46 protein-coding genes (1 of these 46 running past the window's edge) are annotated in these 57,671 nt (G+C 72.8%); 26 read left to right on the plus strand and 20 right to left on the minus strand.

All coding sequences use genetic code 11. The features are described 5' to 3' along the window. Positions 1-90 precede the first annotated feature (90 nt). A complete protein-coding gene (locus tag AB0I68_RS22915; protein ID WP_363179207.1) occupies positions 91-2,616 on the minus strand; it encodes a SpoIIE family protein phosphatase in 2,526 nt (841 codons plus the stop codon). A gap of 227 nt (positions 2,617-2,843) precedes the next feature. On the opposite strand from AB0I68_RS22915, the gene AB0I68_RS22920 reads away from it, so the two are divergent. The 9 genes from AB0I68_RS22920 (at position 2,844) to AB0I68_RS22960 (ending at position 17,266) form a co-directional block, all read left to right on the plus strand. Beyond that, positions 2,844-8,375: a HAMP domain-containing protein gene (locus tag AB0I68_RS22920; RefSeq protein ID WP_363179208.1), complete on the plus strand. Its 5,532-nt coding sequence runs from the start codon at positions 2,844-2,846 to the stop codon at positions 8,373-8,375. A 277-nt stretch (positions 8,376-8,652) separates the two neighbouring features. Continuing rightward, a complete protein-coding gene (locus AB0I68_RS22925; RefSeq protein WP_363179209.1) occupies positions 8,653-9,330 on the plus strand; it encodes a response regulator in 678 nt (225 codons plus the stop codon). A gap of 156 nt (positions 9,331-9,486) precedes the next feature. After that, complete coding sequence (locus tag AB0I68_RS22930; protein WP_363179210.1) at positions 9,487-12,261, plus strand: DNA translocase FtsK; 2,775 nt, start codon at positions 9,487-9,489, stop codon at positions 12,259-12,261. A gap of 230 nt (positions 12,262-12,491) precedes the next feature. Continuing rightward, the gene (locus AB0I68_RS22935; RefSeq protein ID WP_363179296.1) at positions 12,492-13,388 is read left to right on the plus strand and encodes a RodZ domain-containing protein; all 897 of its coding nucleotides are present in this window, start codon (positions 12,492-12,494) and stop codon (positions 13,386-13,388) included. Positions 13,389-13,503: 115 nt separating this feature from the next. Further along, positions 13,504-15,003 (plus strand): 30S ribosomal protein S12 methylthiotransferase RimO, encoded by a 1,500-nt coding sequence (rimO, locus tag AB0I68_RS22940; protein WP_363179211.1) that lies wholly within the window; start codon positions 13,504-13,506, stop codon positions 15,001-15,003. After that, positions 15,000-15,656, plus strand: a complete 657-nt coding sequence (gene pgsA / locus AB0I68_RS22945; protein WP_363179212.1) for a CDP-diacylglycerol--glycerol-3-phosphate 3-phosphatidyltransferase — start codon at positions 15,000-15,002, stop codon at positions 15,654-15,656. The genes rimO and pgsA overlap by 4 nt, the downstream gene beginning before the upstream one ends. A gap of 98 nt (positions 15,657-15,754) precedes the next feature. Next, positions 15,755-16,243 carry a CinA family protein gene (locus AB0I68_RS22950; protein ID WP_363179297.1) on the plus strand — a complete coding sequence of 163 codons (489 nt, stop codon included), beginning with the start codon at positions 15,755-15,757 and terminating at the stop codon, positions 16,241-16,243. A gap of 109 nt (positions 16,244-16,352) precedes the next feature. Beyond that, complete coding sequence (locus AB0I68_RS22955; protein WP_030301503.1) at positions 16,353-16,733, plus strand: helix-turn-helix transcriptional regulator; 381 nt, start codon at positions 16,353-16,355, stop codon at positions 16,731-16,733. A 281-nt stretch (positions 16,734-17,014) separates the two neighbouring features. Then, positions 17,015-17,266, plus strand: coding sequence for a hypothetical protein (locus AB0I68_RS22960; RefSeq protein WP_363179298.1), 252 nt, complete (start codon positions 17,015-17,017; stop codon positions 17,264-17,266). Here AB0I68_RS22960 and AB0I68_RS22965 read toward each other — a convergent pair. From AB0I68_RS22965 to AB0I68_RS22980, 4 genes are all read right to left on the minus strand, one after another. Continuing rightward, a complete protein-coding gene (locus tag AB0I68_RS22965; protein ID WP_363179213.1) occupies positions 17,214-17,984 on the minus strand; it encodes an SDR family NAD(P)-dependent oxidoreductase in 771 nt (256 codons plus the stop codon). The genes AB0I68_RS22960 and AB0I68_RS22965 overlap by 53 nt on opposite strands. A gap of 36 nt (positions 17,985-18,020) precedes the next feature. Beyond that, complete coding sequence (locus AB0I68_RS22970) at positions 18,021-18,818, minus strand: DNA-formamidopyrimidine glycosylase family protein (protein ID WP_363179214.1); 798 nt, start codon at positions 18,816-18,818, stop codon at positions 18,021-18,023. Between the two features lie 145 nt (positions 18,819-18,963). Continuing rightward, positions 18,964-19,662, minus strand: coding sequence for a hypothetical protein (locus AB0I68_RS22975; RefSeq protein WP_363179215.1), 699 nt, complete (start codon positions 19,660-19,662; stop codon positions 18,964-18,966). A 195-nt stretch (positions 19,663-19,857) separates the two neighbouring features. Then, positions 19,858-24,447: an ATP-dependent helicase gene (locus AB0I68_RS22980; protein ID WP_363179216.1), complete on the minus strand. Its 4,590-nt coding sequence runs from the start codon at positions 24,445-24,447 to the stop codon at positions 19,858-19,860. 81 nt (positions 24,448-24,528) lie between these two features. On the opposite strand from AB0I68_RS22980, the gene AB0I68_RS22985 reads away from it, so the two are divergent. The 4 genes from AB0I68_RS22985 to AB0I68_RS23000 all read left to right on the plus strand — a co-directional run bounded on the left by AB0I68_RS22985 (position 24,529) and on the right by AB0I68_RS23000 (position 27,770). After that, positions 24,529-25,353, plus strand: a complete 825-nt coding sequence (locus AB0I68_RS22985; protein ID WP_363179217.1) for an AraC family transcriptional regulator — start codon at positions 24,529-24,531, stop codon at positions 25,351-25,353. A 39-nt stretch (positions 25,354-25,392) separates the two neighbouring features. Further along, on the plus strand, positions 25,393-26,652 hold the full coding sequence (locus AB0I68_RS22990) for a DUF2716 domain-containing protein (RefSeq protein WP_363179218.1): 1,260 nt from the start codon (positions 25,393-25,395) through the stop codon (positions 26,650-26,652). Positions 26,653-26,766: 114 nt separating this feature from the next. Further along, positions 26,767-27,465 carry an AzlC family ABC transporter permease gene (locus tag AB0I68_RS22995; RefSeq protein ID WP_363179299.1) on the plus strand — a complete coding sequence of 233 codons (699 nt, stop codon included), beginning with the start codon at positions 26,767-26,769 and terminating at the stop codon, positions 27,463-27,465. Further along, complete coding sequence (locus AB0I68_RS23000) at positions 27,462-27,770, plus strand: AzlD domain-containing protein (RefSeq protein ID WP_363179219.1); 309 nt, start codon at positions 27,462-27,464, stop codon at positions 27,768-27,770. The genes AB0I68_RS22995 and AB0I68_RS23000 overlap by 4 nt, the downstream gene beginning before the upstream one ends. A gap of 51 nt (positions 27,771-27,821) precedes the next feature. On the opposite strand, the gene AB0I68_RS23005 is transcribed toward AB0I68_RS23000, so the two are convergent. After that, positions 27,822-28,784 (minus strand): hypothetical protein, encoded by a 963-nt coding sequence (locus tag AB0I68_RS23005; protein ID WP_363179220.1) that lies wholly within the window; start codon positions 28,782-28,784, stop codon positions 27,822-27,824. An 82-nt stretch (positions 28,785-28,866) separates the two neighbouring features. On the opposite strand from AB0I68_RS23005, the gene AB0I68_RS23010 reads away from it, so the two are divergent. Continuing rightward, entirely contained in the window at positions 28,867-29,061 is a 195-nt protein-coding gene (locus AB0I68_RS23010) for a DUF3046 domain-containing protein (RefSeq protein WP_266783889.1), read from the plus strand. Positions 29,062-29,289: 228 nt separating this feature from the next. Then, positions 29,290-30,399, plus strand: a complete 1,110-nt coding sequence (locus tag AB0I68_RS23015) for an AI-2E family transporter (protein WP_363179300.1) — start codon at positions 29,290-29,292, stop codon at positions 30,397-30,399. Here the strand turns inward: AB0I68_RS23015 and AB0I68_RS23020 are convergent. Next, on the minus strand, positions 30,347-31,114 hold the full coding sequence (locus AB0I68_RS23020; protein ID WP_363179221.1) for a Clp protease N-terminal domain-containing protein: 768 nt from the start codon (positions 31,112-31,114) through the stop codon (positions 30,347-30,349). The genes AB0I68_RS23015 and AB0I68_RS23020 overlap by 53 nt on opposite strands. Positions 31,115-31,907: 793 nt before the next feature. On the opposite strand from AB0I68_RS23020, the gene recA reads away from it, so the two are divergent. The 3 genes from recA (at position 31,908) to AB0I68_RS23035 (ending at position 36,250) form a co-directional block, all read left to right on the plus strand. Further along, complete coding sequence (gene recA, locus AB0I68_RS23025; protein ID WP_363179222.1) at positions 31,908-33,014, plus strand: recombinase RecA; 1,107 nt, start codon at positions 31,908-31,910, stop codon at positions 33,012-33,014. 81 nt (positions 33,015-33,095) lie between these two features. Next, a complete protein-coding gene (gene recX / locus AB0I68_RS23030; RefSeq protein WP_363179301.1) occupies positions 33,096-33,614 on the plus strand; it encodes a recombination regulator RecX in 519 nt (172 codons plus the stop codon). Between the two features lie 95 nt (positions 33,615-33,709). Beyond that, on the plus strand, positions 33,710-36,250 hold the full coding sequence (locus tag AB0I68_RS23035) for an FtsX-like permease family protein (RefSeq protein WP_363179223.1): 2,541 nt from the start codon (positions 33,710-33,712) through the stop codon (positions 36,248-36,250). A 419-nt stretch (positions 36,251-36,669) separates the two neighbouring features. Here the strand turns inward: AB0I68_RS23035 and AB0I68_RS23040 are convergent, their stop codons facing one another. From AB0I68_RS23040 to AB0I68_RS23075, 8 genes are all read right to left on the minus strand, one after another. Then, positions 36,670-37,059 (minus strand): rhodanese-like domain-containing protein, encoded by a 390-nt coding sequence (locus AB0I68_RS23040; RefSeq protein ID WP_363179224.1) that lies wholly within the window; start codon positions 37,057-37,059, stop codon positions 36,670-36,672. Then, positions 37,056-37,619 carry a cysteine dioxygenase gene (locus tag AB0I68_RS23045; RefSeq protein WP_363179225.1) on the minus strand — a complete coding sequence of 188 codons (564 nt, stop codon included), beginning with the start codon at positions 37,617-37,619 and terminating at the stop codon, positions 37,056-37,058. Before AB0I68_RS23045 ends, AB0I68_RS23040 begins: the two co-directional genes overlap by 4 nt. 61 nt (positions 37,620-37,680) lie before the next feature. Then, positions 37,681-37,767: a putative leader peptide gene (locus AB0I68_RS23050; RefSeq protein ID WP_311318651.1), complete on the minus strand. Its 87-nt coding sequence runs from the start codon at positions 37,765-37,767 to the stop codon at positions 37,681-37,683. 33 nt (positions 37,768-37,800) lie between these two features. Then, positions 37,801-39,381, minus strand: coding sequence for an FAD-dependent monooxygenase (locus AB0I68_RS23055; protein ID WP_363179226.1), 1,581 nt, complete (start codon positions 39,379-39,381; stop codon positions 37,801-37,803). A 203-nt stretch (positions 39,382-39,584) separates the two neighbouring features. Further along, the gene (locus AB0I68_RS23060) at positions 39,585-40,478 is read right to left on the minus strand and encodes an amino acid ABC transporter permease (RefSeq protein ID WP_363179227.1); all 894 of its coding nucleotides are present in this window, start codon (positions 40,476-40,478) and stop codon (positions 39,585-39,587) included. Next, entirely contained in the window at positions 40,475-41,149 is a 675-nt protein-coding gene (locus AB0I68_RS23065) for an ABC transporter permease subunit (protein ID WP_363179228.1), read from the minus strand. Before AB0I68_RS23065 ends, AB0I68_RS23060 begins: the two co-directional genes overlap by 4 nt. A gap of 83 nt (positions 41,150-41,232) precedes the next feature. After that, the gene (locus AB0I68_RS23070; protein WP_363179229.1) at positions 41,233-42,084 is read right to left on the minus strand and encodes a glutamate ABC transporter substrate-binding protein; all 852 of its coding nucleotides are present in this window, start codon (positions 42,082-42,084) and stop codon (positions 41,233-41,235) included. 87 nt (positions 42,085-42,171) lie between these two features. After that, complete coding sequence (locus AB0I68_RS23075; RefSeq protein ID WP_363179230.1) at positions 42,172-42,957, minus strand: amino acid ABC transporter ATP-binding protein; 786 nt, start codon at positions 42,955-42,957, stop codon at positions 42,172-42,174. A gap of 267 nt (positions 42,958-43,224) precedes the next feature. Between AB0I68_RS23075 and AB0I68_RS23080 the strand changes: the two genes are divergently transcribed. Both AB0I68_RS23080 and AB0I68_RS23085 read left to right on the plus strand, forming a co-directional pair. Continuing rightward, positions 43,225-43,941 carry a response regulator transcription factor gene (locus tag AB0I68_RS23080; protein WP_363179231.1) on the plus strand — a complete coding sequence of 239 codons (717 nt, stop codon included), beginning with the start codon at positions 43,225-43,227 and terminating at the stop codon, positions 43,939-43,941. 10 nt (positions 43,942-43,951) lie between these two features. After that, on the plus strand, positions 43,952-45,364 hold the full coding sequence (locus AB0I68_RS23085; RefSeq protein ID WP_363179232.1) for a HAMP domain-containing sensor histidine kinase: 1,413 nt from the start codon (positions 43,952-43,954) through the stop codon (positions 45,362-45,364). Positions 45,365-45,411: 47 nt separating this feature from the next. Here AB0I68_RS23085 and AB0I68_RS23090 read toward each other — a convergent pair whose 3' ends face one another. Both AB0I68_RS23090 and AB0I68_RS23095 read right to left on the minus strand, forming a co-directional pair. Beyond that, complete coding sequence (locus AB0I68_RS23090) at positions 45,412-47,643, minus strand: endo-beta-N-acetylglucosaminidase (protein WP_363179233.1); 2,232 nt, start codon at positions 47,641-47,643, stop codon at positions 45,412-45,414. A 99-nt stretch (positions 47,644-47,742) separates the two neighbouring features. Next, on the minus strand, positions 47,743-49,044 hold the full coding sequence (locus tag AB0I68_RS23095) for a glycosyl hydrolase (protein ID WP_363179234.1): 1,302 nt from the start codon (positions 49,042-49,044) through the stop codon (positions 47,743-47,745). A gap of 413 nt (positions 49,045-49,457) precedes the next feature. On the opposite strand from AB0I68_RS23095, the gene AB0I68_RS23100 reads away from it, so the two are divergent. Continuing rightward, on the plus strand, positions 49,458-50,489 hold the full coding sequence (locus tag AB0I68_RS23100) for a LacI family DNA-binding transcriptional regulator (RefSeq protein WP_363179235.1): 1,032 nt from the start codon (positions 49,458-49,460) through the stop codon (positions 50,487-50,489). 84 nt (positions 50,490-50,573) lie between these two features. Continuing rightward, the gene (locus tag AB0I68_RS23105) at positions 50,574-51,515 is read left to right on the plus strand and encodes an ROK family protein (RefSeq protein WP_363179302.1); all 942 of its coding nucleotides are present in this window, start codon (positions 50,574-50,576) and stop codon (positions 51,513-51,515) included. 22 nt (positions 51,516-51,537) lie between these two features. On the opposite strand, the gene AB0I68_RS23110 is transcribed toward AB0I68_RS23105, so the two are convergent. Next, positions 51,538-52,533: a TAXI family TRAP transporter solute-binding subunit gene (locus AB0I68_RS23110; protein WP_363179236.1), complete on the minus strand. Its 996-nt coding sequence runs from the start codon at positions 52,531-52,533 to the stop codon at positions 51,538-51,540. A 403-nt stretch (positions 52,534-52,936) separates the two neighbouring features. On the opposite strand from AB0I68_RS23110, the gene miaB reads away from it, so the two are divergent. Next, positions 52,937-54,463, plus strand: coding sequence for a tRNA (N6-isopentenyl adenosine(37)-C2)-methylthiotransferase MiaB (gene miaB / locus AB0I68_RS23115; RefSeq protein WP_363179237.1), 1,527 nt, complete (start codon positions 52,937-52,939; stop codon positions 54,461-54,463). Between the two features lie 307 nt (positions 54,464-54,770). Further along, positions 54,771-55,478 carry a hypothetical protein gene (locus AB0I68_RS23120; protein ID WP_363179238.1) on the plus strand — a complete coding sequence of 236 codons (708 nt, stop codon included), beginning with the start codon at positions 54,771-54,773 and terminating at the stop codon, positions 55,476-55,478. Positions 55,479-55,551: 73 nt separating this feature from the next. Here AB0I68_RS23120 and AB0I68_RS23125 read toward each other — a convergent pair whose 3' ends face one another. Then, positions 55,552-55,797 carry an antitoxin gene (locus tag AB0I68_RS23125; protein ID WP_363179239.1) on the minus strand — a complete coding sequence of 82 codons (246 nt, stop codon included), beginning with the start codon at positions 55,795-55,797 and terminating at the stop codon, positions 55,552-55,554. A gap of 23 nt (positions 55,798-55,820) precedes the next feature. Beyond that, complete coding sequence (locus tag AB0I68_RS23130) at positions 55,821-55,970, minus strand: gliding motility protein (RefSeq protein ID WP_363179240.1); 150 nt, start codon at positions 55,968-55,970, stop codon at positions 55,821-55,823. A 232-nt stretch (positions 55,971-56,202) separates the two neighbouring features. Between AB0I68_RS23130 and miaA the strand changes: the two genes are divergently transcribed. Both miaA and AB0I68_RS23140 read left to right on the plus strand, forming a co-directional pair. Then, entirely contained in the window at positions 56,203-57,141 is a 939-nt protein-coding gene (gene miaA / locus AB0I68_RS23135) for a tRNA (adenosine(37)-N6)-dimethylallyltransferase MiaA (protein ID WP_363179241.1), read from the plus strand. 131 nt (positions 57,142-57,272) lie between these two features. Beyond that, positions 57,273-57,671 carry the 5' portion of a hypothetical protein gene (locus tag AB0I68_RS23140; RefSeq protein WP_363179303.1) on the plus strand. 138 nt of this gene lie beyond the right edge of the window, so only the first 399 of its 537 coding nucleotides appear in the window; the start codon lies at positions 57,273-57,275; its stop codon lies beyond the right edge, outside the window.

A 57,671-nucleotide genomic window follows, 5' to 3' on the forward strand; every position in this document is an offset into this window, starting at 1 on the left:
GTGCCCCCACCGCATTGGCTCCCTCCTCCGCCTTGCAATCCACGGCACCAGACGACCCGGGCTATCCGGCCCTGATCCGCCGGACACCCCCTAGTCGCCCACGCGCTGGTGGGGGACGCGGAAGGCCAGAATGGCCATGTCGTCCGAGGCGGGTTCGGCCGCGAAGCGTTCCACCGCGCGCAGGACGCGGGAGGCGACGGCGCCGGCGGTAAGGCCCGTGCACGTCGTGAGGACCTCCGTGAGGCCGTCGTCCCCCAGCATGCGGGTGCCCTCGCGGCGTTCCGTCACTCCGTCCGTGACGCAGAGGAGGACGTCGCCCGGGTCCAGGGTGAGGGTCTGCTCGTAGAGGTCGAGGTCGTCGATCACGCCGAGCAGGGGCTGCGGGTCCGCGGCCGGGGTGACACGGCCGTCCGGGCGCAGGCGGAGGGGCAGCGGGTGGCCCGCGCACACGACCTTCATGAGGGCGCCGCCGTCCGGCTGCGGGTGGAGCTCCCCGTAGAGGAGGGTGAGGAAGCGGCTGCGGGCGCCCTCGTCGAGGATGGCCGCGTTGAGCCGCTCCAGCACCGCCGGGCCGCCGAGGCCCTCGCGGGCCAGGAGGCGCAGGGCGTGCCGGGCGAGGCCGGTGACGGCGGCAGCCTCGGGGCCCGTACCGCAGACGTCGCCGATGGCGAAGCCGTACGCTCCCTCGCGGATCGGGAAGACGTCGTAGAAGTCGCCGCCCACCTCGTTGCCCTCGCCGGCCGCGCGGTAGATGACCTCTACCTCCATGCCGGGGATGGCGGGGGAGCCGGGCGGGAGCAGGCTGCGCTGCAGGGAGCGGCTGATGGCGGTGCGTTCGGAGTAGAGGCGGGCGTTGTCGAGGGCGAGTGCGGCACGGCGGGAGAGGTCCTCGGCGAGTTCGAGGATCTCCTGGCGGAAGTGCTCCTCCGACGGCTTGCCGAGGGTGAGCATGCCGATCACGCGGTTGCGGGCCAGGAGGGGGAGGACGACGGTTTCCCCGCCGACCGCCGAGGCCGTCGCGGGCCACGGGCGGGCGCCGGCTTCGCGGACCGGTTCGGGCGGGCTGACGTGGGAGAGCAGGGCCTTGAGGCCGTCGATGCGCTCCTCGTCCTCGTGCAGGACGTACGAGAGGTACGGATCGGAGGACTGGTCGGCGATGGTGTAGACGGCGCACCACGTGGCCAGGGTCGGGACGGTCATCTGGGCCATGAGGGCCAGGGTCTGGTCCCGGTCGAGGGTGCCGGCGAGCAGGTCGGAGGCCTCCACGAGGAAGGACAGGGAGCCGCGGCGCAGGCGTTCCAGCTCGCCGAGGCGGGCGGACTCGACGGCGAGGGCGATGCGGTCGGCGGCGAACTGGAGGCGCAGCGCGTCGGCGTTGGAGTAGTGGCCGGGGTACTCGGTGGCGACGCCGAGCGAACCGGTGAGCCGGCCTTCGACCTTGAGCGGGACGGTGATCACCGAGCGCATGCCGGTGGCCTCCAGGAGCGGGACGGCTCCGGGGACGGCGGCGAGGTCGTCGTGGACGGCGGGCATGCGGGCGGAGCCGTACCGGTTGGTGCCGGCCTCGACGGGGACGCGGGCGAAGCGCTGGCGGGTGGAGGGGAGCCCGGTCGTGGCGCGGACTTCGAGCTCCGTCTCGTCGTCGGTGGCCAGCAGCAGGAAGGCGGAGTCGGCGTCGAGCATGTCGCGGGCGCGTTCGACGGTGCGCTGGAGGAGTCCGTCGAGGTCATCGGGGGCGGGAGAGCCGATGAAGACCTCGAAGGGGTCCGCGGGGCGGGGCTCGGTGAGCTGGAGGCTGTCGGAGGGTGCCGCCCGTACGGGGGTCTGGAGCAGGGCCCGCTCGTCGTCGTGGACCAGCAGGCAGACGATGGAGGGCTCTCCGTGGGCATCGCGGACCCGCAGGTGGGAGGCGTACACGGGGATCACGCGGCCGTCGGCGCCGCGGATGCCGTAGCTGCCCTCCCAGCGGGACAGGCGCAGGGCCTCGGCGATGCCGGTGCCCGTGCCGGGGGTCTGGGGCCAGGCGGCGAGTTCGGCGAGCGGGCGGCCGACGACCTTCTCGGCGGAGTAGCCGAAGACGTGCTCGGCGTCCTCGTTCCAGGCGGAGATGGAGTCGGAGGCGTCGATCTGGAGGACGGCGACGCGGACCCGGCTGTCGGCGAGGGGGAGGAGCCGGTCCGGGACGACGGGTCCGGCGGAGCGGGTACCGACCGGCCGGTCCGGGAGGTCGAGCCGGAACCACACGTGCTTGTGGGTGGCGGTGTACTCGACGCCCCAGCGGGTGGCGAGGGCGGCGCAGAGCATCAGCCCGCGGCCGTTCTCGCGGTCGGGGTCGGCGTACGGGCGCTCTCCGGGGTGCTGGAGCGGGAGCTCGCGCTCCGGATACCGGTCGGCGATCTCGACCCGTACCCCGTCCCCGGAGCGCAGGCACAGGACCTCGGCCCTGGTGCCGGCGTGGACCACGGCGTTCGTGACGAGCTCGCTGGTGAGCACGACGGCGTCGTCGACGATGTCCGCGAAGCCCCAGCCCTGCAGGGTGTCGCGGACGAACGCTCGGGCCGCGGCGACCGAGCGCCCGAGGGGGTCGAAGCTGGCAGCCGCCCGAGCCGTGATCACGAGTCTCCTTCGACGCGGTGGGACATCGGATGCCAGGTTACTTACCTTCGCGGGCGGCTTGGTGCCGTCGTCCGGGATTCCACCCGCGGGGTGCGGCCGGTGTGCGATGGTGCCGAAGTGTTATGGCCAGGTTCGGCCAGGATGAAACACTGGGCAGGATCGGATAGCCGGGCGTGCGACTCGCCGGGTGTCGGTGGAACAGCGGTCGACCCTTCGGGAGGGACACGGTGGAGTCTGGCGCAGCGGTGCGGCGTACGGGAACGCGCCCGAAAGGCGGGAGGTCCCGCCGGAACGGCACGACGGAAGTCGATACCGCCGCCCTGAACCGGCTGCTCACGGCCCTGGTGTCGATGCGGGACGGGAATTTCCGCAAGCGGCTGACGGTGTCCGGCGAGGGCGTGATGGCGGAGATCGCCGCCGTCTACAACGAGGTCGCCGACCGCAATCTCCATCTGACGGGAGAGATCTCCCGGGTGCGGCGGATGGTGGGCCGTGAGGGCAAGCTCAGCGAACGGCTGGAAACCGGTGCCTGCGAGGGCTCCTGGGCGGCCGCGATCGATGCCTCGAACCAGCTGGTGGACGATCTCGTCCGGCCGGTGTCCGAGGTGGGCCGGGTGCTGTCGGCGGTCGCCGAGGGTGATCTGGACCAGCGGATGGACCTGCGGACGCAGACGGCGGACGGGGCGGGGCATCCGCTGCGCGGTGAGTTCCTGAAGGTCGGGCGTACGGTCAACAACCTGGTCGACCAGCTGTCCGCGTTCACCGACGAGGTGACGCGCGTGGCGCTGGAGGTGGGTACCGAGGGCAAGCTCGGTGGTCAGGCCCAAGTACGCGGAATGTCGGGTTCTTGGAAGGATCTGACCGACTCCGTCAACACGATGGCGTACCGGCTCACCGCTCAGGTGCGTGATATTGCTCTCGTCACGACGGCCGTGGCGAAGGGCGATCTGTCGCGCAAGGTCACGGTGCACGTGGCCGGCGAGATGCTCCAGCTGAAGAACACCGTGAACACGATGGTGGACCAGCTGTCGTCGTTCTCCTCCGAGGTGACGCGGGTCGCCCGGGAGGTGGGCACGGAGGGTGAGCTCGGCGGTCAGGCGAAGGTGCCCGGGGTCGCCGGCGTGTGGAAGGACCTGACCGACTCCGTCAACACGATGGCGGGCAACCTGACGGCCCAGGTGCGGGGGATCGCGCAGGTCACGACGGCTGTCGCCAATGGCGATCTGTCGCAGAAGGTACGGGTCAGCGCGCGCGGCGAGGTGGCGCAGCTGGCCGAGACGATCAATCAGATGACGGAGACGCTGCGGACCTTCGCGGACGAGGTCACCCGGGTGGCCAGCGAGGTCGGGGCGAAGGGTCTGCTCGGCGGCCAGGCGCAGGTGCCGGGTGCGGCGGGTACGTGGAAGGACCTCACCGACTCGGTGAACACGGTCTTCCGCAACCTGACCACGCAGGTACGGGACATCGCGCAGGTGACGACGGCCGTGGCCAACGGCGATCTGTCGCAGAAGGTCACCGTCGACGTGGCCGGCGAGATGCTGGAGTTGAAGAACACCGTCAACACGATGGTGGACCAGCTCCAGTCCTTCGGTGCGGAAGTGACGCGGGTGGCCCGCGAGGTCGGCGTCGAGGGTGAACTGGGCGGCCAGGCGCAGGTGCCGGGTGCGGCGGGTACGTGGAAGGACCTCACCGACTCGGTGAACACCGCCTTCCGCAACCTCACCGGCCAGGTGCGCAACATCGCGCAGGTGACGACCGCGGTGGCGAACGGCGACCTGTCGCAGAAGGTCACCGTGGACGTCTCGGGCGAGATGCTCCAGCTGAAGAACACCGTGAACACGATGGTGGACCAGCTCTCCAGCTTCGCCGACCAGGTCACGCGGATGGCGCGGGACGTGGGCACGGAGGGCCGCCTCGGCGGCCAGGCCAGGGTCGAGGGGGTGTCCGGCACCTGGAAGGAGCTCACCGACTCCGTCAACTTCATGGCCGGCAACCTGACCTCCCAGGTGCGGCAGATCGCCCAGGTGACGACGGCGGTGGCCCGGGGTGATCTCTCCCAGAAGATCGACGTGGATGCGCGCGGCGAGATCCTGGAGCTGAAGAACACCATCAACACCATGGTCGACCAGCTCTCGGCCTTCGCCGAGCAGGTGACCCGGGTGGCCCGGGACGTGGGCACGGAGGGCCGCCTCGGCGGCCAGGCGCAGGTGCCCGGCGTGGCCGGCGTGTGGCGTGACCTCACGGACTCGGTGAACGGCATGGCCGGAAACCTGACCTCGCAGGTGCGCAACATCGCGCAGGTCGCGACGGCGGTGGCCCGGGGTGATCTCTCCCAGAAGATCGACGTGGATGCGCGCGGCGAGATCCTGGAGCTGAAGAACACCCTCAACACGATGGTGGACCAGCTCTCGAACTTCGCGGAGCAGGTGACCCGGGTGGCCCGCGAGGTGGGTACCGAGGGCATCCTGGGCGGCCAGGCGGAGGTGAAGGGGGTCTCCGGGACGTGGAAGGACCTCACGCAGTCCGTCAACTTCATGGCGAACAACCTGACGTCGCAGGTGCGCAACATCGCCGAGGTGACGACGGCGGTCGCCATGGGCGATCTCTCCAAGAAGATCACCGTGGATGCCAAGGGCGAGATCCTCGAGCTGGTCACGACCGTCAACACGATGGTGGACCAGCTGTCGTCGTTCGCGGAGCAGGTGACGCGGGTGGCCCGTGAGGTGGGTTCCGAGGGCATCCTCGGCGGCCAGGCCCGGGTGCGCGGGGTGACGGGCATCTGGAAGGACCTGACGGACAACGTCAACCTGATGGCGAACAACCTGACCTCGCAGGTGCGCAACATCTCGCAGGTGTCGGCGGCGGTCGCCAACGGCGATCTGACGAAGAAGGTCACGGTGGAGGCGCGCGGCGAGGTCGCGCAGCTCGCCGACACGGTCAACACGATGGTGAAGACCCTGTCCTCGTTCGCGGACGAGGTCACGCGCGTGGCCCGCGAGGTGGGTACGGAGGGCCGGCTCGGCGGTCAGGCGCATGTGCCGGGGGTGTCCGGGACGTGGAAGGACCTCACCGATTCGGTGAACTTCATGGCCTCCAACCTCACCGGTCAGGTACGGCAGATCGCCATGGTCACGACCGCCATCGCCAAGGGCGACATGACCAAGAAGATCGACATCGACGCGCGCGGCGAGATCCTGGAGCTCAAGACCACGATCAACACGATGGTCGACCAGCTGTCCTCGTTCGCCGACCAGGTGACGCGGGTGGCCCGCGAGGTGGGCACCGAGGGGATCCTGGGCGGGCAGGCGCGGGTCCGGGACGTGGACGGCACCTGGCGCGACCTCACGGAGTCCGTGAACGAGATGGCCGGGAACCTGACCCGGCAGGTGCGCGCGATCGCGGCCGTGGCCACCGCGGTGACCCGCGGCGACCTCAACCTGAAGATCGACGTGGATGCGTCGGGCGAGATCCAGGTCCTCCAGGACAACATCAACACGATGATCGCGAACCTGCGCGACACCACCTTGGCCAACAAGGAGCAGGACTGGCTGAAGGGCAACCTCGCCCGGATCTCCGCCCTGATGCAGGGCCGCCGCGAGCTGGACGACGTGGCCTCGCTGATCATGAGCGAGCTGACCCCGGTGGTCTCGGCGCAGCACGGGGCGTTCTTCCTCGCGCTTCCGTCGGGCGGTACCACCGAGATCGGGACCGAGGGCGGTCCCGACGGGTCGTACGAGCTGCGGATGCGCGGGAGTTACGCGTACGCGGGCGGTCAGATGCCCATGTCCTTCCGGCCGGGGGAGGGGCTGATCGGGACCGTCGCCGAGGAGAAGCGGACGATCCTCGTCGAGAACACCCCGCCCGGTTATCTGAAGATCTCCTCGGGGCTCGGGGAGGCGCCGCCGGCGCATGTGATCGTGCTGCCGGTGCTGTTCGAGGGGAAGGTGCTCGGCGTCATCGAGCTGGCGTCGTTCCAGCCGTTCACTCAGATCCAGAAGGACTTCCTGAGCCAGATCGCCGAGATGATCGGTACGAGCGTCAACACGATCAGCGTCAACTCCAAGACGGAGATGCTGCTCAAGCAGTCCCAGGAGATGACCGAGCAGCTGCGCGAACGCTCCGACGAGCTGGAGAACCGGCAGAAGGCGCTCCAGGCCGCGAACGCGGAGCTGGAGGAGAAGGCGGAGCTGCTGGCGCAGCAGAACCGGGACATCGAGGTGAAGAACACCGAGATCGAGGAGGCCCGGCAGGTCCTGGAGGAGCGCGCCGAGCAGCTCGCGGTCTCGATGCGCTACAAGTCCGAGTTCCTGGCGAACATGTCGCACGAGCTGCGTACGCCGCTCAACTCGCTGCTGATCCTGGCCAAGCTGCTCGCGGACAACGCGGACGAGAACCTGTCGCCGAAGCAGGTGGAGTTCGCGGAGACCATCCACGGTGCGGGTTCGGACCTGTTGCAGCTGATCAACGACATCCTGGACCTGTCGAAGGTCGAGGCGGGGAAGATGGACGTCTCGCCGACCCGGATCGCGCTGGTCCAGCTCGTGGACTACGTGGAGGCCACTTTCCGGCCGCTGACCGCGGAGAAGGGCCTGGACTTCTCGGTACGGGTCTCCCCGGAGCTGCCCGCGACCCTGCACACGGACGAGCAGCGGTTGCTCCAGGTGCTGCGCAACCTGCTGTCGAACGCGGTGAAGTTCACCGACACCGGCGCGGTGGAGCTGGTGATCCGGCCCGCCGGGGCGGACGTGCCGACGGCGATCCGGGAGCAGCTGCTGGAGGCCGGTTCGCTGCGGGAGGCGGATGCGGACCTGATCGCCTTCTCGGTGACGGACACGGGGATCGGGATCGCGGCGAGCAAGATGCTGGTGATCTTCGAGGCGTTCAAGCAGGCCGACGGGACCACCAGCAGGAAGTACGGCGGTACGGGCCTGGGGCTGTCCATCAGCCGGGAGATCGCCCGATTGCTGGGCGGGGAGATCCACGCGGCGAGCGAGCCCGGCCGAGGGTCCACGTTCACGCTGTACCTGCCGCTGCACCCGAGCGAGCTGCCGCCGCAGGGGTACGCGCCGCCGACCCCCGGCGGCGGCCGGGGCGAGGTGTACCGCAGGCAGGTCGACGGGGCGCGGCCCGCGCTGCCGGCGCCCCCGGCGGCGCCCGTCTCCGTGCAGCAGGTGCAGCCGCAGCACGTGCGGCCCGCGCTGCCGGCCGCCGAGCCGGTCGGGCAGGGGCAGGGCGGGGCCGCGCTGTTCCGGCGGCGGCGCAAGGCGCTGAGCGACCTGGAGCCGCGGACGGCGGTGCCGGGGCAGCCGAACGCGCTGGGGTCCGACAACGGTTGGGCCAACCCGGAGGAGGAACTTCCGGTGGTGCCCCGGACGTACGACTTCCACGGTGAGAAGGTGCTCATCGTGGACGACGACGTCCGCAACGTCTTCGCGCTGACCAGCGTGCTGGAGCAGCACGGGCTGGCGGTGCTGTACGCGGAGAACGGCCGGGAGGGCATCGAAGTGCTGGAGCAGCACGACAACGTGACCGTCGTGCTGATGGACATCATGATGCCCGAGATGGACGGGTACGCCACGACTTCGGCGATCCGGCGGATGCCGCAGTTCGCCGGGCTGCCGATCATCGCGCTGACGGCGAAGGCGATGAAGGGGGACCGGGAGAAGGCGATCGATTCCGGTGCTTCCGACTATGTCACCAAGCCGGTCGACCCGGACTATCTGCTGTCGGTGATGGAACAGTGGATGCGCGGCAAGTGATCGATTGCGGAGCGCTCTGATACCAATTGCTGACTGACTGTGGCGAAAACGGTGTGGGAGGGCGGGAGACGGGGAACCTTCTGCTCCCCCACACCGTTTCTGCTTGGTGCACAGTGACATCCTGGTGACAGGGTGTGGCGATCTCGGGACTGGGGCTACGATGACCGGCACAAGGACGGACGGCGCAAGGATGCCGTCCTCTTCTGGGGCGGGGCCCGGCGTACCGGCCGGTGCCAGGAGCCGGGGAGGCCCCATGCCGGGGCGAGGAGGACAGGGCATGGTGCAGAAGGCCAAGATCCTCCTGGTCGACGACCGGCCGGAGAATCTGCTGGCGCTGGAGGCCATCCTCTCCGCGCTCGATCAGACACTGGTCCGGGCGTCGTCGGGGGAGGAAGCGCTCAAGGCGCTGCTGACGGACGATTTCGCGGTCATCCTGCTGGATGTGCAGATGCCCGGGATGGACGGATTCGAGACGGCCGCGCACATCAAGCGGCGCGAACGGACCCGGGACATCCCGATCATCTTCCTCACCGCGATCAACCACGGTCCGCACCACACGTTCCGCGGCTACGCGGCCGGCGCGGTGGACTACATCTCCAAGCCTTTCGACCCGTGGGTGCTGCGGGCCAAGGTCTCGGTGTTCGTGGAGCTGTACACGAAGAACTGCCAGCTCAGGGAGCAGGCGGCGCTGCTGCGGCTCCAGCTGGAGGGCGGCTCCAACGGCGACGGCAGCAGGGAGACGGCCGGCCTGCTGGCCGAGCTCTCCGCGCGGCTCGCCGCGGTCGAGGAGCAGGCCGAGGCGCTGACCAAGCAGCTCGGCGAGGAATCGGCCGATGCGGCGGTCGTGGCGACCGCGGCCCACCTGGAGCGCAAGCTCACCGGACTGCGGCGGGCGCTCGACGCGCTGGAGCCGGGGACCGGCGGGGGAGCGCCGGTGCTGCCCGCGCAGAACTGAGCGCTGAGCGGGCCGGTGTACGGGGCGTCGTACCGGGCCGCCTGGGCGGGTGTCAGGTCTGGCGGTGTGTCAAAGCGCTGATGCGGTACGCGACACGAACGGGTGAAGGGGTGGGCACGCGTGTCCACCGGCGCGCACACCGGTAACCTCGGCCTCATGGCCTCACGTACGTCCGGCAAGGGTTCCCAGAGCACTGCGGGCACCGCGAAGGGCCGCACCGGCCGGACGACGGCGCCGGCCAAGAAAGCGGCTCCCGCACGCAAGCCTGCCGCGAAGAAGGCCGCGGCGGGCCGGCGCGCCCCCGCCAAGAAGGCGGCGCCCAAGCCCGCGCCGTCCCCGACCGGGGGCGTGGTGCGGCTGGTGCGCGCCGTGTGGCTGGGCTGCGCGCACGCGGTCGGCGCGGTCTTCCGCGGGGTGGGCCAGGGGGCCAAGAACCTCGACCCCGCCCACCGCAAGGACGGCATCGCGCTGCTGTTGCTCGCCCTCGCGCTGATCGTCGCCGCCGGTACCTGGTCGAACCTGAGCGGTCCCGTCGGGGACCTGGTCACCATGCTGGTCACCGGCGCCTTCGGGCGGCTGGATCTGCTCGTGCCGATCCTGCTCGGCGTCATGGCGGTACGTTTCATCCGCCATCCCGAGCAGCCCGACGCCAACGGCCGGATCGGCGTCGGCCTCACCGCGCTCGTCATCGGGGTGCTCGGCCTCGTGCACATCGCCTGCGGGGCGCCCGGCCGGGACGAGGGCACGACCGCCATGCAGAACGCGGGCGGACTGATCGGCTGGGGCGCCTCCAAGCCGCTGATCTTCACCATGGGCGCGCCGCTGGCGGTGCCGATGCTGGTGCTGCTCACGATCTTCGGGCTGCTCGTGGTGACGGCGACCCCGGTGAACGCGATCCCGCAGCGGCTGCGGCGGCTCGGCATCCGGCTGGGGATCATCGCCCCCAACCAGTACGACGAGGGGTTCGGGGAGGACGGCGCCGCCGACCGGCACGACCCCGAGCAGTGGCGGGCCCGCTCGGCGCGCGCGGCCGATCCCGCTGATCCTGCCGGCCTTGCCGGCCCTGCCGACGCCGCCGAGGAGCAGGCGCCCGCCCGGCGGCGCCCGCGGCGGACCCCGGCCCGTCCGGCCCGGGACCGGGAGATGGACGCCGTCGACGTGGCCGCGGCGGCCGCCGCCGCACTGGACGGCGTGGTGCTGGGCGGGATGCCGCCCTCGCCGCTGGTCGCCGACCTCACGCACGGGATCTCCGCCCCGCGCGCGGGTGCGGAGATCAGCGCTTCGGTGCCGCCCGCCCGGGGGGAGCGGCCCAAGGCCGCCGCCCCGGAGCGGGCCGAGCCGCCGCACGACACCACCGCCGCGGCTTCCGGGACCTTGTCGGTGCCGGACCTCACCAAGGCGCCCCCGCCGCCCCAGCCGCTTCCGCCCCGCGCCGAGCAGCTCCAGCTGCGGGGGGACATCACGTACGCCCTGCCCTCGCTCGACCTGCTCGAGCGCGGCGGACCGGGCAAGACCCGCAGCGCCGCCAACGACGCGGTCGTCGCCTCGCTGACCAACGTCTTCACCGAGTTCAAGGTCGATGCCCGTGTCACCGGCTTCACCCGGGGTCCGACGGTGACCCGCTACGAGGTGGAGCTCGGCCCGGCCGTCAAGGTCGAGCGGATCACCGCGCTCGCGAAGAACATCGCGTACGCGGTGGCCTCGCCGGACGTCCGGATCATCAGCCCCATCCCGGGCAAGTCGGCTGTCGGCATCGAGATCCCGAACACCGACCGCGAGATGGTCAACCTGGGGGACGTGCTCAGACTGGCGGACGCGGCCGAGGACGACCACCCGATGCTGGTGGCACTCGGCAAGGACGTCGAGGGCGGCTACGTCATGGCCAACCTCGCGAAGATGCCGCACGTGCTCGTCGCCGGCGCGACCGGTTCCGGAAAGTCCTCCTGCATCAACTGCCTGATCACCTCGGTGATGGTGCGGGCCACCCCGGAGGACGTCCGGATGGTGCTCGTGGACCCCAAGCGGGTGGAGCTGACGGCGTACGAGGGCATCCCGCACCTGATCACGCCGATCATCACCAACCCCAAGCGGGCCGCCGAGGCTCTCCAGTGGGTCGTCCGCGAGATGGACCTGCGCTACGACGACCTGGCCGCCTTCGGATACCGGCACATCGACGACTTCAACCGGGCCATCCGGGACGGCAAGATCACACTGCCGCCGGGCAGCGAGCGGGAGCTCAGCCCGTACCCGTACCTGCTGGTGATCGTCGACGAGCTCGCCGACCTGATGATGGTGGCCCCGCGCGACGTCGAGGACTCGATCGTCCGGATCACCCAGCTGGCCCGCGCCGCCGGCATCCACCTCGTGCTCGCCACCCAGCGGCCCTCGGTGGACGTGGTCACCGGCCTGATCAAGGCGAACGTGCCCTCGCGGCTCGCGTTCGCCACCTCCTCGCTGGCCGACAGCCGGGTCATCCTCGACCAGCCGGGCGCCGAGAAGCTGATCGGCAAGGGCGACGGGCTGTTCCTGCCGATGGGCGCGAACAAGCCGGTCCGCCTCCAGGGCGCCTTCGTCACCGAGGACGAGATCGCCGGGATCGTGCAGCACTGCAAGGACCAGATGGCGCCCGTCTTCCGGGACGACGTCACCGTCGGGCAGAAGCAGAAGAGGGAGATCGACGAGGAGATCGGCGACGACCTGGACCTGCTGTGCCAGGCGGCCGAGCTGGTCGTCTCCACCCAGTTCGGGTCGACCTCGATGCTCCAGCGCAAGCTCCGGGTGGGCTTCGCCAAGGCCGGCCGGCTCATGGACCTGATGGAATCGCGGGGGGTCGTCGGACCGAGTGAGGGTTCGAAGGCGCGCGACGTCCTGGTGAAGGCGGACGAGCTGGACGGGGTCCTCGCCGTCATCCGCGGGGAGGACCATCCGTAAGGAAATCGGCGGGCACATCAGGAGCAAATCGGGGGCAACCGTTTCCCTTGGACCCGCGTCTAGTTGAGGGAGATGGCGGTTCCGCGTGCTGCGCCGGGCTGCTGCACCGCCCCGGACGCCCGGTCGCCATTCGGATGGCGTAGGAAGTCCACCCTCCGGTTGCTCCTCCCTTTCGTCACCCCCCTAGACTGGACATCCAGCAGGTGGCTACACGCTCGAAAGGCGCCCTCGTGTCCATCGGCAACTCCAACTCCCCCGAAGATGAGCAGCCTTCGACCGGCGACCGGTCCGAGGACCGCATCATCGAACCCGCAGTCGAAGGACCGTCCATCGGGACGGCTCTGAAGAAGGCCCGGATCGCCGCCGGGCTCACTGTCGACGAGGTCAGTTCCACCACCCGCGTACGCATCCCGATCGTGCACGGGATCGAAGCTGACGATTTCACGCGGTGCGGCGGCGACGTCTACGCCCGCGGTCACATCCGTACGCTCGCCCGTGCCGTCCACCTCGATCCGGAACCCCTGGTCGAGGCGTACGACGCTGCCCACGGCGGCCGGCCCGCACCCACGCCCGCCGCGCCGATGTTCGATGCCGAGCGGATCCGTCCCGAGCGGCAGCGGCCCAACTGGACCGCGGCCATGGTCGCCGCCATCGTCGCCGTGATCGGCTTCGTGGGCTTCACCGCCTTCGGCGGCGGCGACGCGAAGGACAAGCGGCCGGTGGCGGAAGGTTCCGCCTCCCCGCAGGCCGCGCCCAAGCAGTCGGCCGGGAAGCCGGCCGCCCAGCCCCAGCAGACCCCGAAGGCGCCCAAGCCGGAGCCTTCGGACAGTGCCATCGCCGCCGCGCCCAAGGACCTCGTCACGGTCGTCCTGACGGCCAACGACGGCGAGAGCTGGATCTCCGCGAAGGACCACAGCGGCCGGCTGCTGTTCGACGGGACGCTGGCCCCGGGTGAGTCCAAGACCTTCACGGACAAGGAGTCCATCGACCTCGTTCTCGGCGACGCCGGGGTCGTGAAGCTCTTCGTGAACGGCAAGGAGATCAAGGACGAATTCCGGCCGGGTCAGGTGGAACGCCTCACATACACCAAGGACGACCCCCGCCAGGGAGAGGCACAGGCGGGCTGATATGGCGGTGAATCCTTGATTCCGGGTCCCCGGGGTGCTGCGCCGCACCCCGGGGATCTTGGTTTACCGGGACTTGGGGCGGGGGTCGGCGTTTGGACAAAGTAGTCTTGAGTCCATGCCCGAACGCCGTACCGTCGCCCTTGTCACTCTTGGCTGCGCCCGTAACGAGGTGGACTCGGAGGAGCTCGCAGGCCGCTTGGCGGCGGATGGCTGGGAGCTCGTCGAGGACGCCGCCGATGCGGACGTAGCCGTCGTCAACACCTGCGGCTTTGTCGAAGCCGCCAAAAAGGACTCCGTAGACGCCCTGCTGGAAGCCAACGATCTCAAGGATCACGGCAAGACCCAGGCCGTCGTCGCCGTCGGCTGTATGGCCGAGCGCTACGGCAAGGAGCTCGCCGAGGCGCTCCCCGAGGCCGACGGCGTGCTCGGCTTCGACGACTACGCCGACATCTCCGACCGCCTCCAGACCATCCTCAACGGCGGCATCCACGCCTCCCACACCCCGCGCGACCGGCGCAAGCTGCTGCCGATCAGCCCCGCGGCCCGCCAGGACGCCGAGGTGGCCCTGCCCGGCCACGCGCAGGAGCCGGTGGCCGAGGCCCCCGCCGACCTGCCGGACGGGGTCGCGCCCGCCTCCGGGCCGCGCGCGCCGCTTCGCCGCCGCCTGGACAAGAGCCCGGTCGCCTCGGTCAAGCTCGCCTCCGGCTGCGACCGCCGCTGCTCCTTCTGCGCCATCCCGTCCTTCCGCGGCTCCTTCATCTCCCGCCGCCCCGGCGACGTGCTGGGCGAGACGCGCTGGCTCGCCGAGCAGGGCGTCAAGGAGATCATGCTGGTCTCCGAGAACAACACCTCGTACGGCAAGGACCTCGGCGACATCCGCCTGCTGGAGACCCTGCTGCCCGAGCTGGCCGGGGTGGACGGCATCGAGCGCGTCCGCGTCAGCTACCTCCAGCCCGCCGAGATGCGGCCCGGCCTGATCGACGTACTGACCTCGACCCCCAAGGTCGTGCCGTACTTCGACCTGTCGTTCCAGCACTCGGCCCCCGACGTGCTGCGCGCCATGCGCCGCTTCGGCGACACCGACCGGTTCCTGGAGCTGCTGGACACCATCCGCACCAAGGCCCCGCAGGCCGGCGTCCGGTCCAACTTCATCGTCGGCTTCCCCGGCGAGAAGGAGTCGGACTTCGCCGAGCTGGAGCGGTTCCTCACCCACGCCCGGCTCGACGCGATCGGGGTCTTCGGCTACTCCGACGAGGACGGCACCGAGGCCGTCACGTACGACGGCAAGCTGGACGAGGACACGATCGCCGAGCGGCTCGCGCACATGCAGCGGCTCGCCGAGGAGCTCACCTCGCAGCGCGCGGAGGAGCGGATCGGCGAGACCCTGGAGGTGCTCGTCGAGTCCGTCGAGGCGTTCGACGGAGCTGAGGACGAGGCGGACGGTGAGGGTGCCTACGGGCGTGCCGCGCACCAGGCGCCCGAGACCGACGGCCAGGTCGTCTTCACGGACGGCACGGGCCTGGTACCCGGTCGCATGGTGACGGCGAAGGTGGTCGGCACGCTGGGCGTGGACCTGGTGGCCGAGCCCCTGCACCTCGAGGAGGCGGCCGGATGACCGGAGTCCCGGCATCTGCGGCGGGCGGGACCGGCCGCCGGCCGGCGCCCGGCGCGAAGCTGGGGGCTGCGGCGGTCAATCAGGCCAGCCTGTGGAACATCGCCAACATCCTGACGATGATCCGGCTCGTCCTGGTGCCGGGATTCGTGCTGCTCCTCCTCGCCGACGGCGGGTACGACCCGGTGTGGCGGGCGCTGGCGTGGGCCGCGTTCGCCGTCGCCATGATCACGGACATCTTCGACGGGCACCTGGCCCGTACGTACAACCTGGTCACGGACTTCGGGAAGATCGCCGACCCCATCGCCGACAAGGCGATCATGGGGTCGGCGTTGATCTGCCTCTCCTGGCTGGGCGACCTGCCCTGGTGGGTGACCGGGGTGATCCTCGGGCGGGAACTCGGGATCACGCTCATGCGTTTCTGGGTCATCCGGTACGGAGTGATTCCCGCCAGCCGGGGCGGCAAGCTCAAGACCCTGGCCCAGGGCACGGCGGTGGGCATGTACGTGCTCGCGCTGACCGGGCCGCTGGCGACCATGCGCTTCTGGGTGATGGCGGTCGCCGTCGTGCTGACCGTGGTCACCGGTTTGGACTACATCCGCGAGGCCGTGGTGCTGCGGCGCAAGGGTCTGGAAGCGGAGCGGGCCGCGAGGTGACAAACGCGGTGGGGGAATCTCCGGTGGCCGGTGGGGCGGCTTCGGACGCCGCGCAGCCGTTCGCCGGGGCCCGGGACACCGACACCCTCGCCGCGGAAGTGCTGAATCTCCTTGCGGAGAGTGACCAGACGCTCGCCGTCGCCGAGTCGCTGACGGGCGGGATGGTCGCCGCGGAGCTCACTGCCGTCGCCGGGGCCTCCCGTTCCTTCCGCGGTTCGATCACGGCGTACGCGACGGAGCTGAAGCACCGGCTCCTGGGGGTGGACGCGGGGCTGCTTGCCGCCGAAGGGGCGGTGAACGCGCAGGTCGCAGCCGAGATGGCGGCCGGGGTGCGGCGTGTGCTGGGGGCTTCGTGGGGGATCGCGACCACCGGGGTGGCCGGTCCGGACCCGCAGGACGGGCAGCCGGTGGGCACCGTTTTCATCGCCGTCGCGGGTCCCGCGGGCAGGAAGACCGTCCCGCTGAGGTTGAACGGCTCCCGTGCGGAAATCCGTAGGGAGAGTGCACGGACAGTGCTCGAACTGCTCTCGAGCGAACTCCGCGAGAATGCGCGGGGGCAGGATACGGAACAGAACGGGGGGATTTGATGTTTGCAGCCCTGAGTGAACACGACATAGCTCCCCGCACGGCCGCGGCGCGAGGCGGTACGGTGGGGCGTGAAGGATGCGGCTACACGGTCAGAGGAGGGAGCCACCGATGATTCTGCTCCGTCGCCTGCTGGGTGACGTGCTGCGTCGGCAGCGCCAGCGCCAGGGCCGTACTCTGCGCGAAGTCTCCTCGTCCGCCCGAGTTTCTCTCGGCTATCTCTCCGAGGTGGAGCGGGGGCAGAAGGAGGCATCCTCCGAGCTGCTCTCCGCGATCTGCGACGCGTTGGACGTACGGATGTCCGAGCTGATGCGCGAAGTCAGTGACGAGCTGTCGCTGGCTGAGCTGGCGCAGTCGGCCGCGGCAAGCGAACCGGTGACGGTGCCGGTCCGCCCGATGCTCAATTCGGTCTCCGTGACTTCGGTCGCGGGCGGGCCGGAGCGGGTGACCATCAAGGCGCCTGCGGAAGCGGTGAATGTCGTAGCCGCGTGAGCTCGAGTGCGCGAGCTGTGAAGAAATGAGCGTGGCCGGAGCCCCGGTCGGTGTGTGATGCGCCGGCCGGGGCTCCGCGCCGTCTGCTGCGCTTGCTCGTACGGGGCTTTGAGGCGGGGCCGGGGCGCGGGGGAGCCCTGGGCTAGCGGCCGGGCGGCTGCGTGCCGTGCCGAGCCGTTCTGGGTGCGGGGTCGGAGGGGGTGCGGGAGGATGGACCAGTCCGGTTCCCCGGCCGCTGGGAGGTAGCCGTGCGGCGGTTACTCATACCCCTCGCGCTGGCGATGGGCGTGCTGTGGTGGTGGGCGGTGTTGCGGCTGGCGCTGGCGTCGGCCGAGTCGGGGCCGGTCGAGGGTGCGGTCGCCGTGGGCGGCTGGGGGCTCGGCCTGCTCCCGGTGCACTGCACACCGGGGCCCCTGCGCAGGGCCCGGCGGGCGGCGGCCGACGGGGCGGCGGAAGACGGGGCGGCGGCGGAAGAGGCGGCTACCAGGGCATCGACACTCCGCCGTTCGGGCGCAGGATCTGGCCCGTCATGAAGGACGAGGCGTCCGAGGCGAGGTAGAGCACGGCATGGGCGATGTCCTCGGGCTCGCCGACCCGGCGCAGGGGTGACATCCGGACCATCGCGGCCTCGGTCTGCTCCCGGACCTCGGGGCTGTGCCGGCCGGTCATCGGGGTGCGGATCCAGCCCGGGGCGACGGCGTTGACGCGGATGCCGTGGGGGCCGGCCTCGGTGGCGAGGGTCTTGGTGAGCTGGACGACGGCTGCCTTGGCGGCGCTGTAGCAGAGCAGGCCGGGCTGGGCGGCGTCGACGGCGCCGGAGGCCATGGTGATGATCGAACCGGGGCGGCCGGCCGCGATCATGGCGCGCGCGGCCTCCTGGCAGGTGCGCAGGATTCCCTTGAAGTTGATGTCCAGGACCCGGTCGAGGTCCTCGTCGGCCGTCTCCAGGACGGTGCTGGTGTGCATGATCCCGGCGATGGCGGCGGTGATGTCGAGCGGTCCGGCGGCTGCGACGGCGGCGCGCAGGGCGGCGCGGTCGGTGACGTCGAGGGGGTGGACGGTGGCGGATCCGCCGGCCTTGGCGACGAGGGCCGCCGTCTCGGCGAGGCCCTGCTCGTCGCGGTCCGCGCAGTGCACGGCGGCGCCCGCCCCGGCGAGGAGGACGGCGGTGGCGCGGCCTATGCCGCTCGCGGCGCCGGTGATCAGTGCGGTCCGGCCGGTGAGGTCGTACGGGGCTCTGGGTGTGGGCATGCCGGGACCGTACGACCGGATCTGACGGAGCGTCAACTACGGGGTGGGGCCGGATTGGCAGCGGGGGCACCAGTACGCCGGGCGGCCGTCCTGTGCGGCCTCGCGGACGGGGGTGCCGCAGCGCAGGCAGGGGCGGTGTGTGCGGCCGTACACGAAGAGCTCCTGGCCGGGGCGGCGGCTGCCGGTGGTGTTGCGGATCGGGCGGTCGCCGGTGTTGGCGCGCAGCAGGCGGTGGGCGGCGCCGGCCAGGCGGACGGCGGTGGTTTCGGGGTCGGGGAGGTCGCCGACCGGCGTCCAGGGGGTGACCTGGGCAAGGAAGCAGAGCTCGCACTTGTAGATGTTGCCGATGCCGGCCAGGTTGTGCTGGTCGAGCAGGGCCTCGCCGAGGGGGCGCCCGGGGGTGGCGAGGAGGTTGGCGGCGGCCTTGCCGGCGTCCCAGTCCGGGCCGAGGAGGTCGGGGCCCAGGTGGCCGACGGCGCGGTCTTCGTCCGCGGTGCGCAGGAGTTCGAGCACGGGCAGGCGGTACCCGACCGCGGTGTGGGTGGCGGTGCCGAGGACCGCGCGGATCTCATGGACGGGCCCGCCGTGCCATTTCTGGTCTGCGGTGAAGACGTGCCAGGCGCCGTCCATGCCGAGGTGGGTGTGGAGGGTGAGGCCGCCCTCGAAACGGGCGAGGAGGTGTTTGCCGCGCGGGGTGACGTCCAGGGTGGTGCGGCCGGTGAGGTCGGCGGTGGCGAATCGCGGGACGCGCAGGTCGCTGCGGGTCAGCTCGTGGCCGGCCAGGGCCGCGTGCAGCCGGGCTGCCGCGCGCCAGACGCTGTCTCCTTCGGGCATGACCCCATTGTGGCCCCGGGCAGGGGTGGCGGCGCGGCTCCGGGGGAGGGGCGGGACGGCAGGAACCCCTGTGGCGGGATGCCGCCACAGGGGTTCCGTGCTCAGGAGCGGCAAGGGCCTGGTGGGGCGCTCGCCGGTTCCGGTACTACTTCCAGTACAGGGGCTTGCTGTTGTTCAGGCTGTTGTACGGGTCGCCCCAGTACATGGCGCCGGCGACCTTGGTCTGGGCGGACGGGGCCAGCGCGATCGCGCAGCCCGTCTGCGTCTTGCCGTTGGTGAAGCCCTTCGGCAGCGACTCGTGCGGGCACTTGTCGAAGTTGCCGATGATCGACACGTCCTGCGCCTCGCTGCCGTCGCTGAGCGTGCCCTTGAAGTGGCCCACAGAGCTGAAGGACAGGTCCGTGGAGCCGACGTTCTTGACGGTGTAGCGGACGAAGTAGGGGACCATCCCCTTGACCTTGTCACCGAGCTTGAGCGCGTCCAGGTCGGAGGCCTGGCCCTGCTCGACCGCGGTCACGGTGAGGGTGATATCGCCCGCGGTGCTCCCGCTCTTGAACGGGACCTGCGCGGCCTCGCCGATCTTGAACGTCTGGCCCGGCTTCGCGATGCCGCCGGCCGGGGCCGCGGCGCCGCCGCCGGTCGAGCCGGCGCTGGCCGCGGCGCTGGGTGCCGCGGAGCCATAACCGTCCGCCCCGGAGCTCGGCTGGGCGGCGGGCGAGCTCGGCTGGGTGGACGGGGCCGCCGCCTCCTCGTTGCCGTTCTTGCAGCCCGTGAGGGTGAGGGTACCGGCAACTGCCAGACCGATGACGCCCGTTGCCGCTCGACGCATGCTGATGTTGCTCACTCTTTTCTTCTCCCCCATGAATGTGCACACGGCTGGGAATCGCCCTGTGCGTTGTCTTCCTGGATCTTGATAGTCGATCCAGGAGAGCCTCCGCCAGTTCGGAGGCCGCTTCGTGACATGCCCAGTACATAAGTGGAACGTAAGTGGAACCCTCGGTACGACGGGGGGCTGGGTCAGCCCCCGGGAGTACCGTCCTCACGAGCGCAGGCGCAGGCCTCGCGGGGTCGCGTGGAAACCGGCGGCCTCCAGGGCCGGGCCCAGGGGTGAGGTCAACGCCGGGGCGGCGTTGATGCGTTCCACCGTGAGCGCCGGGAGGGCGCCCATCCGGGAGGCCGCCGCCACGGCCGCGGTGGCCGCCGCGAGACGGGGGTCCTCCGCCGGAGGCCAGGCCAGCAGCGTCTTGCCGCCCCGCTCCAGGTACAGGACGAGCTCGCCGTCGACCAGGACCACCAGCGAGCCCGCCTTGCGGCCCGGCTTGTGGGTGGCCCCGGCCGGCGGCTCCGGCCAGGGCAGGGCCGCCCCGTACGCGTTCGCCGGATCGGCGGCCGCCAGGACCACCGCCGCCAGCGGGGGCGGGGTCCGCTCGGCCGACCGCAGCCGGTCCACCGCTCCGTCCATCGCGAACTGGGCCGCGCCCAGCCCCTCCACCACATAACCCCGGCGGGCCTGCCCGCTGTCCTCGAAGGCCGACAGGACGCGGTACACCGCGCTGAAGCCGCCCTCCACGCCCTCGGCGGCCACCGCGCCCCGGGTGACCACGCCGTGCCGGTCCAGCAGGGTCCGGGCCAGTGCGTGGGCCCGGTGGGTGGGGTCGGGGGCCTGGGAGGGCAGCAGCGACCAGCGGCCGGAGACCGTGGGCGGGCCCGGGCGGGACACCTGCGCGCTGAGCGTCCCGTACCGGCCGCGCGGGACGGTGCGCCGGGCCCGGTGGGCGGTGGCGCCCGCCGTACGGCCAGAACCGAGCAGGGAGCGCAGCGGGGACAGGGTGTCGTTCGTCAGCCGGCCCGACCAGGCCAGGTCCCAGACGGCCTCGGACAGTTCGAGGTCCGTGGCCTCGGACCACTTGGCGCGGACCGATTCCGCGAGCTGGCGGAAGAACAGCCCGTACCCGCCGGACAGGGTGTCGAGGATCGACTGGTGAAGGGGCGTCAGCTCCAGCGGGTGCGGCGGGGGCAGCAGCAGCGGGGCGGCGTCCGCCAGGTAGAGCGAGACCCAGCCGTCCTTGCCCGGGAGGGCCCCGGCGCCCGCCCAGACCACCTCCCCGGTGGTGGTGAGCTCGTCCAGCAGCGTCGGGGAGTACCCCGTGACCCGCGAGGGGAGGATCAGCCGCTCCAGCGCCGACGCGGGGACCGGGGCGCCCTGGAGCTGTTCGACGGCCCGGGCCAGGCCGTCGATGCCGCGCAGGGCCCCGCCCAGGTGCTGCCACTGCGGCAGGAACGTGGCCAGGGAGGCCGGCGGGACCGGCTCCAGCTCCTGGCGCAGCGCCGCCAGGGAGCGGCGGCGCAGCCTGCGCAGCACGGTGGCGTCGCACCACTCCTGGCCGATGCCCGCCGGGTGGAACTCGCCCTGGACCACCCGGCCCGCCGCCGCGAGCCGGTGCAGGGCGCCCTCCGTCACCGCTGCGCCCAGGCCGAAGCGGGCCGCCACGGCGGCCGTCGTGAACGGCCCATGGGTGCGGGCGTACCGGGCCAGGAGGTCGCCGAGCGGGTCCTTGACCGGCTCGGTGAACGCCTCCGGGACGCCGACCGGGAGCGCCGTGCCCAGCGCGTCGCGCAGCCGGCCCGCGTCCTCGATCGCCGCCCAGTGGTCCGCGCCGCCGATCCGGACCGCGATGGCCCGGCGGGCCCGGGCCAGCGCCTTCGGCCAGGCCGGGTCGGCGCCCCGCTCGGCCAGTTCGGCCGTGGTCAGCGGGCCGAGCAGGCGCAGCAGGTCGGCGACCGACTCGGCGTCCTTGGCCCGCCGGTCCTCGGTGAGCCACTGGAGCTCCCGCTCCAGCTCCTCCAGCACCTCCGCGTCGAGCAGTTCGCGCAGCTCCGCCTGGCCGAGCAGCTCCGCCAGCAGGCGGGAGTCCAGCGAGAGCGCGGCCGCCCTGCGCTCGGCGAGCGGCGAGTCCCCCTCGTACAGGAACTGGGCGACGTACCCGAAGAGCAGCGACCGGGCGAAGGGGGACGGTTCGGCGGTGGTGACCTCGACCAGGCGGACCCGGCGCGCCTCGATGTCCCCCATCAGTTCCGTCAGGCCGGGCACGTCGAACACGTCCTGGAGGCATTCCCGTACGGCTTCCAGCACGATCGGGAACGAACCGAACTCCGACGCCACCTGGAGCAGCTGGGAGGCCCGCTGGCGCTGCTGCCACAGCGGCGTGCGCTTGCCGGGACTGCGGCGCGGCAGCAGCAGGGCGCGCGCCGCGCATTCGCGGAACCGGGAGGCGAACAGGGCGGACCCGCCCACCTGGTCGGTGACGATCTGGTTGATCTCGCCGTGGTCGAAGGCGACGTCCGCGGCGCCCAGCGGGGCCTGCTCGTCGTCGAACTCGAAGGCGTGCGGGGCCGAGGGGTCGTGGTCGAGCAGGTCCATGGAGAGCAGGTCCGCGTCGGGCAGCCGCAGCACGATCCCGTCGTCCGCGTGCATGACCTGCGCGTCCATCCCGTACCGCTCGGCGAGGCGGGCGCCGAGGGCCAGCGCCCACGGGGCGTGGACCTGGGCGCCGAAGGGGGAGTGGACGACGACCCGCCAGTCGCCGAGCTCGTCGCGGAACCGCTCGACCACGATGGTCCGGTCGTCCGGGACGTGGCCGCAGGCCTCGCGCTGCTCCGCGAGGTAGGCGAGGACGTTCTCCGCGGCCCAGGCGTCGAGGCCGGCCGCCAGCAGGCGCAGCCGGGCGTCCTCGTCGGGCAGGCCGCCGAGCTCGCGCAGGAACGCACCGACCGCGCGCCCCAGTTCGAGGGGGCGGCCCAGCTGGTCGCCCTTCCAGAACGGCAGCCGGCCGGGGACCCCGGGGGCGGGGGAGACCAGGACCCGGTCGCGGGTGATGTCCTCGATCCGCCAGGAGGTGGTGCCCAGGGTGAACACGTCCCCCACGCGGGACTCGTAGACCATCTCCTCGTCGAGCTCGCCGACCCGGCCGCCGCCCTTCTTCGGGTCCGCGCCCGCGAGGAAGACGCCGAACAGCCCGCGGTCGGGGATGGTGCCGCCGGAGGTGACCGCGAGCCGCTGGGCTCCGGGCCGGCCGGTGATCGTCCCCGCGACCCGGTCCCACACGACCCGTGGTCTGAGCTCCGCGAACGCGTCGGACGGGTAGCGGCCCGCCAGCATGTCCAGGACCGCGGTGAACGCCGACTCCGGCAGCGCCGCGAACGGCGCCGCCCGCCGCACCAGCGCCAGCAGCTCGTCCAGCTGCCAGGTGTCCATCGCGGTCATCGCGACCAGCTGCTGCGCGAGGACGTCGAGCGGGTTCGACGGGATGCGCAGCGACTCGATTGACCCGGTGCGCATCCGCTCGGTGACCACGGCCGCCTGGACCAGGTCCCCGCGGTACTTGGGGAACACGACCCCCGTGGAGACCGCGCCCACCTGGTGCCCGGCCCGGCCCACGCGCTGGAGTCCGGAGGCCACCGAGGGCGGGGACTCCACCTGCACCACCAGGTCCACGGCGCCCATGTCGATGCCCAGTTCCAGACTGGAGGTGGCAACCACGGCGGGCAGCCGGCCCGCCTTGAGATCCTCCTCCACCAGCGCCCGCTGCTCCTTGGAGACCGAGCCGTGGTGTGCCCGCGCCAGCAGCGGCGGGGCGCCCTGGGCGGCCCCCGACTGGGCCATGATCTCGGCCGGCGGCGACCCGTCGGGCAGTTTCTCGCCCATGGCGCGCTCGTACGCGATCTCGTTCAGCCGGTTGCACAGGCGCTCGGCGAGGCGGCGCGAGTTGGCGAAGACGATCGTGGAACGGTGCGCCTGGACCAGGTCCGCGATCCGCTCCTCCACATGAGGCCAGATCGAGGGCTTGTCTCCGCCGTCCTTCCCCTCGGTGGCAGGCGAGCCGCCCAACTCGCCCATGTCCTGCACCGGGACGACCACCGACAGGTCGAACTCCTTCGCCGAGGGCGGCTGGACGATCTCGGCCTTGCCGCGCGGCGCGAGGTACCGGGCCACCTCGTCCACCGGCCGGACCGTCGCCGACAGCCCGATCCGGCGCGCCGGGCGGGGCAGCAGCTCGTCCAGCCGCTCCAGGGACAGGGCCAGGTGCGCGCCGCGCTTGGTCCCCGCGACCGCGTGCACCTCGTCCAGGATCACCGTCTCGATGCCCGCGAGTGCATCGCGCGCCGCCGAAGTCAGCATCAGGAACAGCGACTCCGGCGTGGTGATCAGGATGTCCGGCGGCCGGGTGGCCAGCGCCCGCCGCTCCGCCGGCGGGGTGTCCCCCGAGCGGATCCCCACCCGGATCTCCGGCTCGGGCAGGCCCAGGCGGACCGACTCCTGGCGGATACCGGTCAGCGGGCTGCGCAGGTTCCGCTCGACATCGACCGCGAGGGCCTTCAGCGGGGACACGTACAGCACCCGGCAGCGCTTCTTGGGCTCGGCGGGCGGCGGGGCGGACGCGAGCTGGTCGAGGGCGGCGAGGAAGGCGGCCAGGGTCTTGCCGGAGCCGGTCGGTGCCACGACGAGCACGTCGGAGCCCTCCCGGATGGCCCGCCACGCTCCCTCCTGCGCGGAGGTGGGCGAGGCGAAGGCCCCCGTGAACCAGGAGCGGGTCGCGGGGGAGAACGAATCGAGTGCAGAGCCGGCCATGCCCCCATCCTGCACCCGGGCACCGACAAGGGCCCCGGACCTGGGAAAACACCCGGACCGGGCAAGGCGCAGAATGGGGGAATGGCGGATGAGCGGGAGTGGGCCCGGCACTGGCGGTACGCGGAACTGCCCGGGCTGGACCTGCTGCGCGCCCACTACGTACGCCACACCTTCCCGCGCCACGCCCACGACGGGTACGTCATCGCGGCGGTGACCGGCGGCGTCGAGGAGGTCGGCCTGCCCGGCGGCATCGTGCGGGCCGGGCCGGGGAGCGTGGTCCTGATCAACCCCGAGGTGCCGCACACCGCGCGGGCCGGGGTCCCGGAGGGCTGGGCGTACGCCACCCTGTACCCCTCCCGGGAGCTGATCGCCGAGGTGGCCGCGGAGATCGCCGGCCTGCGCGGGAACCCCGGCTTCACCGCCGACTCGGTCCCCGACCCGCAGACCTCGCACGTGATCACCGAGGTGCACCGGGCCGCCGAGGAAGGGAACGCGCTGGCCGCCGACACACTGCTGCGCGGCGCCGTGGCGCGGATGCTGACCCGGCACGCCGGGCCGCTGCCCGTCCGTACGGTCCGCAGCGCCGGCGCCGTCGACGCCGAGGCGGCCCGGGCGGTGCTCCAGGAGCGGATGGCGGACCCGCCGTCGCTGGACCGGCTGGCCGCGGAACTGGGGACCAGCCCGTTCGCCCTGCTCCGGGCCTTCCGGGAGCGGTACGGGATGCCGCCGCACACCTGGCTGACCGACGCCCGGGTCCGGCGGGCCCGCCGACTGCTGGACGCGGGCACCCCGCCGGCCGAGGCGGCCGTCGCCGTCGGCTTCACCGACCAGCCGCACCTGAACCGGCACTTCACCCGGATCGTGGGCGTCCCGCCGGGCGCCTACCGGCGGGAGCGGGCCGGTTAGGCTGCCCGCCGAGGATCCTGGTCTCGGAGGGGCGTACGGATGGACCGGCTGGAGCAGGCCCGGCTGCTGGGGGCGTACACGGCGCAGCTGCGCGGCCGGGTGCCCGAGCGGCCGCCGACGGGCGCCGTGGTGGAGCAGGACGGCCCCTTCGTCCGCACGCACTACGGCACACACGGGACGGTCGGTCACCGGCCGCTCGCGCACACCCCGCGCGCCGACCTGGCCGGGCTGGTGCGGCGGCAGCGGGAGGCCTTCGCGGCACGCGGCGAAGGCGCGCGGTGGAAGGTGTACGGGGAGGACCCGCCGGGTCTGGCGGAAGAGCTGGCCGCGGCCGGGTTCACGGCGGACGCCCCGCGCTCGCTGCTCGTCGCGGATCTCGCGCGGCTCGCGCCGGGCCGGGACCCCGAGCTCCGCTCGGTCTGGGGCCTCCGGGCGGATTCCCCTTGGCGGGCGCTGGCCGCCGCGAGCGGGCCGCACGCCAAGCCGTTCGCCGAGCTCGAGGCCGACCGCGGCTGGCGCTGCGACCCGGGGGACGTCTCCGTGCTGATCGAGCACGGGCGGGTGGTGGCCGCGGGCTGGATGGAGATCGCCCGCGGCACCGACTTCATGCTGGTCGGCGGGCTGACCGACCCCTCCACGGCCGCCGCCTTCGTACGGCACTGGGCGCCGCTCGGGGCTGCGAGCCACCACCGCCGGCGCGCTGCGGCGTACTGCGCCGCCGAGGCCGAGGGGGAGCTGCGCACGGCCCTGCTCGCGACGGGCTTCGCCGAGCTCACGACCGTACGCACCTTCCGGCTGGACCCGGCCGGGACCCCGGCCCGGACCCGGCCCGTACGGGAACTCGCGGGGTCGGACGAGGACGTGCTGTGGGACCGGCTGCGAAGCGAGTTCGGCTTCCGGACCAAGGTCGTGGACATGCCCGGCTTCGCCGCCCCGGGCCCGTCCGCCACCTGGCCGCTCGGCGACCCCGAGGAGGAGCTGACCGATGCGCTGGACGGGATCGTCCTGCGCGGGCTGACGGCCGTCACCCCGGCCGGGGAGCAGGTGTGCTGGCTGGACTGGCAGCACCCCTGCTACGCCTTCGACCCCCACCGGGTCGGCGGCCCCGGGGAGCCGGAGTGTCCGGGCCAGGCGTATCCGGACGGCGACTTCTACCTCTATGTGGATCCCGGACTGCGCTTCGGCACCTTCGGCCACCCCTGGGAGCACACGCTGACCGTCTTCGGCGGGGGGCTGCTCGGCGCGGTGGAGGCGGGGCTGACCGCCCTGCTCGGTGAGCCCGTGCGGCGCCGGGGCTGAGCCCGCCCCCGCCCCCGTCCCGGTCCCCTGCCCCGGTCCCCGGTCCCGCGTGCAAGAACGTACAAGACCGGATCGCCCCGCCCTGCGTACGGTCGCGGGGTGGGAGAAGGCCAGATGGTGATGCAGGAGACCCCCGACGGGGTGGCAGGCCGGCCGCGCGGCGCCGTCATACGCGACGGGCTCGGGGTCGGGGTGGCCGTCGGGCTGTCCGGGTTCGCGTTCGGGGTGACCGCCGCCGGGTCCGGGATCAGTGCGCTGCAGGCCTGTGTGCTGAGCCTGCTGGCGTTCACCGGAGCCTCGCAGTTCGCGCTGGTCGGGGCGCTGGCCGCGGGCGGGAACCCGTTCACCGCGGCCGCCGGGGCCTTCTTCCTCGGAACCCGGAACGCCTTCTACGGGCTGCGGCTGTCGCAGCTGCTCGCCCTGCCGAGGGCCGTGCGGCCCCTCGCCGCCCACTGGGTGATCGACGAGACCGCAGCCGTGGCGCTGGCCCAGCCCGACCGCAGGTCCGCACGGCTCGGGTTCACCGTGACCGGGCTGAGCCTGTACGTCCTGTGGAACCTCACCACCCTGGTGGGTGCCCTCGGCGCGGAGGCCCTCGGGGACACCGCCGCCTGGGGGCTGGACGCCGCCGGACCGGCCGTCTTCCTGGCCCTCCTTGCACCGATGCTGAAGACCGCCACCGAGCGGGCCGCCGCCGCGCTCGCCGTCGTCCTCGGGCTGGGCCTGCTCCCCGTACTGCCCGCCGGGCTGCCGGTGCTCGGCGCCGCGCTCGCCGCCCCCGTGATCCTCTGGCTGAAGGGACGCCGCTCGTGAACGTCTGGATCGCCATCGGGCTCACCGTCGCCGGCTGCTACGCCGTCAAGCTCGCCGGGCTGCTCGTGCCCGCCGGGGCGCTGGAGCGGCCGCTCGTGCGCAGGCTCGCCGCCTTGCTGCCCGTCGCGCTGCTCGCCGCGCTCACCGCCCAGCAGACCTTCGGCACCGGGCACGCGCTCGTGCTCGACGCCCGCGCCGCGGGGCTGGCCGCCGCCGGGCTCGCGCTGCTGCTGCGGGCCCCGTTCCTGACCGTGGTCGGCGCCGCCGTGGTCGTCACCGCAGCCGCCCGGGTCCTGGGCGGCTAGGGGTGTCCGGCGGATCAGGCCCGGGCCCGGCCGTGATCCGCCGGACACCCCCTAGGCCGGACCGCCGGCCAGGGGGCGTCCGTACGCCCGTAGGGTCAGCAGGGCCTCCAGGGTGGCGATCGGGCGCCGCTCCAGCGAGCTGCCCGGCGCCCATGCGAGGCGGCGCACCGGCCAGCCGCCGTCCGGCTGCTGCGCGGCGGCCAGGAAGTCCAGGGAACGCCTCAGCTCCTCGTCGGTGAACCAGCCGCGCGCCAGCGACTCCGGCCGGCGGGCGACATCGTGCGGGAACAGCTGCTCGCCCGGCGCGTAGCCCGGGTACGGCGGGAACTCCTGGCGGCGGCGCGGATCGAGCACGACGAGCCGCTGCTCGCGCACCAGCCGCCCCAGCCGGTCCGCGGCCGCCGCCGCCCGCGCCCGGTCGGGGGCGCCGTCGAGGAAGGCCACCGCGCTCTGCACCTCGTACGGGTGCGCGCGGCGCAGGGTCTCGACCCGGTCCCAGCAGAAGTCCGTGGCCCGGAACAGCCACGCGTGCCAGATCCGGTTGCGGTGCAGTACTCCGACGACCGGGCCCGTGGTCAGCAGCTCACCGGGCGGGTTGTCGTGCACCGGGTGGTACGGGGCCGCGGGATGGCCGCGCGGGGCCGGGAGGCGCACCGGAAGCGCGCCGTCCGCGGTGGAGACCCGGGTCAGATGGCGGCACAGCCGTTCGATCCGCTGCCCGGCGCAGCGGCCCAGGCCGTCCAGGACCCGCAGGGCGTGCGCGGTGTGCAGCGGCTGGCTGAGCGGACCGCGCAGATCCGGATCGAGGGCGTGGCCGTAGCCGCCGTCCGCGTTGAGGTACGAGCCGAGGGCGGTGTCCACCGCGTCGGGGTCCCCGCCGAGGAAGTGGAACGCGAACCGCCGCTGCTCCAGCACCCGGGCCGTGAGCCAGATGAACTGCTCGGCGCGGGCCAGCGGAGTCGGCGGGGCCGGCGGAGTCGGCGGGGTCAGCGAGGAAGCTTCGTCTCCAGGCATGCGTGAAACCGTAGGGGGCGCTGCCGCGGGAGCGGGGGGCGAACAGCGCCGGTGCACTCTCCCGGGGCGGGATACTGGGGGCATGCGGTTGACGATTTTCTGGGAGCGGATGGCCGAGCACTTCGGTGCGGCCTACGCGGACTCCTTCGCACGGGACCACGTCATGACGGAGCTCGGCGGACGCACCGTCCACCAGGCGCTGGACGCGGGCTGGGAGGCCAAGGACGTGTGGCGCGCGGTGTGTTCGGCGATGGACGTGCCGGCCTCGCTGCGCTGACGCCGGCGGCCGTTTCCCCGTCCGCGCGGCGGGTGGGACAGACTGGGCCGTGTGGCAGCCACCGATGAGACGACCGTGACGACCGACACCACCGATCCGACCGAGACGACCGATCCGGCCGATGGGAATGCGTCGGCCGAAGCGGCGACCGGCCGGACCGAGCCGCTCCCCGCCGATCGCGCAGGGCCTCCCGGCGAGGCCGTCGCCCCGGCGGCGGCCGGGGCCCGGATGCCGCGCTGGCTGCCGCGCGCCGTCGTCCTCGTCCTGGCCCTCATCGCCTGCTTCCAGCTCGGCAGCTGGGCCTTCCACCAGCTGACCGGGCTGCTCGTCAACATCCTGATCGCGTTCTTCCTCGCGCTCGCGATCGAACCCGCCGTGGCCCGGATGTCGGCCCGCGGCATGCGCCGCGGGCTCGCCACCTTCCTGGTGTTCCTCGGGGTGTTCGCCGGGGCCGCGGGCTTCGTCGTCCTGCTCGGCTCGATGCTCGCCGGACAGATCGTCGACATGGTGGAGGGCTTCCCGCGCTACCTCGACTCGGTGATCGACTCGATCAACACGACCTTCCACACCAAGCTGTCCCGGCTCGCGATCCAGGACAGCCTGCTGCACTCCGACTGGCTGCAGAAGTACGTACAGAACAGCGCGACCGGCGTGCTCGACGTCTCCGCCACCGTGCTCGGCGGACTCTTCAGGCTGCTGACGGTCGGGCTCTTCTCCTTCTACTTCGCCGCCGACGGGCCGCGGCTGCGGCGCGCACTGTGCTCCGTACTGCCCCCTGCGAAGCAGTCGGAGGTGCTGCGCGCCTGGGAGATCGCCGTCGCCAAGACCGGCGGCTACCTCTACTCGCGCGGACTGATGGCGCTGGTCTCCGGCATCGCGCACTACGTCGTCTTCGCGGTCCTCGACGTGCCGTACGCGCCCGCGCTCGCGGTGTGGGTGGGCCTGGTCTCCCAGTTCATCCCCACCATCGGCACCTACCTGGCGGGCGCGCTGCCGATGCTGATCGCCTTCACCGTCGACCCCTGGTACGCGCTGTACGTACTGGGATTCGTGGTGGTCTACCAGCAGTTCGAGAACTACGTCCTGCAGCCCAAACTGACCGCGCGGACGGTGGACATCCACCCGGCGGTGGCCTTCGGCTCGGTCATCGCCGGCACCGCCCTGCTCGGCGCGGTCGGGGCGCTCATCGCGATCCCGGCCGTCGCCACGCTGCAGGCCTTCCTCGGCGCGTACGTGAAACGGTACGCGCTGACGGAAGGGGCGGCAGGGGCGGAAGGGGATCCGGCTACTTCTTCTCCGCCTCGGCCGAGGCGAGGAAGGCTGCCAGGGCTTCGGTGACGGTCGCCTCGACGGCGGCCTTGTCCACTCCGAGGTCGCTGAACACGCCCTCGCCGTTCTCGAGTTCGAGGAGCGCGAGCAGGATGTGCTCGGTGCCGACGTAGTTGTGGCCGAGGCGCAGGGCCTCGCGGAAGGTGAGCTCCAGGGCCTTCTTGGCGGAGGCGTCGAAGGGGACGAGGGCGGGGAGGTTCTCGGAGGCCGGGGGCAGGGCGGCCGTCGCGGCGGCGCGTACGTCGTCCGCCGAGACTTGCTGCGCGCGCAGGGCGAGCGCGGCGAGGCTCTCCGGCTCGGCGAGCAGGCCGAGGACGAGGTGCTCGGTGCGGATCTCGGCGTGGCTGGCCGCGCGGGCCTCGTTCTGGGCGGTCACGACGACGTTGCGGGCGCGGTCGGTGAAGCGGCCGAAGCCCTGGGCGGCGTCGAGGTCGTTGCCGCCGCCCTCGCCCTTGTCGGCCTTGGGGACGAAGCGCTTCTGGGCGGCTTGGCGGGTGACGCCCATGCTGCGGCCGATGTCGGTCCAGGAGGCTCCGGAACGGCGGGCCTGGTCGACGAAGTGCCCGATGAGGTGGTCGGCCACGTCGCCGAGGTGCTCGGCGGCGACGACGGCGCCGCTGAGCTGCTCCAGGGTGTCGGTGTGGACCTTCTTGATGGCCTCGATCAGATCGTCGAGGCGTACCGGATTGGTCATGCGAACGGGTTCCGCTGAAGGGTTCGTCATGGGTGCAACCGTAGGTTGACAGTCCAAGAGGCGTCAACCCCAGGTTGTCAGTTGGTGGATGGAGTCCCGTGAGTGGCCGATATGCAGTCAGGATGTGGCCGGTTCGTATGCCTGACCCTCGTGAGTGTCGACGTGAGTGACGCGAGTACCCCGCACTCGCCGGCCGCCGCGACCCCGCGACCACGTGGCGGCCCTCCGGGATCCGGATCCGGTCGTGTGCGTGCCGCTGCCGGCGGGGCGGCCCCGCTGCGTCCGCCTGGACGGGGTCGGCCGCCGGAGGCTGCTTCCGTACGCCGGCCCCGACCCGGCCGCCGGCGTCGACCGGCAGCATCCCGGCCAGGTGCAGCGTGGTGAGTGTCACTTCGGCGACCCGCTGCGGGCCGCCGTCCAGGTGCGCGGCCTCGTACAGGCCGAGTGCCCCGGTGTCCGCCCGGCCCTCGGGGCCGAGCCCGCGCTGCAGTGGGATGCGGGCGAAGGTCACACCGAGCAGCGGAACGGCCGAACCCGGGAAGATGTAGACCCACACCGTCGCCCCCGACTTTGCGCCCCGCTCCGAGTGTGGGCCTGCCTGGTGGCCGGGGCGATGCGCGGGGTCGGACCCGGTGCCCGCGGACCCGGGCGGGCCCCGCGGGGCGGCCCCCGCCGGGTGGGGAGGGGTGCGCTTGACAGGGAAATCGAACATCCATTCTGATGAGTTATCCACAGCCGAACCGGACGTGGGAGCGCATTGTCAGTGGCAGGCGTTAGCGTCAATGGCGTGAAGCGATCGACTCAAGCAAACCGGGTGGAACCCATGGCAGGCACCGACCGCGAGAAGGCTCTCGACGCCGCTCTCGCACAGATTGAACGGCAATTCGGCAAGGGTGCGGTCATGCGCCTCGGCGACAAGCCGAACGACCCCATCGAGGTCATCCCCACCGGGTCGACCGCGCTGGACATCGCCCTCGGCGTCGGCGGGCTGCCCCGCGGCCGCGTGATCGAGGTGTACGGCCCGGAGTCCTCCGGCAAGACGACCCTGACCCTGCACGCCGTGGCCAACGCACAGAAGGCCGGCGGCACCGTCGCCTTCGTGGACGCCGAGCACGCGCTCGACCCCGAGTACGCGAAGGCCCTCGGCGTCGACACCGACAACCTCATCCTGTCCCAGCCGGACACCGGCGAGCAGGCGCTGGAGATCGTGGACATGCTGGTCCGCTCCGGTGCCCTCGACCTGATCGTCATCGACTCCGTGGCCGCGCTCGTGCCGCGCGCGGAAATCGAGGGCGAGATGGGCGACTCGCACGTGGGTCTCCAGGCCCGACTGATGAGCCAGGCGCTCCGGAAGATCACCGGTGCACTCAACCAGTCCAAGACCACCGCGATCTTCATCAACCAGCTCCGCGAGAAGATCGGCGTGATGTTCGGCTCGCCGGAGACCACCACCGGTGGCCGCGCGCTGAAGTTCTACGCCTCCGTGCGCCTCGACATCCGCCGCATCGAGACCCTCAAGGACGGCACGGACGCGGTCGGCAACCGCACTCGCGTCAAGGTCGTCAAGAACAAGGTCGCGCCGCCGTTCAAGCAGGCCGAGTTCGACATCCTCTACGGCCAGGGCATCAGCCGTGAGGGCGGTCTGATCGACATGGGCGTGGAGCACGGCTTCGTGCGCAAGGCCGGCGCCTGGTACACGTACGAGGGCGACCAGCTCGGCCAGGGCAAGGAGAACGCCCGCAACTTCCTGAAGGACAACCCCGACCTCGCCAACGAGATCGAGCGGAAGATCAAGGAGAAGCTGGGCGTGGGCGTGCGCAAGGACGCCGCCGACGAGGCTGCCGCCGGTGCGCCTGCCGAGGCCGCTGCCGTGCCCGCCCCCGCGTCGAAGGCCAAGACGACGGCCAAGGCCGCCGTCGCCAAGAGCTGACCCGTGCGGGAGCAGGAAAGGGGCGGCGGGAACGGCGGCCGGGAGGGCCGTCGCGAAGGCGGCCGGGAAGGCCGCCAGGAACTGCCGCCCCAAAGCCCCGAGGAGCAGGCGCGGGCGATCTGCCTGCGCCTGCTCACCGGGATGCCTCGCACCCGGCGCCAGCTCGCGGACGCCCTGGACAAGCGGGGCATCCCCGAGGAGGTGTCGCAGGCGGTCCTCTCCCGGTTCGAGGAGGTCGGCCTGATCGACGACGCCGCCTTCGCCGGGGCCTGGGTCGAGTCCCGGCACCGCGGCCGGGGCCTGGCCCGTCGGGCGCTCGCCCAGGAGCTGCGCACCAAGGGGGTGCACGCCACCCTCGTCCAGGAGGCCCTGGAACAGCTGGACTCCGACCAGGAGGAGCAGACCGCCCGGGAACTCGTGGAGCGCAAGCTCCGCGCCACCCGGGGCCTGGAGCGTGACAAGCGGATCCGGCGGCTCGCCGGGATGCTCGCCCGCAAGGGGTACCCGGAGGGCATGGCCCTGCGGGTGGTCCGGCGTGCGCTGGAGGAAGAGGGCGACGCCGGCACGGACGCGGACGACCTGGGCCACCCGGGATTCTGACCTCCGCGGCCGGGCCCGGGGGTGGGGATAGCCCCCGGGCGAGACGGCGGGGCGCTCCACTGCCAAGAAGCAGGCCCGGCGGCAGAGTTGGCCGCATGATGCTGCGTTACGCCCTCCAGACCGTCCGGGACCGCAAGGCCGGCTTCCTCGGTTCCTTCGTCGCACTCCTGTGCGCGGCGGCCCTCATCACCGCCTGCGGCACGCTCCTGGAAACCGGACTCCGCGGAAAGATCGGCACCGAGCGCTACGCGGCCACGCCGGTCGTCGTCTCCGCGGACCAGAACGTCCACCAGAACACGGTCAAGGAGAAGAAGGGCAAGACCAAGACGAAGCACAAGGCCAAGCCCGTCTCCGAGCGAGCCTGGCTCCCCGCCTCCACCGTGGACACGGTCCGGTCCGTGCCGGGCGTCGAGCGGGCTGTTCCGGAGCTCAGTTTCCAGGCCGTCCCGCTGGTCAAGGCCCCCGGCGGCGCGAAGCCCTCGTACGGGCACGCCTGGACATCCGCCGCGCTCACCCCCTTCACGCTCACCGAGGGCCGCGCCCCCCAGGGTGGCGGCGAGGTCGTCGTCGACCGTGAACTGGCCGCCCGCGCGGGGCTGAAGACCGGCGCCCGGCTCACCGTGCAGGCCACCGGTGAGCCGAAGACGTACACCGTGAGCGGGATCGCGCAGACCGCCCGCGGCGACCTCGCGCGGCAGAACGCGCTGTTCTTCGGCGACGCCGAGGCACAGCGGCTGGCCGACCGCGACGGACAGGTCACCGCCATCGGGGTACTGCCGGCGCCCGGGGTCGCCGCCGGTGAGCTGGCCGGGCGCATCGAGCAGGCGCTCAAGGGCACCGGCGCGCAGGTCGGCTCCGGCGATGAACGCGGGCCCGTGGAGTTCCTCGACGCGGCCGGCGCACGCAGCAAACTGGTCTCCATGGGCGGGGCGATGGGCGGCACCTCGCTGCTCGTCGCGATCCTCGTGGTCGTCGGCACCTTCGCCCTCTCCGTCCAGCAGCGCTACCGCGAACTCGCCCTGTTGCGCGCCATCGCCGCCACGCCCAGGCAACTGCGCCGCATGATCGGCCGCGAGGCCCTGGTCGTGGGCCTGGCCGCCGGTGTCGCGGGGGCGCTCGCCGGGCTCCCGCTCGCCGCCTGGCTGCACGGCCGGTTCATCGAGAGCGGCGTCGTCCCCGCCAACCTGGAGCGCACCGCCGGGATCTTCCCGATGTTCGCCGCCGTCGGCGCGAGCCTGCTCGGAGCCTGGGCCGCGGCCCGGATCACCGGGCGGCGGATCGCCCGGATCCGCCCGGCCGAGGCGCTCGCCGAAGCCGCCGTCGAGCGGGGCCGGCCCGCGTGGATCCGGATCGCGGCCGGGGTGCTGCTGCTCGCCGGCGGTGTGGTCCTGGTCGTCGTGCTGAGTGCGCTGCGCACCGAGCCGGCGTCGACCCCGGTGACCTTCCTGGCGGTCGTGGTCCTCGCCGGGGCGGTCTCACTGCTCGGCCCGCTGCTGGTCCGGGGCGCGACCGCGCTGCTCGCCGGGCCGCTGCGGCTGGCCGGCCCGGGCGGGCACCTGGCCACCGCGAACCTGCGCGGCAACGCCACCCGGATGGCCTCCGCCGTCACCCCGCTCGCGCTGCTGATCGGCATGACCTGCACCGTCCTGTTCATCACGCCGACGCTGGGCAACGCCGCCCGGGCGCAGGCCCGCGACGGGGTCCGGGCCGGCTGGGTGCTGGCCGCGCAGGGTCCGGGTGTCACCGGCGAGGCCGCGGAGAGGATCCGCCGGACGCCGGGGGTCACGGCGGCCACCGAGATCGTGCACACGTCCGTACGGGTGGGACTGACGAAGTACGGCGCGCAGGGGGTCACCCCGGCCGGGCTGACCCGGACCTGGGACCCCGGTGTGACGAGCGGCAGCCTGGACGGATTCGGCGAGAAGAACGTGGCGGTGAGCGAACTGGCCGCCGATCAGCTGGGGCTGAAGCCGGGGAGCCCGCTGCAGCTGGCGCTGGGCGACGGGACCCCGGTCACCCTGACCGCCTCGGCCGTGTACGCCCGGGGGCTGGGCTTCGGGGACCTGACGCTGCCGCACGACCTGGTCGCGGCGCACGTGGACAACCCGCTGGCGAGCAGCGTCCTGGTGGCGGCCGAGCCGGGGACCGGGCGGGAGCAGCTGTCCGCGGCGGTCCGCGGGTTCCCGGGGGTCGGGGTGCTGTCCGCGCGGGACGCGGACGAGGTACGGGCGGAGCGCCGGCAGGCCGGCTCCGAGATCAACCTGCTGGCGATGGGGCTGGTGCTGGCCTTCACCGCGATCGCGGTGGTCAACACGCTGGCGATGTCCACGGCGGAGCGCTTCCGGGAGTTCGCGATGCTGAGGCTGGCGGGGGCGAAGCGACGCCAGGTGCTGCGGATGCTGCGCACGGAGGCGCTGGCGGTGCTGCTGATCGGGGCGGTGCTGGGGTCGGGGATCTCGCTGGCCGTACTGACCGCGTTCAGCGTGGGCATGACGGGAGCGGCCGCCCCGGCGGTGCTGCCGGTGGTGTACGTGGCGGTGCTGGGGGTGGCGGGGCTGCTGGCCCTGGCGGCCACCGCCCTGCCGGGCCGGGTCGCCCTGCGGGTCCCTCCGGTGGAGGTGGCGACGTCGAGGTAGCGGGCCGCCGCCCCCGCGGGCCCGGGGCCGCACCGCTTCGGCGATGCGGCCCCGGGCCCTGCGCTTACGTGGCCTGCGGCGCCGATCCCCTACCCGCCCGTCCACCTCCCCCAGACTTCGTCCGGGGGATTTCCACCAGGACGCTGCCCGGACCGGCCCTCAATCGCCGGACGGGCCGGACGGGCCGGACGGGCCGGAGGGCCCGTGGCTGCCCGGGCCTGGCTGGTCAGGGCAGTGGCCCAGGGTGCCCGGGCCTGCGTCGTCCAGCCCGGCCTGGGCGCCGTCCGGCCTCCGGCCCAGGCGACGCCGGACGGAGTTCGGCGCAGTGGCCCGAAGCCGGGGAGGCCGCCGGGGCCGGGCGGTGCGAGGGGTACGTCAAGTGGCGCGGCCCGCCGGGGCCGCGCCGTGCGAGGGGTACGTCAGGAGGTGACCGGCAGGCCCGCCGCCTTCCAGGCCTGGAAGCCGCCGGTCAGGTCCGTGGCGCGGTGCAGGCCCAGGGTGTGGAGGGAGGCCGCCGCGAGGGAGGAGGCGTAGCCCTCGTTGCAGATCACCACCACCGGGAGGTCGTGCGAGGTGGCCTCGGGAGCGCGGTGCGAGCCCTGGGGGTCGAGGCGCCACTCGAGCTCGTTGCGTTCGACCACCAGCGCACCCGGGATCAGGCCGTCGCGCTCGCGCAGTGCCTGGTAGCGGATGTCCACCAGCAGCGCCCCCTCGCGGGAAGCCGCGTACGCCTCCTGCGCATCGACGCGGCGGTAGCCGGACCGGACCTGCTCCAAGAGCTCGTCGATGCCGATCGGTGCGGCGCTCACTGCCAGTCCGCCGGGCGCTCGACCTGCTCCAGCGTGAGCACCTGGCCGGTGCGGCTGTAGCGGCGGATCAGGGGCAGCGGCGGGTAGTACGCGTGCACCGACACCGCGTGCTCCGCCGCCGACTCGTTGAGCACCTCGTGGACGTGGTGCTCGCCGAAGGCCCGACCCGTCCCCGCGCCCAGGCTGCGGCTGCGGTCCAGGTCAGGGGCGAGTTCCAGGCTCCGCCAGCCCTCCGAGGGGAGCCGGACCGCCAGGGAGTGCTCCCTGAGGCGGCCCCGGGCGGTGGCGAACGCGCCCTGCGACTCGGCGTGGTCGTGCCAGCCGGTGCCGGTGCCCGGCGGCCAGCCGATCACCCAGGCCTCGCTGCCGCCCGGCCCGTCGAGGCGGATCCAGGTACGGCCTTCGGGGTCGAGGGGGAGGGAGTCGATGACCGCCGGGTCGGCGGCGGTGCGCAGGGCGAAGTCGAGGAGTTCCGCGGCCGTCACAGCAGAGGCGTGCGCGGGGGCGTGCGGAGGTGAGAGGGGCGCAGTGGATGCACTGGGTGCAAGGGGCGCAGACATGGGGGCGTGACCGTCCTGGGGGTTCGCGAAAGTGCGCGCGGAGCGCGGGAGGGAAGGCGAATCAGCAGGAAGGGCGACACACGCAGCCCGCGTAGCGGAGCAGGTCCATATGGACCCTCCGCCACAGGCGTACGTCGTTGCCGGTCATGTCCGCGAGTGAAGCACGCGGACCGGAGACCGGTCAATCGATCACGGCTGGATGCGCGGTCGACGACTCCTCCAGCGGGGCGGGCGCCCCCCGCCGGACGGTGTCCGCCGCCTCGTACAGCTCCGCGGGCCGCACGCCCGCGAAGGTGGCCGCCAGATGCCCGTCCGGCCTGACCAGGAGCACGGTGTGCGCCGGAGCCCCCGGGTAGCCGTCCGCGACCAGCAGTTCGGTGCGGACCGGGAGGGCGCTCACGGCCGCCGCGAGCCGGGGCATCAGCCCGGCGCCCAGCCAGTGCCGCCGGTCCCAGACCCCGGTGCCCGGGGCGACCAGGACCACCAGCAGGCGGCCCCGGCCCAGCAGGTCGCGCAGCGGCACGGTTGCCCCGTCGGGCGCGGTGACGGGCACATTGGCCACCTGACCGCCCGGCTCCGTGTCGGTGGGCACCTCGCGCACGGCCACCGGCGGCGCGTACGTCGGCACCGCGCCCAGCGGCCCGCGCCCCAAGTGGCCGTCGGTCAGCAGCAGCTCGCCGGAGCGGGTGGCGCCGGGTAGGTACGTCCGCAGCCCGCCGCCCCCGCGCAGTACGGGCATCGCCTGGTCGGCGGCGCGCAGCCGGGCCGCGACCGCCGTGCGCCGTTCGCCCTCGTAGCTGTCGAGCAGGGCCTCGGAGGCGCCCTGGTGCCAGGCCAGGCTCAGCTTCCAGGCGAGGTTCTCGGCGTCCCGCAGCCCCTCGTCGACCCCCTGGGTGCCGAGCGCGCCCAGCAGGTGGGCGGCGTCCCCGGCGAGGAAGGCGCGACGGTCCCGCCAGCGTCGGGCGAGCCGGTGGTGCAGCGTGTGGACCCCGGTGTCGAGGAGGTCGTACGGGGGAGTGGTGCCCCCGCACCACACGGCAAGGGTGTCCCGGATCAGGGTGACGAGCGCATCGGGCGTGACCAGATCCCCGCGGCCCGGGAGCAGCCAGTCCAGCCGCCACACCCCGTCGGCCAGCGGCCGGGCGGTGGTCTCCTGCGGCGGGTCGCGGTACAGCAGCGCCTCGCCCGGCCAGGGGAGTTCGGTGCGCAGCGCGGCCACGGCGTGCCGTTCGACGGCGGTACGGCCCGGGAAGCGGACGCCGAGCAGCTTGCGCACGGTGGAGCGGGCCCCGTCGCAGCCGACGAGGTAACTCCCGCGCCACCACGTGGTCTCGGTGCCCCGGGTGTGGGCGGTGACCCCGCGGCCGTCCTGTTCGAGGGCGTCCAGTCTGCTGTCGGTGACCAGCTGGACCAGCGGATGTGCGGCCGCGGCGTCGCGCAGCCCGCGCGCGAGGGCGTGCTGCGGCAGGTGCAGGGGGGCCTGGCGGTCCTCGAAGGTGATGCGCCTGGCGTCGTCGGTGCGGCCGCGCCGCCGCATGGTGCGCCAGGCGGCGAAGAGCGCGCCCTCGTCGCTCAGCGTCGTACAGCCCAGCCGGTGGACCATGGCCGACGTGTCCTCGTGCAGGACGACCGTACGGGCAGGTCGGGGCAGGTCCTTGCCGGGTCCCTCGTCGAGCACGACGCTGGGCACGCCCGAGCCGGCCAGGGCCAGGGACAGGGACAGTCCGACGGGCCCCGCGCCGACGACGATCACCGGGTCCATGATGCGGCTCCCGATGTCCGGTATGTGATCACAGAACGTATGCAACCCACTGGAGGTGCCTGCGTCAAGTGACGCCGGTCCGGCCAACGCCGTGTGGTGCGGCGGATGAGTTCCGCCGCACCACAGGTGTCACGCCAGTGTACTGACCGGGTGTCAGGCCCCCGTCGTCGGGGAGCCGTGTCCGCCGGGGCTCGGGCCGGGGGTCAGGGGGCCTCGCCCACGCCGGCCGCCCCGCCCGCGTCGACCTCGGCCACGTCCCCGGCGACGACCGCGCCGGTGCCCTTCTTCGACTTCCGCAGCCGTCCTTCGATCCAGGAGGCGAAGGTGGTGAGCGTGAAGTTCACGATGATGTAGAGCACCGCGATCACGATGAGGGTCGGGATGGTGTTGCTGTAGTTCGCGGAGATCTGCCGGTTCATCGACAGCAGTTCGCCCAGGCCCAGCAGCGCGCCGCCGATCGCGGTGTCCTTGAGGATCACCACGAGCTGGCTGACCAGGGCCGGCAGCATGGCCGTCACGGCCTGGGGGACCAGGACGTACGTCATGATCTGGCTCTTGCGCATGCCGATCGCCTTGGCCGCGTCGGTCTGGCCGCGCGGCAGCGACTGGATGCCGGCGACGACGATCTCGGCGATGACCGCCGAGTTGTACAGGACGAGGCCGGTCACCACCGCGTACAGCGGACGCAGTTCGGAGCTGACGGCGCTGAAGCGCACGTACAGCGCGGAGCCGAACAGCATCAGCATCAGCACCGGGATGGCGCGGAAGAACTCGACCCAGGCGCCCACGGGGATCCGTACCCACCGGTGGTCCGAGAGCCGGCCCATACCGAGGACCGCTCCCAGCGGCAGGGCGATGACCATGGCGATGAGGCCGGCCCTCAGCGTCTCGCCGAGCCCCGGCAGCAGGAAGGTCGTCCAGACCTGGCTGTCGGTGACGAACGGGCTCCACTTGTCGGCATCGAGCTGGCCCTTGTCGGCCATGGTGCTCAGCACCCACCACATGACCAGCCCGAACACCACCACGAAGGCGGCCGTGTAGATCCAGTTGCGCGCCTTGGCCTTGGGGCCGGGGGTGTCGTACAGAACGGAGGTCATCGCTTCACCGCCACTCGCTTGGCCACCCAGCCCAGCAGCAGGCCGGTGGGCAGGGTCAGCAGGACGAAACCGAGGGCGAAGATCCCGAAGACCGCGAAGAGCGCGTCCGCCTCGTTCTCGATCATTTCCTTCATCAGCAGGGCCGCCTCGGCCACGCCGATGGCCGCCGCCACCGTGGTGTTCTTGGTGAGGGCGATCAGTACGTTCGTGAGCGGCGCGATGACCGCCCGGAAAGCCTGGGGGAGCACGATCAGGGTGAGCACCTGGAAGAAGCTCAGGCCCAGCGCGCGGGCGGCCTCGGCCTGGCCCACGGGCACCGTGTTGATGCCCGAGCGGATCGCCTCACAGACGAAGGTGCCGGTGTAGGCGATGAAGCCGAGGACTGCGAGCCGGAACCCGATCTCCTTGAACGTGCCGCCGCCGAGCGTGACGCCGAGGGTCTGGTTCAGACCCAGCGAGCAGCCGATGATGATGACGGTCAGCGGCGTGTTGCGCACGATGTTGACGTACGCGGTGCCGAAGGCCCGCATCAGCGGGACCGGACTGACCCGCATCCCGGCCAGCATCAGGCCCCAGATCAGGGACCCGACCGCCGAGTAGAGGGTGAGCTGAACCGTCACCCAGAAGGCTCCGAGCACGTCGTACTGCCCGGAAGTAAGAAAGTCGAACACGTTGCCCTGCGCTCTCCCCAGGATGGCCGGTGAGGTGCGCCGCCGCCCGAGGCAGGCAGGCGACGGCGCACCTCACCGATGAATCAGCTGCCTTCGGTGATCTGCGGGGCCGGGTCGGCCTTGTAGTTGGCGGGACCGAAGTTCTTGTCCACCGCCTTCTGCCAGGAGCCGTCCTCGACCATCTTCTTCAGCGCGGCGTTGACCTTGGTCTGCAGGTCCTTGTCGCCCTTCTTCAGGCCGATGCCGTAGGGCTCGTCGCTCAGCTTCAGGCCGGCCAGCTTGAACTTGCCCTTGTTCTTCTCCTGCGCGGCGAAGCCGGCGAGGATCGAGCCGTCCGTGGTCACCGCGTCCACGGCCTTGTTCTCCAGGCCGGTCAGGCACTCGGAGTAGCCCGGGTACTCCTGCAGGTCGGCGTCGGGCGCCAGCTTGGTCTTGACGTTCTGCGCCGAGGTGGAACCGGTGACCGAGCAGAGCTTCTTCTTGTTGAGGTCCTCGGCCTTGGTGATCGAGGTGTCGTCGGCGCGGACCAGCAGGTCCTGGTGGGCCAGGAAGTACGGGCCGGCGAAGTCGACCTTCTGCTTGCGCTTGTCGTTGATCGTGTAGGTCGCGACGACCAGCTTCACGTCGCCGTTCGAGATCAGGTTCTCGCGCTCGGCGCTGACGGCCTGCTTGAACTCGATCTGGTCGGGCTGGTAGCCGAGCTCCTTGGCCACGTACGTCGCCACGTCGACGTCGAAGCCCGAGAACTTGCCGTCGGGGGTCTTGAGGCCCAGACCCGGCTGGTCGAACTTGATGCCGATGACGATCTTGTCCTTGCCGCCGCCGGCGGAGGAGCCGGTGTCACCGGCCTTGTTGCTGCCACCGCCGCAGGCGGTCGCGGTCAGGGCGAGGACAGCGGCCACGGCTGCGGCCGCGCCGGCCTTGAAAACCTTCATGGTGAACTTCCCTCGGATGAGACGTTGTTGGACGACGAGCGACACGTGTGCTCTGAGCCGCCAGGGGATCACTACCAGACAAGACCGTCAGTGGTGCAGGATCTTCGAAAGGAAGTCCTTCGCGCGGTCGCTGCGCGGGTTGCTGAAGAACTGCTCGGGCGCGGCCTCTTCGACGATTTTTCCGTCGGCCATGAAGACGACCCGATTGGCCGCAGACCGGGCGAAGCCCATCTCGTGCGTGACGACCACCATCGTCATGCCCTCCCGGGCGAGCTGCTGCATGACCTCCAGCACCTCGTTGATCATCTCCGGGTCGAGCGCCGAGGTCGGCTCGTCGAACAGCATCACCTTCGGGTCCATCGCCAGCGCGCGGGCGATCGCCACACGCTGCTGCTGGCCGCCGGAGAGCTGCGCCGGGTACTTGTCGGCCTGCGAGCCGACGCCCACCCGGTCCAGCAGGGACTTCGCCTTCTCGAGTGCGGCTGCCTGGTCCGTCTTGCGGACCTTGAGCTGACCCAGCATCACGTTCTGCAGAACCGTCTTGTGCGCGAACAGGTTGAAGGACTGGAAGACCATGCCCACATCGGCACGCAGCCGGGCCAGTTCCCGTCCCTCCGAGGGCAGTTCCCTGCCGTCGACCGTGATGGTGCCCGAGTCGATCGTCTCCAGGCGGTTGATGGTCCGGCACAGCGTGGACTTGCCTGATCCCGAGGGACCGATCACCACGACGACCTCACCGCGGGCAATGCTCAGATCGATGTCCTGAAGCACGTGCAGCGCGCCGAAGTGCTTGTTGACGTTGCTCAGTACGACCAGGTCGTCCGCGGCCCCGGCCGCATCCTGCACGTCCTTGGTCACTGATACTCCGCTCATCGGCTTCTTGCTCCGTCCTCCTCGGTTGGGAGGACAGTAGTGACGCGGCGCGCACACCGTCATCACATCTGAGGGAGAATTGAGCATAACGATACGGCCTCGCCCCGATACGCTCCGTACGCACCGCGGTGGCCGGGGCCAGACTGCTCGTACCGGGTGCATAACGGAAGGCGCGCCGGACCGGAAGCCCCTTGACGTGGGCCTCCGTATCGGCGTGGATGCAGGGTGGCCCTGACCGCGGGCCCTTGATCAGGAAAGGGGGACGCAATGAGACTGCTGCTCGTCGAGGACGACGACCACGTCGCCGCCGCCCTGTCCGCGATCCTCGCCCGGCACGGCTTCCAGGTGACCCACGCCCGCAGCGGCGAGGAGGCTCTGCAGGCCCTGCTGCCCGCAGGAGCGCCGCCCTACGTCACTCCCTACGGGGTCATTCTGCTCGACCTCGGCCTGCCCGACCAGGACGGCTACGAGGTGTGCGGCAAGATCCGCAAGCGCACCTCGACCCCCGTCATCATGGTGACCGCGCGCGCCGACGTCCGCTCCCGCATCCACGGCCTCAACATGGGCGCCGACGACTACGTCGTCAAGCCCTACGACACCGGTGAACTCCTCGCACGCATCCACGCCGTCGCCCGGCGCACCGGTGCCTCCGAGGAAGCGGCCGCCACCGGGACGGGCGCCCCCGACGTGGTCCGGCTCGGCCCGGTCAGCATCGAACTGCCCACCCGCCGGGTCAGCGTGGACGGCGCCGACGTACCGCTCACCCGCAAGGAGTTCGACCTGCTGGCCCTGCTCGCGCAGCGCCCCGGGGTCGTCTTCCGCCGCGAGCAGATCATCAGCGAGGTGTGGCGCACCAGCTGGGAGGGGACCGGGCGGACCCTCGAGGTCCACGTCGCCTCGCTGCGCTCCAAGCTGCGCATGCCCGCCCTCATCGAGACCGTCCGCGGGGTGGGCTACCGGCTCGTCACCCCGGCCGCCTCCTAGGGCCCCCACCGTGCGCGCCCGGCTGCTCCCGCTGCTCGTCGTCCTGATGGCGGGCGTGCTGCTCGCCCTCGGCTTCCCGCTCGCCGTGAGCCTGGCCGCCGGGCAGCAGCAGCGCGTGGTCGTGGACCGGATCGACGACAGCGCCCGCTTCGCCGCCCTCGCCCAGTTCGTCATCGACGCCGAGGGCTCCGGATCCACCGGCGCCGCCGACCGGCGCGACACCCTCCAGCTCGAACTCGCCCGCTACCAGGAGCTGTACGGCATCCGGGTGGGCATCTTCTACCGCGACGACAACGCCATGGTCCGCGCCCCCGGCTGGTGGCAGCTCCCGGAGCAGGGCGAGGGCCGCCGGGCCTTCGAGGAGGCCCTCGCCGGGCGGCGCAGCCACGACCCCGCCCAGGTGTGGCCCTGGCAGACCCACGGCAAACTCCTCGTCGCCTCCCCGGTCGTCCTCGACGGCGACGTCGTCGCGGTCGTCGTCACCGAGTCGCCCACCGACCAGATGCGGGCCCGGATCCTCAACGGCTGGCTGCTGATCGTCGCCGGCCTCGCCGCCGCCATGCTCGTGGCCTTCGGCGCCGCCCTGCGGCTCACCAGCTGGGTGCTCAAGCCCGTCCGGACCCTGGACGCGGCCGCCCACGGCATCGCCACCGGACGGATGAACTCCCGCGTCGCGGCCTCCGGCGGGCCGCCGGAACTCAGACGGCTGGCCCGCTCGTTCAACGAGATGGCCGACAACGTGGAAGAGGTCCTGGAGCAGCAGCGGGCGTTCGTCGCCGACGCCTCCCACCAGCTGCGCAACCCGCTCGCGGCGCTGCTCCTGCGGATCGAGCTGCTCGCCCTCGAGCTGCCCGAGGGCAACGAGGAGATCGCCTCCGTGCGGACCGAGGGCAAGCGGCTGGCCCAGGTCCTGGACGACCTGCTGGACCTGGCGCTGGCCGAGCACACCTCCGCCGAGCTCAGCCTGACCGACATCGGGGCGCTGACCGCCGAACGGGTGGCGGCCTGGCGTCCGTACGCAGAGGAGAAGGGCGTACGGCTCACCGAGACGGGCCGGACCGCCGTCACGGGATGGGCCGACCCCATCGCGCTCTCCAGCGCGCTCGACGCCGTCATCGACAACGCCCTCAAGTTCACGCCCGAGGGAGAAGAGGTCGAGGTGGCGGTCGCCGCGGCCGGGTCCTTCGTGCACGTCGTCGTCGCCGACCGCGGCCCCGGCCTGACCGACGAGGAGCTGCTCCGCGTCGGCGACCGGTTCTGGCGCAGCGGCCGCCACCAGAACATCAAGGGCTCCGGGCTCGGCCTGTCGATCTCCCGGGCCCTGCTCGCCGCGGGCGGCGGGTCCCTCGCGTACGAGACGAACCCGCCGCACGGGCTGCGGGTGACGGTGGCCGTCCCGCGCAACGATCCGCACACGCCCTGACCGCTGCCGCTGCCGGGTCGTGCCGGGTCGTGCCGGGGCGGCCCGGGTCAGGCCGATCCGGTCCACGGGAGGGTGGTCCCGGCAGGGGCGGAGGCCGCGTACAGCTCGTCCACGGCCCGGACCTCGAAGGCGGCCGCCCGCTCCCGGCCGGCGCGGGTGACGGCCGGGAGGTGGAGGGCCGTGCCGCAGGTGCCGCCGAGGAAGCGGCGGGTGCCGTCCGGGAGCAGGCGGTACAGCTCGTAGTGGCGGACCGGCCCGGCTGCCCGGCGCCAGGACAGCCGCACGGAGGCCTTGCCGTCCTGCTGGGCCGAGGCGTCCACGGTCAGCGCACTCGGAGACGCCGGGCGCCGCCGCGCGGTGTCGTCGCGTACCGACAGGGCGCCGAGCCGCCAGGACACCGCTCTGTTCCCGCGGGCCGTGATCCGTACGGCCAGCCCGTACGCGGTCCTGCCCGCCAGGGACGAGAGCCCGACCCGGGAGGTGTGCCAGCCGCCCCGGCCGGAGCCCTCGGTCTGCGGCTTCAGCCAGGTGTACGGGACGGGCTCGCCGGGGGCGGCCGGCTCGCGCGTGGCCACGCCCACCTCGAGCGTGAGCGCGCCCGCCTCGGTGGCGTGCACCAGCTCCAGGACGGCGGACCCGGTCACGGGCAGCCGGGTCGCGTGCAGCCCGACGGTGGCCGGGGCGGTGAGTCTGCCCGCCACCAGGAGGCTGGAGCCGCCGCGCCAGGCCCTCGCGAAGTCCAGCGTGACGGACGGGCGCGGCCCGGCGCTCTGCACGGCCCAGCGGCGGCCCGGGAGCCGGTCCTGGAGCCCGAGGTGGTTCCAGGGGGTGCCGGAGGTGACCTTGCCGTCCTCGTACCAGCGCTCCCCGTGTCCGGTGTTGAAGGCGCAGGCGAAGGGGAGGGCGGTGACAGTGGACCGGTCCGCGACGGCGGTGGCGGGCGCCCGCCAGGTCCCCTCGGGCGCGGGGTGGGCCGGGTCCAGGGACTCGCCCGTCCAGAACCGGTCGTCGGCGTGGTGGAAGGCGCCGGGGGAGCGGTCGGTGAGGTGGCTCAGGGTCCACTCGGGCCGGTAGAAGCCGATGCTGACGACGTGGTCGCGGTCGCGCGGGATGATCGCATCCCAGTGGACGGTGGAATTCCAGCCGTCCGACTCCATGTCGAGCGCCGCCCACAGTTCGTGGCGGGAACGGCCCAGCCGGCCGGCGAGCGCGCCGGATGCGGCCAGGGTCTGCGCCGTCCAGCGGAAGTCGACGAACATCGTGTCCGCGACCCGGCCCGCCCGGTCTTCGAAGAACTCCTGGTTGAGCTGGTTGAGCGCGCCCTGCCAGCCGACCCGGCCGGTGCTGTTCAGGGCGTCGTACCAGGTGATCCGCAGGCCGTACGGGGCGCCGGCCGCCCGCAGGGCGCCCAGGAACTCCCGCATCCGGGCGGCGAGCGAGCTGTCCCCGCCGTCGGTCTCGGCATTCACGAACCAGCCGTCGAACCCGTACGTCCGCGCCACTTGGACGAGCTTCTCGGCGATCGGGAACCGGCCGAGGGCGTCCTGCTGGACGAGGTCCCGGGTCCACCGGAGGTCGCCGCCGTACACGACGGGCGGCAGGAAGACGTTGCCCAGCACCGGGACGCCGTTGCGGTGGGCCGCGTCGACCACGGGCGCGTTCGGGGCGAGCACGATGCCCTCGCCGGAGGAGCCGCCCCAGAACACGAGTTCGTCGAGGTACGCCCAGTGCGTGAGCGCGTAGTAGTCGGCGGTCGCGGAGCCCTGGGAGGGGTTCCGGGAGGTGGGCCCGAAGGAGACGAGCGAGGAGATCCGGGCCTGGCCGCCGCGGGCGCCCGCGTTCGGCGGGACCGGGGTGAAGCGGGGCGCGAGCGGCACGGTCGCGGTGTTGTACGCGAGGTCCGGATCGGACTCGGGGGTCCACTGGCGGAGCGAGCGCCAGGTGATGCCCGGGCCGGGGGAGCCCTGGGGGAGCGAGTCGGGGAACCAGTAGGAGGCGTACGGGGCCAGCTCGGCCGGGGGCGGGGTGGCGTCGGCCTGCGTGCCCCGGGTGGCGTGAACGCCCGGGGCCGGGGCGGCCTGTGCGGCCTGCGCCCGGGTGGCCGCGCCGGCCGCGCCGAGCAGCGCGGTGGCCCCTGCCCCGGCCCCGGCGGCGAGCACCCCGCGCCGGGTCGCAGACGCCGTAGGCGCCGGCGGTGTCGGAGGTGCCGGAGGTGCCGGAGGCGCCGTACGGAGGGAACGGGCGGTGCGAGGGTCGGCGCCGTTGCCGGTCTCGGACATGCGGGGCTCCTCGGTGACGGGGTGACGCGTGACGGGGCGACGCGGCGGCAGGGTGACGAGGTGACGGGGGTGACGCGTGACGCGTGGGGTGGCGGTCGGTCAGGTGACGTCGCGGACGCGCACCACCTCGGTGATGCCGCGCGCGGACAGATGGGCGGGGTCCTCGGCGAGCTCCGCCAGGACCACCGCGGGGCGGACTCCCTCGGCCGCCAGCGCGGCCCAGGCCTCGAAGTAGGCCCCGCCCGGAGCGCACACCGAGCGCCTCGGCGCGGCCTCCGCCCCGCCGACGTCCACCGCCAGCGCGGTCGACCGGACGGCCGGGCGGTGCTCCCGGCCCCGCCACTCCCCGGCGATCCGGGCGACGGCCGCGCCGGCCGGCTTGGTCCTGCGGTCGTTGGTGAGCAGGCCGAGCCCGTACTCCAGTTCCGGGAAGTCCGCGAGCTCCCGGGACACGTCGTGCGAGCACCACCAGGTCACGCCCCACAGGCCCGGGCAGTCCAGGACGTTCGCCACGGTCGCCTCGGTGAAGGAAGCCGCGTGCTCCGGCGGGATCAGCGGGGCGGGCGCCCCGACCTCCTGGAGCCACACCGGCCGGTCCGGATCGCGCGCCCAGGCCTTCGACAGCTCGACCAGGTACGCGGCGTGGTGTTCGGTCGCCGTCCCGGTCCGCCCGTGGCGCTGCGCGGTGCCGTTGAACACCCAGGAGTGCACGGCCGTGGCCGCTCCCAGCCGGGCTGCCTGCGCCACCGTGAAGGGGTGCCCGTCCTGGTACCAGGCGGCGTCGTACTCGGCGTGCACGTGGAACCGGCCCGGGGCGCCCTTCTCGCAGGCCGCGAGCATCCGCTCCAGCCAGCGGCCCGCCTGCTCACGGGTGATCCGGTCCGGGTCCGGATGCGGGGCGTCGGCGAACTGGTTGATCTCGTTGCCGACGGTCATGCCGAGGAAGTTGGGCCGGTCGGCGAGGGCGGCGGCCAGCGTGCGCAGGTACTCCTCCTGCCCGGCGACGACGTCCGGGTCGGTGAAGATGTTCCGGCGGTGCCAGGTCCCGGTCCACGCGGGCAGGAAGTCGAAACTCGACAAGTGGCCTTGCAGGCCGTCCACGTTGACGTCGAGCCCGCGCTCGGCGGCCGCGTCGGCGAGCGAGACGAGCTCCTCGACGGCGCGCGGCCGGATGAGCGTCCGGTTCGGCTGGAACACCGGCCACAGCGGGAAGACCCGGATGTGGTCCAGCCCGAGCGCGGCGACCGAGTCGAGGTCGGCCCTGATCTCGTCGAGGTCGAAGTCGAGCCAGTGGTGGAACCAGCCCCGGGCCGGCGTGTAGTTGGCGCCGAAACGGAGGGTGCGGGCCGGGGCTCGGGCGGGGGTGCGGGCGGGCGGGGGAACGGCGGTGCCGTCGCGCATGAATGGTCCTGGAGTTCAGGGGAATTCGCCGGACACCCCATAAGCTGCCGGGCTCCACGGGAGAAAGTCAACAGGGCCTTCGGCTCCGGGCGGAGTGGTGGACTTATGCGCTTCAGCGCTGTTGACAGCAGGGTTGTCGGCGTCTGAAGCTGGGTGAGCTAATGCGGTTTAGTTCTTTTCGGCCACTGGCGTTCCCGAAGGAAGTGCGGGGAAATCACCGGCCTCCCCGCCTTCACCCTGATCCCGCTGCACCTCCAACAGGCGTGCGGGCTCCGGCCGTCGTCGGGAGTCGTGCCGGGCACGTACTGGATGCTGGTCAAGGCGGCCTGCCAGGGCAGGATCGCGTACGGTCCCGCCATTGCCGTCCGCGTACGCGGCGTACTTGACGCACCCGAGGGATGAAGAGGCAGGCCATGGCCCGCAGACCCACCATCAAGGACATCGCCCGCCGGGCCGGGGTGTCCGAGAGCGCCGTCTCCTTCGCGCTCAACGACCGGCCCGGCGTGTCCCAGGACACCCGCGCCCGGATCCGCCGGGTCGCCGAGGAACTCGGCTGGCAGCCCAACAGCGCCGCCCGCGCCCTGTCCGGCGAACGCTCCGGCGCGGTCGGACTGGTGCTCGCCCGGCCTGCGCAGACCCTCGGCGTCGAGTCCTTCTTCCTCCAACTGGTCTCCGGCATCCAGGAGGTGCTGTCCGCGGGCCGGGTCGCCCTGCTCTTCCAGGTCGTGGACGGCATCGACGCCGAATGCGCCGTCTACCGCCGCTGGTGGGCCGAGCGGCGCGTGGACGGGGTCCTCGTCGTCGACCCGCGCACGGACGACCCGCGCCCGGAGCTCCTCGCGCAGCTCGGCCTCCCGGCCGTCATGATCGGCGCAGCGGGCGGGACCGGCCCCCTGTCCTCGGTCTGGGCCGACGACGCCCGGGCCATGGCCCAGGTCCTGGACCACCTGTACGGGCTGGGCCACCGCCGGATCACCCACATCGCCGGGCTGCCCGGCCTCGCCCACACCGCCCGCCGGATGGCCTCGCTGCGCACCGAGGCCGCAGCGCGCGGGCTCGGCCCGGAGCACGTGCGCTCGGTGGTCACCGACTACTCCGACGCCGAGGGGGCGGCCGCGACCCGCCGGGTCCTCGCCGAGCCCGAACCGCCGACCGCGCTCGTCTACGACAACGACGTGATGGCGGTGGCCGGCATCGCCGTCGCCGCCGAGCTGGGCATCGCGGTCCCCGGCCGGATCTCCATGGTGGCCTGGGACGACTCCGCGCTGTGCCGGGTCACGCACCCCCGGCTCACCGCCCTCGTACGCGACACCGCGGGCTTCGGCCGGCTCGCCGCCGAGGAGCTCCTCGCCGTCCTCGCCGGGAGTCCGCCCCGGGCCCGCGAGAGCGAGCAGCCCCGGCTGGAGCCCCGGGAGAGTACGGCCCCGCCGCCGACCGCATACTGAACCCGACCCCTTCCTGGAGCCGCTGCCGTGACGAGTCCCCACCCCGCCTTCCCCGCACCGCGGGCCACCTCCGCGGCCGCCGGCCTGACGGTCGCGATCGACATCGGCGGTACGAAGATCGCCGGCGCCCTGGTGCACCCCGACGGCACGATGACGGCCACCACCCGCCGCCCGACCCCGCCCGGCGCGGACGGCGACGCGGTCTTCGCCGCCGTCGCCGAGGTCGTCGCCGACCTCGCGGGCTCCCCGCTCTGGCCGTCGGCGGTCCGCTGCGGCATCGGCAGCGCGGGCCCCGTGGACGCCTCCCGCGGCACGGTGAGCCCGGTCAACATCGGGGCGTGGCGGGAGTTCCCGATCCAGGCCCGGGTCGAGGCCGAACTGGCACGGCACGGCACGGCGCTCCCCACCGTGCTCGCCGGCGACGGCGTGGCGATGACCGCGGCCGAACACTGGCTGGGCGCGGCCCGGGGGCACGCGAACGCCCTGTGCATGGTGGTCTCCACCGGGGTGGGCGGCGGGCTGATCCTGAACAACCAGCTCCACCCGGGCCGCACGGGTAACGCGGGCCACATCGGCCACATCAGCGTGGCCTTCGACGGTGAGCCGTGCGTCTGCGGGGGCCACGGCTGCGTGGAGTCCATCGCCTCGGGCACCGCCATCGCCCGGTGGGCCCTGGCCCAGGGCTGGACCCCGGCGAGCCCGGACGGGGATGCCACTGCGGCGGGCGTGGCCGTGGCCGCCGAGGCCGGGGATCCCGTCGCCGTGGCCGCCTTCGACCGCGCGGGCCGCGCCCTGGCCGCCGCCATCGCCGCCACCGCGACCCTTGTCGAAACGGACATCGCGGTCATCGGCGGGGGCGTCGCCACCTCGGGCGACACCCTCTTCGCGCCGATCCGGGCCCACCTCGCCGACTACGCCGCGCTCTCGTTCGTGAAGGGCCTCCGGGTGGTTCCGGCGGCCCTGGGCACCCACGCGGGACTGATCGGCGCGGCCGCGGCGGCGTTGATGCTGCTGCCCGGCGCCTGACCGTTTCTGCGCCTGACCGTCCCTACGGCTTGACCGACCGGTAGTACCGCCGGGCGCCCTCGTGCAGGTCCAGCGGGTCGGTGTAGATCGCCGTGCGCAGGTCCACCAGTTGCGCCGCGTGCACCTCGTGCCCGATCCCGTCACGGCTGAGGATCACCGTCCGCGTGAACTGCTCGGTCAGCTCCGGGTCCGTCCCCTCCGTGGTGACCAGCAGGTTCGGCACGGCCAGGGTCGCCACCGCCGACGTGTTCCTGGCCCGCGTGTAGGCGTCCTGGGGCATCACCGCCGCCCGGTAGTACCGCGCCGGGCTCCCGCTCGCCTGGAGCGACTCCACCAGGTCGCCGAGCTGCACGAGCCGGATCTCGAACCGCTCCGACAGTTCCCGCACCGCGTTCGTCGGCAGGCCGCCGGACCAGAAGAACGCGTCGATCCGGCCGGCCTCCAGCTCCGCCGGCATGGCGTCGATGCCGATGGGCACCGGGGTGATGTCCCGCGCCGGGTCCAGCTTGGCCGCCGCCAGCAGCCGCTCCGAGATCAGCCGCACCCCGGATCCCGGCTGGCCGACCGCGACCCGCTTGCCCTTCAGGTCACGCGCCGACTGGACCGTCGACCCGGCCGGCACCACCAGCTGGACGTAGTCGTCGTACAGCCGCGCGACGCCGCGCAGCCGGTCCGCGCCCGGCTTTCCGTCGGCCCGGTACTTGGAGACCGCGTCGGCCGTCGCGATGGTGAAATCGGCCTTCCCGGCGGCCAGCCGCTGGAGGTTCTCCTGCGAGCCCTGGCTGGTCTCCAGCCGCACCTTCACGCCGGGCATGTCCCGGGCGAGCGCCTGCTCCAGCAGCTGGCCGTAGCGGTGGTAGACGCCCGTACGGACACCCGTGCTGAAGGTCAGCCCGCCCTTGAGCTCCGGCTGCCCGAAGGGCCTCAGCCACCACGCGAGCAGTCCGAGCACCCCGAGTACGGCCACCAGCCCCCACAGGGCGGTGCGCCTGCGGATGCGGGGCGGTACGTGAGCCATGGCCGCGATCCTGCCACCGACCCGCCGCCCTGTCACGGGCCGCCCGGCCCGGGCCCCCGGATCCGACCCTGCGACCCCGTGGATCTGCCCCCGGATCCCCCAGCGGATCCGACGCCCGAGCCCACGCCCGAATCGCCCCCCGGCGCAAACCTGGTCCGCAGCCGCTCCAGCAGCCTGCGCGCCGCCGGCCCCGCCGGGCCGTCCGCAGCCAGGCCAGGGCGACCCGCCCGCTCAGCGCGGGCTCTGCTGTCCGCTGCCGACGACCTCGACCGGGCCCTCGGCAGCGGAACCCCCGTACACGGGCCGCGCAGGACCTGCTGCCCGTCCTCTTCGGCCGCCGCCTGCCCGCGGGCCGGCTGCACGGGGGGCCGGAGGGCTTCCGGGTACCGCCTACCCTTGTTGCATGACCAGCAGCAGCGACCGGAGCACGGCAGTGGACGTCAAGGGAACATACGAGGTGCGCACCTACGGGTGCCAGATGAACGTGCACGACTCCGAGCGACTGTCCGGTCTGCTGGAGGACGCGGGCTACACGCGGGCGCCCGAGGGCTGCGACGGTGACGCCGACGTCGTGGTGTTCAACACCTGCGCCGTCCGCGAGAACGCCGACAACAAGCTGTACGGCAACCTCGGCCGGCTCGCCCCGATGAAGACCAAGCGCCCCGGCATGCAGATCGCCGTCGGTGGCTGCCTCGCGCAGAAGGACCGCGACACGATCGTCAAGCGGGCCCCCTGGGTGGACGTCGTCTTCGGCACCCACAACATCGGCAAGCTGCCCGTCCTGCTGGAGCGCGCCCGCATCCAGGAGGAGGCGCAGGTCGAGATCGCCGAGTCGCTGGAGGCGTTCCCGTCCACGCTGCCGACCCGCCGCGAGTCCGCGTACGCCGCCTGGGTCTCGATCTCGGTCGGCTGCAACAACACCTGCACGTTCTGCATCGTCCCGGCGCTGCGCGGCAAGGAGGAGGACCGCCGGCCCGGCGACATCCTCGCCGAGGTGGAGGCCCTGGTCGCCGAGGGCGTCTCCGAGATCACCCTGCTCGGGCAGAACGTCAACGCCTACGGCTCCGATCTGGGCGACCGCGAGGCCTTCTCGAAGCTGCTGCGCGCCTGCGGCCAGATCGAGGGCCTGGAGCGGGTCCGGTTCACCTCTCCGCACCCGCGGGACTTCACGGACGACGTGATCGCGGCGATGGCCGAGACGCCGAACGTGATGCCGCAGCTGCACATGCCGCTGCAGTCCGGCTCGGACGGCATCCTGCGCGCGATGCGCCGCTCGTACCGCCAGGAGCGCTTCCTCGGCATCATCGAGAAGGTCCGCGCCGCCATCCCGCACGCCGCGATCTCCACCGACATCATCGTGGGCTTCCCCGGTGAGACGGAGGAGGACTTCCAGCAGACGATGCACACGGTGCGCGAGGCGCGCTTCGCCAACGCGTTCACCTTCCAGTACTCCAAGCGCCCCGGGACCCCGGCGGCCGACATGGAGGGGCAGATCCCGAAGGAGGTCGTCCAGGAGCGCTACATGCGGCTGGTCGCCCTCCAGGAGGAGATCTCCTGGGAGGAGAACAAGAAGCAGGTCGGCCGCACGCTGGACGTCATGGTCGCGGAGGGCGAGGGCCGCAAGGACGGCACGACCCACCGCCTGTCCGGCCGTGCCCCCGACAACCGCCTGGTGCACTTCACGAAGCCGGAGGCGGAGGTCCGTCCCGGTGACGTGGTGACGGTGGAGATCACATACGCGGCCCCGCACCACCTCCTGGCCGAGGGCCCGACCGAGTCGGTACGCCGTACCCGCGCGGGCGACGCCTGGGAGAAGCGCAACGCGGCCCCGGCGCAGCCCCAGGGCGTCATGCTCGGCATTCCGACGCTGGGCGTCCCGGCCCCCCTGCCGGCGGCCACCTCGGGCTGCGCCCTGCCCGCCTCTTCCTGACGCTCCGCTCGCACAGCTCGGCGGCGCCGGGCGCTCCCGGCCCCTTCGGCGTGTGCAGCCGGGGGGGCTGGGGGGCTGGGCGGGCAGCCCCGGGGAACGGTGGAAGGGCGGGCAGGGGCAGCCCCGCAGGGCCCGGGCACGTCCGCTCGCCACGTCCGCGGCACGCCCGCGCCACGTCCGGTCCCCGCCGCGCGGAATCTGCGCCGGAACCGGGGCCCGGCAGAGCCAGCGGCCCCGGGCCGGAGCCCCTGGAGCGGAGGGGCCCGCCGAGGCCCCGTTCCGCCCCGCGACGGCTAGGCTGCGGATCATGCTCGTTGCCGCCGCCGTCTGCCCCGCCCCGCCGCTCCTCGTGCCCGAGGTCGCCGCGGGGGCCGCCGCCGAACTCGGCGACGCCCGTACCGCCTGCTCCGACGCGCTCGCGGTGCTCGCCGCCTCCCGCCCCGATCTGCTGGTCGTCATCGGCGCCGCCGACGAGGACCACCGCGGCCCCTACCCGCAGGGCGCCCGCGGCAGCTTCCGCGGATTCGGCGTCGAGGCCGACGTACAGCTCGGGTCCGGGGACGAAGGCCCCCGGCTCCTCCCGCCGTCCCTCGCCGTCGGCGCCTGGCTCCTCGGCCGGGCCGGCTGGGGCGCCGCGCCCGTGGAGGGCCTCGGCGTCGGGGAACCGCTCGGGACCGCGCAGTGCCTCGAGGCCGGCCGGGGGCTCGCCGTGCGCGAAGAGCGCGTCGCGCTCCTCGTTATGGGCGACGGCAGCGCCTGCCGCACCCTGAAGGCCCCCGGGTACCTCGACGACCGCGCCGCCGCCTTCGACGCCGCCGCGGCCCGCGCCCTCGCCGCCGCCGACGTGGCCGCGCTCGCCGCCCTCGACGCCGAGCTCGCGTACGAGCTCAAGGCCGCCGGCCGGGCCCCCTGGCAGGTGCTGGCCGGCGCCGCGGAGGGCGCGGGCCTCGACGGGCGGCTGCTGTACGAGGACGCCCCGTACGGGGTCGGCTACTTCGTCGCCGCCTGGTCTTAGCGGGCCCGGGCAACCCGGGCAAGAGGAAGGGCGCGCGTTCCGCGGAACGCGCGCCCTTCCTTCCGGGACCCCGTCAGGAAGCCGTCGGCGGCGTCGGCCCGCCGGGGGCGTCCTTGTGCGCGATCTTGCCCAGGGCGTCCTTCGCCTTGCTCGTGCCGGTCTCGATGTGGCCGTGGTACTTGCCCTTGGTCTTGGAGTCCACGGCCTGGGCGATCTTGTCGAGGTTCTGGCCGATCTTGCCCTCGTGCTGCTGCGCGAGGTCGCCGACCTTGTCCTTCGCCGGAGCGAGCTTGGCCTTCAGATTCTCCAGCAGGCCCATGGGTCACCTTCCAGTGGCTGTAGCTACGTACGGGCGCTCTCGCCGGCCTCGCTGTCCGCGGCGGCCTCCGCCGACTGCTGCTTCGGAATGTCCACGGCTTCCGCCGCAGGAGCCTCCGTGGTCGCCGACTCGGCCCCGGTCTCGCCGACCGCAGCCTCGGACTCCGTCGTCACGTCCTCGGACGCGACCTCCGCGGTCGCATCTTCGCCCTTACGACGAAAAAACCGATCAAAAACGCCCATGTCTACTCCCATAACGTTACTCGTGCGGGTGAAGTTCCGCCTCGTTCGGCCCGGCCTCCGCCGGTCGTACGCCGGGCGGAACCTCGCCAGGGCAACGACTCCGCCACCACCCCGTCACGTAACTCGATCGGGTGCATGCCGCAGGGTTTGCGAGACTGGGGCGGTGAGGAATGCAGCTCCCGCCCCGCGGGTCATCGCCGTCGTCGGTCCCACCGCGGCCGGAAAGTCCGATCTGGGCGTAGCCCTGGCCCAGTATTTCGACGGCGAAGTCGTCAACGCCGACTCCATGCAGCTGTACCGGGGGATGGACATCGGCACCGCCAAGCTGACGACCGAGGAGCGCGGCGGCGTCCCGCACCACCTCCTCGACATCTGGGACGTCACCGAGACCGCGAGCGTCGCCGAGTACCAGCGTCTGGCCCGTGCCGAGATCGACAAGCTGCTCGCCCAGGGCCGTACGCCCGTCCTCGTCGGCGGATCGGGCCTGTACGTCCGCGGCGCGCTCGACGCCATGGAGTTCCCGGGCACCGACCCGGAGGTCCGGGCCCGGCTGGAGGCGGAGGTCGCGTTGCGCGGCCCCGGCGCCCTGCACGCCCGCCTCGCCGCCACCGACCCGGCCGCCGCCCAGGCGATCCTGCCCAGCAACGGCCGCCGCATCGTCCGCGCCCTGGAGGTCATCGAGATCACCGGGAAGCCGTTCACCGCCAATCTGCCCGGCCACGAGTCGGTCTACGACACCGTGCAGATCGGCGTCGACGTGGCCCGGCCGGAGCTCGACGAGCGGATCGCCCTGCGCGTGGACCGGATGTGGGAGGCCGGGCTGGTCGACGAGGTCCGCACGCTGGAGGCCCGCGGCCTGCGCGACGGAGTCACCGCTTCCAGGGCGCTCGGCTACCAGCAGGTGCTGGCCGCCCTCGCCGGCGAGTGCACGCAGGACGAGGCCCGGGCCGAGACCGTCCGCGCCACCAAGAGGTTCGCCCGCCGTCAGGACTCCTGGTTCCGCCGGGACCCCCGGGTGCACTGGCTCAGCGGTGCCGTCGCGGACCGGGGGGAACTCGTCGGACTCGCGCAGTCGTTGATCGAACGAGCGGTCACAGCCTGATCACGTGATGGCATCGGGACGCCCCGCGCGCCCGTTCGGGGCCCCGAGCCGTGCCATCATCAAATTCCGCAGGTGTGGTCACCGGCGGTGAACGACGGCGTGCGAAGTCCGAGTGGGGAGGGCGCGTGGCAATGGAGGCCGGCCCTCGCGACACCGGGCAGGACGGGACGAGGCGGGAAGCGGACCCGACGCTTCTCGGGCGCCTCCCGGCGGTAGCCGGGGGAGAGCCTCCCGAGCCCGACGGCCTCGGCCTGCCCGCAGACCCCGCACGGCTGACCCCCGACGGCCCGGACGTACCGGACACCGCCGAGGCGGAGGCCGCTGCCGGTCCCGAGTTCGAGGTCGAGCTGCGCCCGCAGCGCCGGCTGCGCATCTGGCAGATCGCCCCGATCGTGATGCTGGCCGCGACCGGCTCCCTGATGTTCGCCTTCCCGCTCGCCTTCGAGTTCGGCGACGGCGGAGCCGTGGTCGCCATGCTCGGCTTCCTGATCAGCTCCTGCGCCGGCGGCTGGGGCATGATGGCCGCGCGC

This window comes from Streptomyces sp. NPDC050448, from assembly GCF_040655295.1.
GTDB lineage: Bacteria > Actinomycetota > Actinomycetes > Streptomycetales > Streptomycetaceae > Streptomyces.

Coding starts and splice junctions, on each gene's coding strand:
- AB0I68_RS22925 (WP_363179209.1), top strand. CDS start 8,653: ATGGTGCAGAAGGCCAAGATCCTCCTGGTCGACGACCGGCCGGAGAAT.
- AB0I68_RS22930 (WP_363179210.1), top strand. CDS start 9,487: ATGGCCTCACGTACGTCCGGCAAGGGTTCCCAGAGCACTGCGGGCACC.
- rimO (WP_363179211.1), top strand. CDS start 13,504: ATGCCCGAACGCCGTACCGTCGCCCTTGTCACTCTTGGCTGCGCCCGT.
- pgsA (WP_363179212.1), top strand. CDS start 15,000: ATGACCGGAGTCCCGGCATCTGCGGCGGGCGGGACCGGCCGCCGGCCG.
- AB0I68_RS22955 (WP_030301503.1), top strand. CDS start 16,353: ATGATTCTGCTCCGTCGCCTGCTGGGTGACGTGCTGCGTCGGCAGCGC.
- AB0I68_RS22960 (WP_363179298.1), top strand. CDS start 17,015: ATGGGCGTGCTGTGGTGGTGGGCGGTGTTGCGGCTGGCGCTGGCGTCG.
- AB0I68_RS22965 (WP_363179213.1), bottom strand. CDS start 17,984: ATGCCCACACCCAGAGCCCCGTACGACCTCACCGGCCGGACCGCACTG.
- AB0I68_RS22970 (WP_363179214.1), bottom strand. CDS start 18,818: ATGCCCGAAGGAGACAGCGTCTGGCGCGCGGCAGCCCGGCTGCACGCG.
- AB0I68_RS22980 (WP_363179216.1), bottom strand. CDS start 24,447: ATGGCCGGCTCTGCACTCGATTCGTTCTCCCCCGCGACCCGCTCCTGG.
- AB0I68_RS22985 (WP_363179217.1), top strand. CDS start 24,529: ATGGCGGATGAGCGGGAGTGGGCCCGGCACTGGCGGTACGCGGAACTG.
- AB0I68_RS22990 (WP_363179218.1), top strand. CDS start 25,393: ATGGACCGGCTGGAGCAGGCCCGGCTGCTGGGGGCGTACACGGCGCAG.
- AB0I68_RS22995 (WP_363179299.1), top strand. CDS start 26,767: ATGGTGATGCAGGAGACCCCCGACGGGGTGGCAGGCCGGCCGCGCGGC.
- AB0I68_RS23005 (WP_363179220.1), bottom strand. CDS start 28,784: ATGCCTGGAGACGAAGCTTCCTCGCTGACCCCGCCGACTCCGCCGGCC.
- AB0I68_RS23010 (WP_266783889.1), top strand. CDS start 28,867: ATGCGGTTGACGATTTTCTGGGAGCGGATGGCCGAGCACTTCGGTGCG.
- AB0I68_RS23015 (WP_363179300.1), top strand. CDS start 29,290: ATGCCGCGCTGGCTGCCGCGCGCCGTCGTCCTCGTCCTGGCCCTCATC.
- AB0I68_RS23020 (WP_363179221.1), bottom strand. CDS start 31,114: ATGACGAACCCTTCAGCGGAACCCGTTCGCATGACCAATCCGGTACGC.
- recA (WP_363179222.1), top strand. CDS start 31,908: ATGGCAGGCACCGACCGCGAGAAGGCTCTCGACGCCGCTCTCGCACAG.
- AB0I68_RS23035 (WP_363179223.1), top strand. CDS start 33,710: ATGATGCTGCGTTACGCCCTCCAGACCGTCCGGGACCGCAAGGCCGGC.
- AB0I68_RS23045 (WP_363179225.1), bottom strand. CDS start 37,619: ATGTCTGCGCCCCTTGCACCCAGTGCATCCACTGCGCCCCTCTCACCT.
- AB0I68_RS23050 (WP_311318651.1), bottom strand. CDS start 37,767: ATGACCGGCAACGACGTACGCCTGTGGCGGAGGGTCCATATGGACCTG.
- AB0I68_RS23055 (WP_363179226.1), bottom strand. CDS start 39,381: ATGGACCCGGTGATCGTCGTCGGCGCGGGGCCCGTCGGACTGTCCCTG.
- AB0I68_RS23060 (WP_363179227.1), bottom strand. CDS start 40,478: ATGACCTCCGTTCTGTACGACACCCCCGGCCCCAAGGCCAAGGCGCGC.
- AB0I68_RS23070 (WP_363179229.1), bottom strand. CDS start 42,084: ATGAAGGTTTTCAAGGCCGGCGCGGCCGCAGCCGTGGCCGCTGTCCTC.
- AB0I68_RS23075 (WP_363179230.1), bottom strand. CDS start 42,957: ATGAGCGGAGTATCAGTGACCAAGGACGTGCAGGATGCGGCCGGGGCC.
- AB0I68_RS23080 (WP_363179231.1), top strand. CDS start 43,225: ATGAGACTGCTGCTCGTCGAGGACGACGACCACGTCGCCGCCGCCCTG.
- AB0I68_RS23090 (WP_363179233.1), bottom strand. CDS start 47,643: ATGTCCGAGACCGGCAACGGCGCCGACCCTCGCACCGCCCGTTCCCTC.
- AB0I68_RS23095 (WP_363179234.1), bottom strand. CDS start 49,044: ATGCGCGACGGCACCGCCGTTCCCCCGCCCGCCCGCACCCCCGCCCGA.
- AB0I68_RS23100 (WP_363179235.1), top strand. CDS start 49,458: ATGGCCCGCAGACCCACCATCAAGGACATCGCCCGCCGGGCCGGGGTG.
- AB0I68_RS23110 (WP_363179236.1), bottom strand. CDS start 52,533: ATGGCTCACGTACCGCCCCGCATCCGCAGGCGCACCGCCCTGTGGGGG.
- miaB (WP_363179237.1), top strand. CDS start 52,937: ATGACCAGCAGCAGCGACCGGAGCACGGCAGTGGACGTCAAGGGAACA.
- AB0I68_RS23120 (WP_363179238.1), top strand. CDS start 54,771: ATGCTCGTTGCCGCCGCCGTCTGCCCCGCCCCGCCGCTCCTCGTGCCC.
- AB0I68_RS23125 (WP_363179239.1), bottom strand. CDS start 55,797: ATGGGCCTGCTGGAGAATCTGAAGGCCAAGCTCGCTCCGGCGAAGGAC.